The organism is Acinetobacter sp. 18QD2AZ41W, assembly GCF_009829025.1.
Taxonomy (GTDB): domain Bacteria; phylum Pseudomonadota; class Gammaproteobacteria; order Pseudomonadales; family Moraxellaceae; genus Acinetobacter; species Acinetobacter pseudolwoffii.
The window spans coordinates 456,534-514,204 of record NZ_WURP01000001.1 but is presented as its reverse complement, the minus strand read 5'-3'; the positions used below and the strand labels follow the sequence as shown (position 1 = coordinate 514,204).

The 57,671-nt window shown below is 42.6% G+C and carries 54 protein-coding genes (1 of these 54 only partly in view); 33 read left to right on the top strand and 21 right to left on the bottom strand.

Annotated features, from left to right (window positions below; genetic code table 11):
* The first annotated feature begins 181 nt into the window (after positions 1 to 181).
* The gene (locus GVV58_RS02390; protein WP_159515919.1) at positions 182 to 2,026 is read left to right on the top strand and encodes an NERD domain-containing protein; all 1,845 of its coding nucleotides are present in this window, start codon (positions 182 to 184) and stop codon (positions 2,024 to 2,026) included.
* A gap of 105 nt (positions 2,027 to 2,131) precedes the next feature.
* Here the strand turns inward: GVV58_RS02390 and GVV58_RS02385 are convergent, their stop codons facing one another.
* The 3 genes from GVV58_RS02385 to GVV58_RS02375 form a co-directional block, all read right to left on the bottom strand.
* Positions 2,132 to 2,731, bottom strand: coding sequence for a hypothetical protein (locus GVV58_RS02385; protein ID WP_159515918.1), 600 nt, complete (start codon positions 2,729 to 2,731; stop codon positions 2,132 to 2,134).
* 91 nt (positions 2,732 to 2,822) lie between these two features.
* Positions 2,823 to 4,016: a hypothetical protein gene (locus GVV58_RS02380; RefSeq protein ID WP_159515917.1), complete on the bottom strand. Its 1,194-nt coding sequence runs from the start codon at positions 4,014 to 4,016 to the stop codon at positions 2,823 to 2,825.
* On the bottom strand, positions 4,006 to 5,091 hold the full coding sequence (locus tag GVV58_RS02375; RefSeq protein ID WP_159515916.1) for a hypothetical protein: 1,086 nt from the start codon (positions 5,089 to 5,091) through the stop codon (positions 4,006 to 4,008). The genes GVV58_RS02380 and GVV58_RS02375 overlap by 11 nt, the downstream gene beginning before the upstream one ends.
* 135 nt (positions 5,092 to 5,226) lie before the next feature.
* On the opposite strand from GVV58_RS02375, the gene GVV58_RS02370 reads away from it, so the two are divergent.
* Positions 5,227 to 5,658 carry a hypothetical protein gene (locus GVV58_RS02370; protein WP_159515915.1) on the top strand — a complete coding sequence of 144 codons (432 nt, stop codon included), beginning with the start codon at positions 5,227 to 5,229 and terminating at the stop codon, positions 5,656 to 5,658.
* 450 nt (positions 5,659 to 6,108) lie between these two features.
* Positions 6,109 to 7,146: a metallophosphoesterase gene (locus GVV58_RS02365; RefSeq protein WP_159515914.1), complete on the top strand. Its 1,038-nt coding sequence runs from the start codon at positions 6,109 to 6,111 to the stop codon at positions 7,144 to 7,146.
* A gap of 88 nt (positions 7,147 to 7,234) precedes the next feature.
* Here GVV58_RS02365 and GVV58_RS02360 read toward each other — a convergent pair whose 3' ends face one another.
* A complete protein-coding gene (locus GVV58_RS02360) occupies positions 7,235 to 7,657 on the bottom strand; it encodes an OsmC family protein (protein WP_005171632.1) in 423 nt (140 codons plus the stop codon).
* A 147-nt stretch (positions 7,658 to 7,804) separates the two neighbouring features.
* Between GVV58_RS02360 and crp the strand changes: the two genes are divergently transcribed.
* The 4 genes from crp (at position 7,805) to GVV58_RS02340 (ending at position 14,422) form a co-directional block, all read left to right on the top strand.
* Positions 7,805 to 8,512, top strand: coding sequence for a cAMP-activated global transcriptional regulator CRP (gene crp, locus GVV58_RS02355; protein WP_005171629.1), 708 nt, complete (start codon positions 7,805 to 7,807; stop codon positions 8,510 to 8,512).
* A gap of 190 nt (positions 8,513 to 8,702) precedes the next feature.
* Complete coding sequence (locus tag GVV58_RS02350; RefSeq protein WP_159515913.1) at positions 8,703 to 9,752, top strand: NADP(H)-dependent aldo-keto reductase; 1,050 nt, start codon at positions 8,703 to 8,705, stop codon at positions 9,750 to 9,752.
* A 578-nt stretch (positions 9,753 to 10,330) separates the two neighbouring features.
* Complete coding sequence (clpB, locus tag GVV58_RS02345; RefSeq protein ID WP_005096526.1) at positions 10,331 to 12,910, top strand: ATP-dependent chaperone ClpB; 2,580 nt, start codon at positions 10,331 to 10,333, stop codon at positions 12,908 to 12,910.
* Positions 12,911 to 13,138: 228 nt separating this feature from the next.
* On the top strand, positions 13,139 to 14,422 hold the full coding sequence (locus GVV58_RS02340) for a DUF945 family protein (RefSeq protein WP_159515912.1): 1,284 nt from the start codon (positions 13,139 to 13,141) through the stop codon (positions 14,420 to 14,422).
* 90 nt (positions 14,423 to 14,512) lie between these two features.
* Here the strand turns inward: GVV58_RS02340 and rlmKL are convergent, their stop codons facing one another.
* Entirely contained in the window at positions 14,513 to 16,717 is a 2,205-nt protein-coding gene (rlmKL, locus tag GVV58_RS02335) for a bifunctional 23S rRNA (guanine(2069)-N(7))-methyltransferase RlmK/23S rRNA (guanine(2445)-N(2))-methyltransferase RlmL (RefSeq protein ID WP_159137941.1), read from the bottom strand.
* 238 nt (positions 16,718 to 16,955) lie between these two features.
* On the opposite strand from rlmKL, the gene GVV58_RS02330 reads away from it, so the two are divergent.
* The 4 genes from GVV58_RS02330 to GVV58_RS02315 all read left to right on the top strand — a co-directional run bounded on the left by GVV58_RS02330 (position 16,956) and on the right by GVV58_RS02315 (position 21,459).
* A complete protein-coding gene (locus GVV58_RS02330; protein ID WP_159515911.1) occupies positions 16,956 to 17,300 on the top strand; it encodes a hypothetical protein in 345 nt (114 codons plus the stop codon).
* A gap of 219 nt (positions 17,301 to 17,519) precedes the next feature.
* Positions 17,520 to 18,536, top strand: coding sequence for an aspartate carbamoyltransferase catalytic subunit (locus GVV58_RS02325; protein WP_100355094.1), 1,017 nt, complete (start codon positions 17,520 to 17,522; stop codon positions 18,534 to 18,536).
* Between the two features lie 10 nt (positions 18,537 to 18,546).
* On the top strand, positions 18,547 to 19,782 hold the full coding sequence (locus GVV58_RS02320; RefSeq protein ID WP_159515910.1) for a dihydroorotase: 1,236 nt from the start codon (positions 18,547 to 18,549) through the stop codon (positions 19,780 to 19,782).
* A 192-nt stretch (positions 19,783 to 19,974) separates the two neighbouring features.
* Positions 19,975 to 21,459 carry an OmpA family protein gene (locus GVV58_RS02315; protein WP_159515909.1) on the top strand — a complete coding sequence of 495 codons (1,485 nt, stop codon included), beginning with the start codon at positions 19,975 to 19,977 and terminating at the stop codon, positions 21,457 to 21,459.
* Between the two features lie 56 nt (positions 21,460 to 21,515).
* Here the strand turns inward: GVV58_RS02315 and GVV58_RS02310 are convergent, their stop codons facing one another.
* The 8 genes from GVV58_RS02310 to GVV58_RS02275 form a co-directional block, all read right to left on the bottom strand.
* The gene (locus GVV58_RS02310) at positions 21,516 to 22,928 is read right to left on the bottom strand and encodes a TIGR00366 family protein (RefSeq protein ID WP_005096535.1); all 1,413 of its coding nucleotides are present in this window, start codon (positions 22,926 to 22,928) and stop codon (positions 21,516 to 21,518) included.
* Positions 22,929 to 23,025: 97 nt separating this feature from the next.
* Positions 23,026 to 23,664 (bottom strand): CoA transferase subunit B, encoded by a 639-nt coding sequence (locus tag GVV58_RS02305; RefSeq protein ID WP_005096536.1) that lies wholly within the window; start codon positions 23,662 to 23,664, stop codon positions 23,026 to 23,028.
* A 2-nt stretch (positions 23,665 to 23,666) separates the two neighbouring features.
* Positions 23,667 to 24,371: a CoA transferase subunit A gene (locus tag GVV58_RS02300; RefSeq protein ID WP_100329796.1), complete on the bottom strand. Its 705-nt coding sequence runs from the start codon at positions 24,369 to 24,371 to the stop codon at positions 23,667 to 23,669.
* A gap of 101 nt (positions 24,372 to 24,472) precedes the next feature.
* Positions 24,473 to 25,375: a hydroxymethylglutaryl-CoA lyase gene (locus tag GVV58_RS02295; protein ID WP_005171595.1), complete on the bottom strand. Its 903-nt coding sequence runs from the start codon at positions 25,373 to 25,375 to the stop codon at positions 24,473 to 24,475.
* Complete coding sequence (locus GVV58_RS02290) at positions 25,372 to 27,366, bottom strand: acetyl/propionyl/methylcrotonyl-CoA carboxylase subunit alpha (RefSeq protein ID WP_159515908.1); 1,995 nt, start codon at positions 27,364 to 27,366, stop codon at positions 25,372 to 25,374. Before GVV58_RS02290 ends, GVV58_RS02295 begins: the two co-directional genes overlap by 4 nt.
* A gap of 19 nt (positions 27,367 to 27,385) precedes the next feature.
* Positions 27,386 to 28,180, bottom strand: a complete 795-nt coding sequence (locus tag GVV58_RS02285) for an enoyl-CoA hydratase/isomerase family protein (RefSeq protein ID WP_074382975.1) — start codon at positions 28,178 to 28,180, stop codon at positions 27,386 to 27,388.
* 13 nt (positions 28,181 to 28,193) lie between these two features.
* Positions 28,194 to 29,795, bottom strand: coding sequence for a carboxyl transferase domain-containing protein (locus GVV58_RS02280; RefSeq protein WP_159515907.1), 1,602 nt, complete (start codon positions 29,793 to 29,795; stop codon positions 28,194 to 28,196).
* 35 nt (positions 29,796 to 29,830) lie between these two features.
* Positions 29,831 to 31,003 (bottom strand): isovaleryl-CoA dehydrogenase, encoded by a 1,173-nt coding sequence (locus tag GVV58_RS02275; protein ID WP_005096545.1) that lies wholly within the window; start codon positions 31,001 to 31,003, stop codon positions 29,831 to 29,833.
* Positions 31,004 to 31,150: 147 nt separating this feature from the next.
* Here GVV58_RS02275 and GVV58_RS02270 point away from each other — a divergent pair, with 147 nt between their 5' ends.
* The 5 genes from GVV58_RS02270 to GVV58_RS02250 all read left to right on the top strand — a co-directional run bounded on the left by GVV58_RS02270 (position 31,151) and on the right by GVV58_RS02250 (position 36,332).
* On the top strand, positions 31,151 to 31,786 hold the full coding sequence (locus tag GVV58_RS02270) for a TetR/AcrR family transcriptional regulator (protein ID WP_035337915.1): 636 nt from the start codon (positions 31,151 to 31,153) through the stop codon (positions 31,784 to 31,786).
* A 96-nt stretch (positions 31,787 to 31,882) separates the two neighbouring features.
* Positions 31,883 to 33,571, top strand: coding sequence for an AMP-binding protein (locus GVV58_RS02265; protein WP_005171582.1), 1,689 nt, complete (start codon positions 31,883 to 31,885; stop codon positions 33,569 to 33,571).
* A gap of 369 nt (positions 33,572 to 33,940) precedes the next feature.
* On the top strand, positions 33,941 to 34,612 hold the full coding sequence (locus GVV58_RS02260) for a class I SAM-dependent methyltransferase (protein WP_159515906.1): 672 nt from the start codon (positions 33,941 to 33,943) through the stop codon (positions 34,610 to 34,612).
* A gap of 63 nt (positions 34,613 to 34,675) precedes the next feature.
* Positions 34,676 to 35,473 carry a thioesterase family protein gene (locus GVV58_RS02255; protein ID WP_005096553.1) on the top strand — a complete coding sequence of 266 codons (798 nt, stop codon included), beginning with the start codon at positions 34,676 to 34,678 and terminating at the stop codon, positions 35,471 to 35,473.
* Positions 35,474 to 35,555: 82 nt separating this feature from the next.
* A complete protein-coding gene (locus GVV58_RS02250) occupies positions 35,556 to 36,332 on the top strand; it encodes a Rossmann-like and DUF2520 domain-containing protein (RefSeq protein ID WP_159138064.1) in 777 nt (258 codons plus the stop codon).
* Between the two features lie 92 nt (positions 36,333 to 36,424).
* On the opposite strand, the gene trmB is transcribed toward GVV58_RS02250, so the two are convergent.
* Together trmB and GVV58_RS02240 are read right to left on the bottom strand one after the other, a co-directional pair.
* A complete protein-coding gene (gene trmB, locus GVV58_RS02245) occupies positions 36,425 to 37,141 on the bottom strand; it encodes a tRNA (guanosine(46)-N7)-methyltransferase TrmB (RefSeq protein WP_100355085.1) in 717 nt (238 codons plus the stop codon).
* A 151-nt stretch (positions 37,142 to 37,292) separates the two neighbouring features.
* Positions 37,293 to 38,738: a SulP family inorganic anion transporter gene (locus GVV58_RS02240; RefSeq protein ID WP_159515905.1), complete on the bottom strand. Its 1,446-nt coding sequence runs from the start codon at positions 38,736 to 38,738 to the stop codon at positions 37,293 to 37,295.
* Between the two features lie 215 nt (positions 38,739 to 38,953).
* Between GVV58_RS02240 and GVV58_RS02235 the strand changes: the two genes are divergently transcribed.
* The 3 genes from GVV58_RS02235 (at position 38,954) to GVV58_RS02225 (ending at position 40,653) form a co-directional block, all read left to right on the top strand.
* The gene (locus GVV58_RS02235) at positions 38,954 to 39,565 is read left to right on the top strand and encodes a glutathione binding-like protein (RefSeq protein WP_005096560.1); all 612 of its coding nucleotides are present in this window, start codon (positions 38,954 to 38,956) and stop codon (positions 39,563 to 39,565) included.
* Positions 39,566 to 39,638: 73 nt separating this feature from the next.
* Positions 39,639 to 40,049, top strand: coding sequence for a DUF4878 domain-containing protein (locus GVV58_RS02230; RefSeq protein WP_100329791.1), 411 nt, complete (start codon positions 39,639 to 39,641; stop codon positions 40,047 to 40,049).
* A 97-nt stretch (positions 40,050 to 40,146) separates the two neighbouring features.
* Positions 40,147 to 40,653, top strand: coding sequence for a YiiX/YebB-like N1pC/P60 family cysteine hydrolase (locus GVV58_RS02225; RefSeq protein ID WP_157797502.1), 507 nt, complete (start codon positions 40,147 to 40,149; stop codon positions 40,651 to 40,653).
* A gap of 64 nt (positions 40,654 to 40,717) precedes the next feature.
* On the opposite strand, the gene GVV58_RS02220 is transcribed toward GVV58_RS02225, so the two are convergent.
* The 5 genes from GVV58_RS02220 to GVV58_RS02200 form a co-directional block, all read right to left on the bottom strand.
* Entirely contained in the window at positions 40,718 to 41,500 is a 783-nt protein-coding gene (locus GVV58_RS02220; RefSeq protein WP_159515904.1) for a thiazole synthase, read from the bottom strand.
* A gap of 14 nt (positions 41,501 to 41,514) precedes the next feature.
* A complete protein-coding gene (gene thiS, locus GVV58_RS02215; protein ID WP_100329788.1) occupies positions 41,515 to 41,712 on the bottom strand; it encodes a sulfur carrier protein ThiS in 198 nt (65 codons plus the stop codon).
* 35 nt (positions 41,713 to 41,747) lie between these two features.
* Complete coding sequence (locus GVV58_RS02210) at positions 41,748 to 42,113, bottom strand: DUF423 domain-containing protein (protein ID WP_005096565.1); 366 nt, start codon at positions 42,111 to 42,113, stop codon at positions 41,748 to 41,750.
* 119 nt (positions 42,114 to 42,232) lie between these two features.
* On the bottom strand, positions 42,233 to 43,102 hold the full coding sequence (gene rpoH, locus GVV58_RS02205; protein ID WP_005096567.1) for an RNA polymerase sigma factor RpoH: 870 nt from the start codon (positions 43,100 to 43,102) through the stop codon (positions 42,233 to 42,235).
* Positions 43,103 to 43,238: 136 nt separating this feature from the next.
* Positions 43,239 to 43,472 (bottom strand): sulfurtransferase TusA family protein, encoded by a 234-nt coding sequence (locus tag GVV58_RS02200; RefSeq protein ID WP_180049988.1) that lies wholly within the window; start codon positions 43,470 to 43,472, stop codon positions 43,239 to 43,241.
* Positions 43,473 to 43,857: 385 nt separating this feature from the next.
* Between GVV58_RS02200 and GVV58_RS02195 the strand changes: the two genes are divergently transcribed.
* Together GVV58_RS02195 and rhlB are read left to right on the top strand one after the other, a co-directional pair.
* Positions 43,858 to 44,073: a cold-shock protein gene (locus GVV58_RS02195; RefSeq protein ID WP_004280099.1), complete on the top strand. Its 216-nt coding sequence runs from the start codon at positions 43,858 to 43,860 to the stop codon at positions 44,071 to 44,073.
* Positions 44,074 to 44,174: 101 nt separating this feature from the next.
* Positions 44,175 to 45,326, top strand: a complete 1,152-nt coding sequence (rhlB, locus tag GVV58_RS02190) for an ATP-dependent RNA helicase RhlB (RefSeq protein WP_005096570.1) — start codon at positions 44,175 to 44,177, stop codon at positions 45,324 to 45,326.
* A gap of 58 nt (positions 45,327 to 45,384) precedes the next feature.
* Here rhlB and GVV58_RS02185 read toward each other — a convergent pair whose 3' ends face one another.
* Positions 45,385 to 45,762, bottom strand: a complete 378-nt coding sequence (locus GVV58_RS02185; RefSeq protein ID WP_005171568.1) for a hypothetical protein — start codon at positions 45,760 to 45,762, stop codon at positions 45,385 to 45,387.
* Between the two features lie 264 nt (positions 45,763 to 46,026).
* Between GVV58_RS02185 and GVV58_RS02180 the strand changes: the two genes are divergently transcribed.
* The 12 genes from GVV58_RS02180 to GVV58_RS02125 form a co-directional block, all read left to right on the top strand.
* Positions 46,027 to 46,608: a nitroreductase family protein gene (locus GVV58_RS02180; RefSeq protein WP_005096574.1), complete on the top strand. Its 582-nt coding sequence runs from the start codon at positions 46,027 to 46,029 to the stop codon at positions 46,606 to 46,608.
* A 33-nt stretch (positions 46,609 to 46,641) separates the two neighbouring features.
* Positions 46,642 to 47,715 carry an NAD(P)H-dependent glycerol-3-phosphate dehydrogenase gene (locus GVV58_RS02175; RefSeq protein ID WP_074382969.1) on the top strand — a complete coding sequence of 358 codons (1,074 nt, stop codon included), beginning with the start codon at positions 46,642 to 46,644 and terminating at the stop codon, positions 47,713 to 47,715.
* Positions 47,716 to 47,793: 78 nt separating this feature from the next.
* Complete coding sequence (gene sixA, locus GVV58_RS02170) at positions 47,794 to 48,249, top strand: phosphohistidine phosphatase SixA (RefSeq protein ID WP_005096577.1); 456 nt, start codon at positions 47,794 to 47,796, stop codon at positions 48,247 to 48,249.
* Between the two features lie 29 nt (positions 48,250 to 48,278).
* On the top strand, positions 48,279 to 49,418 hold the full coding sequence (gspL, locus tag GVV58_RS02165) for a type II secretion system protein GspL (protein WP_159515903.1): 1,140 nt from the start codon (positions 48,279 to 48,281) through the stop codon (positions 49,416 to 49,418).
* Positions 49,418 to 49,897 (top strand): type II secretion system protein GspM, encoded by a 480-nt coding sequence (gspM, locus tag GVV58_RS02160; protein ID WP_100329785.1) that lies wholly within the window; start codon positions 49,418 to 49,420, stop codon positions 49,895 to 49,897. Before gspL ends, gspM begins: the two co-directional genes overlap by 1 nt.
* Positions 49,898 to 49,987: 90 nt before the next feature.
* On the top strand, positions 49,988 to 50,989 hold the full coding sequence (locus GVV58_RS02155; RefSeq protein ID WP_005096580.1) for a quinone-dependent dihydroorotate dehydrogenase: 1,002 nt from the start codon (positions 49,988 to 49,990) through the stop codon (positions 50,987 to 50,989).
* Positions 50,990 to 50,994: 5 nt separating this feature from the next.
* Positions 50,995 to 51,576: a CvpA family protein gene (locus tag GVV58_RS02150; RefSeq protein ID WP_005096581.1), complete on the top strand. Its 582-nt coding sequence runs from the start codon at positions 50,995 to 50,997 to the stop codon at positions 51,574 to 51,576.
* A gap of 24 nt (positions 51,577 to 51,600) precedes the next feature.
* A complete protein-coding gene (gene purF / locus GVV58_RS02145; protein WP_005096582.1) occupies positions 51,601 to 53,136 on the top strand; it encodes an amidophosphoribosyltransferase in 1,536 nt (511 codons plus the stop codon).
* 90 nt (positions 53,137 to 53,226) lie between these two features.
* Positions 53,227 to 55,116 (top strand): M48 family metalloprotease, encoded by a 1,890-nt coding sequence (locus GVV58_RS02140; protein ID WP_159515902.1) that lies wholly within the window; start codon positions 53,227 to 53,229, stop codon positions 55,114 to 55,116.
* Between the two features lie 205 nt (positions 55,117 to 55,321).
* Complete coding sequence (locus GVV58_RS02135) at positions 55,322 to 55,963, top strand: hypothetical protein (RefSeq protein ID WP_159515901.1); 642 nt, start codon at positions 55,322 to 55,324, stop codon at positions 55,961 to 55,963.
* 21 nt (positions 55,964 to 55,984) lie between these two features.
* Positions 55,985 to 56,953, top strand: coding sequence for a D-glycerate dehydrogenase (locus GVV58_RS02130; RefSeq protein WP_005171555.1), 969 nt, complete (start codon positions 55,985 to 55,987; stop codon positions 56,951 to 56,953).
* 86 nt (positions 56,954 to 57,039) lie between these two features.
* Positions 57,040 to 57,671 carry the start of a M48 family metalloprotease gene (locus tag GVV58_RS02125; protein WP_171502618.1) on the top strand. Its footprint extends 808 nt past the window's final position, so 632 of the gene's 1,440 nt are visible here — the first part of the coding sequence; the start codon lies at positions 57,040 to 57,042; its stop codon lies off the right edge, out of view.

Genomic DNA, 57,671 nt, shown 5'->3' with positions numbered 1-57,671 from the left:
AGCGGAGCATTAGGATTAGCTAGATTGGACTAGTAAGGGAAACCCTTACAGAGATAAGATGTGTGGCTCCGTCAGCCTGAAATTGGTATTCGGCAATACTTTAAGAGTAAACATTTTTTGCAAGCTCTTAGGGTAAGTAAGACCTTTGTTTACAAAAAATTGAGTACTTTAGGAAAATGAAATGAAAATAGATAATTCTTTAAAATCTAATTTTGAAAATTACTCTCTTGATGGTTTAGAAAACTATCTTGATAAATTAGATAATGATGAGTTAATGTTGTTATTAGAATATCTAAATAAAAATGTTAATTTAATAAATCAATTTCCTAATAAAAAACTACTTAAATTCAGAAACTTTCTTAAAGTTTATTACTCTAATAGAAATATTGAAACCCAATATTTCTATAATTTAGAATTGATTGAAGATCTTTATAAAACAATATTAGATGAAAAAAAAGAATTGAAATTTGATAATGAATTAGATTTAATTCAAAATTTATTTCAACTTTGTAAAGAAAAATATAATGTTATTAGCCAAGTGATGGGAATGGATATGGATGAAGATTCAATTTTAAATGATGAATTATTGAGATTAGAATCTTTTGATAATGAAATAGAGACATTATGTAAGTTAATAAATTATAACCTTCAAAGTATAAGTCATTTAAAACCTGATTTAGTTAATGAAGAAAATGAAATAATATTACCTTGTGATGTTCTAGAAGAAAAACAATATGAAAAACTATTTTTAGGTCAATCTTTATTAAATACAGGCGCATGGGATATAGTACAAGATATAGATTATAATTTTAAATTTTTTAATAGTTCTTTAACTGAAAGTATTTTGAATGAAAAAAATGAGATTTTATTACAAGCAAGCCCACTTCAAATGTATGCTGCAATTTCTAGGCAACGTATGATGATGATACATGCTGATACTCTAATAAATCAGTATAAAAAAATTGGTAAAATTATAAAAAATATGGATTTAACTACAAAAGAGTTTATTTTTTTACAAAGTCTTTTTTATAGATTATATTTTATAAATATCGAGACAGATACATCATCATATAGTGGATTAACGCTGAAAGAATGGTTTTTAAGCTTTTTATCATTGAGAGAACTTTCTGAGATTAATAAGTTTCAGAGTGTAAGTATTGATGAAATAAAAGAATCTTTAAAAAAAAATGGGATTCATGATAGTAAGCATTTAAATATTATTAACAAGCTAACCTATAAGAGAGAGAAAAGAGCAGATTTATATGACACCCCAATAATTAAAATTAGTAACGGTTCATATTTAATTTTTCCTTTAAGTATTAAAGCTGCAAATTTAGAAAAAATTGTATCTTCTATATTCTCTAAACTTGAACTATCACTAGTTGATAAAGGAAAATTATTTGAAAAAGAAGTACTTGAATCGTTAAAAGAAATTGAAAAAAATGGGAAATTTTTTAAAGCTAGTGAAATAAAATTCAAAGTTAAAGGTGAAGAAAAGCCACAATATCAATATGATGCTATTATAGAATGGGATGATTATGTTTTTATAATAGAGTGTAAGAATAGAAGTATAGCGACTACAGAGGCTATTTCATTAAATCAATTTGATAAAAAAATAGAGGATTATATTAATCAAGTTAATAGGTTCGAAACTGGTTTAATTAAATATAAGCATAAGCATAATATTTGTTTAAAAGATAAAAAAATTATTAAAATAGTTTTAAATTCTTTGCCTTTTGCTTTAGATTTTGTAATGGATAATACTTATTTTATTGATTATTCATCTTTTTTAAGATTTTTTTCATCAAAGCAAATTTGCCTAGAAAAAATATTAGACTCAAGTCCTCAAACACCAGTTTTTAATTTATGGACAGGAAATACGCCAACAGCTGAAGATTTTATAAATTATTTAAATCAGCCACCTCAAGTAGTTTATTTAAAAAATAAATTAAAGTTTTATGAAACATTTCATAACCTAGGAGAACACAATATTAAGGTTCAGAGATATTCATGGGAAAATATTTAATAATATTTTAAACCGTATTTTTTGTGTTTAGATGAAATTATAAAGTATATGAGTGGATTTTATATTTGGAATTTCCTCTAAATCCACTCCTATTATTTATAATCTTCATGAAATTACATAAAAATTCTCTAAAATTAAATTTAAGTCATCTCTGCTAAGTGAATCTGTACTAATTGCAAAGTTTCCTTTATTTGAGATTTCTAAAGTATTTAATGTGCCATTAATATAAAATCTAATTTTTATCTTAGTGATTTTCCTGTTTTGGTCATTAGAGTATTGATCAAAGTCTTTCACAGCGTTATTAGCAGATTGTATCTCCATAGATGCGACTGATTTATTTAAGATGGAAATATTAGATATTTTTGCTTTGATAACTTTAAAATCAACAAAACCCATTGAGTTGTAAGAAATGTCTTCTAAGTTGAGTGAATCATCAAAGAAATAGAAACCAACTCCAGCAATATCAGAAATTACATTTAAAAACTTTTTTAATGATTTCGGAGCATCGTAAACAATCAGATATATATTATTGGATCTAGTAATTACTTCAAAGTCAAAATCTTGAAAGTACTCATAATTTATATGCTGTTCTTCACCATTACCATTAAAGTTTCTAGCATTTACGATAATTCGTTGAAAGAAGATCCCACTGTATTCATCAATATCATAATCTTTGTTTCTTATACCATATTCAGCATTAGACACACTTTGAGATTTCACTAACTTTGTAATGAAAGAATCTAATGGTATAGGCAAATGGATGCGATATATATTCAGTCTCAACATAGTCTTATCTCTAGTTATTAGGAACATCTCTAGCTGAAATTTCTTTTGGTAAAGCAAGAGTTCCTTGGACTGCTATATTTTCCTTTGAATTAACTAATTGAATTGTTTCTGTAGTATCTGATATTGGGCTATATAAGGTATTTAGAATTTTTTTTGCAGCCTGATACATTTTAGTGTTTATATCAATTTCTTCAGTACTTGGTAAGCTTGTCGGTTTAGAAGCATAGCCAATGCCTGTATGTTTCTTAAAGCCTTTAACTACATACTCAAATCCACAGCAATTTTCAGCGTCAACGAATCTTGCTTCAAATTGATATAAATCTTTGTCTAATCCTCCTTGTTTAACACATTCCCAAGATATACGGTAAAGGTGAAAATCTTGAGCTAAGAGTTCATCTAACTCTCTAGATTGCATCAAACCCTCGCCGTGGAATTTAGCACTTTTAATTTTATATCCAGGTTTTTCACCATCTTCGTCCTCATCCTCTTCGTTAGGCTTTATAACATCGACCTTGATCACATCAGAGAGTTCAAAACCATTAATTTCTTTAGTTAGCCTATCAAAAAATGTTCTTTTGCTTTTTTGATTGGTTATACCTAATAAATTTATTTCATCATCTTTGTCTAAATCATTATTTTTCACTAAAAGCTCTGCTATTTCTGCTGACCATAGTTTAGCTTCTTCGTTTGTAGCAGTATCTAAATATAAAGTTTTATCGTCTATTTTTCTAATGTGAAATGCAGTTCGTTTATTGATTCTTCGAGTAAATTCAGAATTTCCCCAATTAAATGTTGAATATGAGAAATTTACTAAGATATCGTCGCCTGATTGAGTTATTTTTACAGAATCAATGGTAAGCTTACCATCACTTTCAGTAGCTGATTCTTTTGATTCTTTGAATGTATTAAGAGTATCAACAACATCAGCAATGTTTATCTTAGAATCTGATTGAAATGCTTCAGTTCTAATCATTTCACGTCTATTAGTAGCTGAAGAGACACAATCTTGTATAGCTAAAAGATCAAAATAACTTAGAAAAAAAGAGGAGAAGTAGCGAGCTGATTTTTCTTTTTCATCCTTAGGTGATACAAGAATTCCTCTTTTTAGAAAAAGCTTGGCAAGTTCAATTTTACTAACTTTATGATTGGTTAGAGCTGCGTATACTTCATTGTCATTTGGATTGAATACAGAATCACGCTTCATTTTCAGCTCTCTCCCAGCCAATTTGCTCTGTTGAAAATTCTTGTTTAAATAATTCACAATGTTCAGCAGTTATTAAGTCAAAAACACTAGACTTTTTGCCCCATACATCTGTTTGAAACCTTTCTTTAGCATTATTAAAGTTTGATAGAGCTAAGTTAGATGTATTTCGGTTAGCAAACTTTATTTGAATGGGTACACTATCTTCAATTAGTTGAAACTTATCTAAAAAATCTAGTAAATAGATGAATTCTTCATATGTTTCACCTTTTTCTCGATAATAAATAAAGTAGCCTTTACCATGTACTCGTACTACTTCATAACTATCATTAATCTTATTTATTTCATCATATCCTATGATGATGAAGGGACCAGATAGCATTTCAATTGTCGCTGGATTAGTAAATTTGTTGTTATTATTTCTAAATTCAACTAATTGGGGGTAATGAAAGAAATATTTATTACCTAACTTATGACTACTAATGTCTTGTTTAGCATTGATCACTACTGTTTGCCAATAATGAATAAGCTCAGGATCTGCTATATGTATTTTTTGGCTTTTTGCTAACTTCAAACTTGATGGATTAATTTTGCCTTTTTTATCATCACCTTCGGTGAAATCTTCATAAACATTGAAAAAGCTATAAAAGTTTTTTTCAAAACTATTATCGTGATTGTAAGTGAACAAAAGCCCTCGGACTTCAAATGGCTCTTTTACCATAAAGCGTGTAGACCATTCAGTACTAGATCGAGCACATTGAATTGACCTTGCCATAGAGTTTACAGCATTTCTTACGCTACTTAACGAGATTGAGCTATCGCTATAACTTTTAAAATCAACATTAAAATAAATGTTTTTATGGAAGTAGGGGTCTTCATAAAAAAAAACTGCATCAGTTGGATGCGTATGTTTTTTAAACTCATCACTATCTTTTTTCAATGAGCTATGTTCTTCTAAAAAGATACAATCGAAGTTTGTATCAGCGGGACCTATTTTTCTAAAATTCCATTTAAAAAATTCAAAAATTTGTGACGCGGCTTTAGGAGCAATTACGCTTGTATTAACTGTTTCAGACATTGAAAATCTTTTATTTAGAAGTTAAGTTATTTATTAGGTATATCATACAAAAAATGATTCACAAAAAAATACATATAAATTTTTTATCGAAAATTTAATCGAAGGAATTTATTTCTAATATAGGACTAATAGTAAGTGAAATTGAAAGATGCCATTGATTATATTCTTGATAAAAATAATATTTTAAGTGATCTCAATGCATACATGATAGGTGTGGCATATGAAGACAACGATTCTTTCTTATTCGCTAATCTCACCATAGATGATGAAGAAATAGAAAATAATATGCTGTACTACCACGCCCATGTTACAAGTGGAAAAATTGGAAGTTCAGAGGGGGAGGAGGATTTTTATAGTGCAGAGAGCATTGAGGACTTGCTTGATCAATTGCCCCTGATTGCTTCTGATTTACGCTATCATGTTTATAAGCTAGATGAGGATGTGTTAGGGCTAAGTAGTGAATATGCCTTAAAAGCACTATTTCCTAGATTACCTAACCCTGATGTATGTGATCTTCAAGAGTTCAAGAAAGAAGCGATTAAGCTAATTACTATGTTGAATAAGTAACTATAACTGATTTAGGACGTTTTATTTTGTATCACAGTATGTATCATAGAATAAATATTTTGATATAAATTTAATAAAAACAATGTGTTGAGTAAAAGTTTGGTAGTGGATATACCTACCAAAATTCAAAAAAGTCCATTCAAAGAATGGGCTTTTTTTATGACTTAATTTTAATGTAATAAATTTGATTGTTTCATAAAGTCCAGCCCGCACTCAGAAAATACAAAAATAGCAGGACTAAGCTCTTAAAGCATATAAGGATTATGGCTGGTATTTTTTAGGTCATTTTAAAATCAAGATAAAATATATTTTATAAAAAATCTTTATTTAAACCTGACATATTTTAACTGAACTATTTAAAGTATCTATTGTTCTGTATTCCGATCTAAACAAATTTAAAGCATACTCCAAGGATGTTCATCTGGCTTCATTTTAACTCAGGATGCATAAGTGAAATATTCATTTATACAACAGGCTTTCACTGGCCCCGTGGATATCGTTGGGGATATTCATGGCGAGATTGCAGCACTGGAACAACTGATTCATGTATTGGGTTATGATCGGCACGGTCGTCATCCTGAACAGCGTAAACTGATTTTTGTTGGTGATCTGTGTGATCGGGGGCAGGATAGTGTCGCGGTGATCAAGCGGGTCAAACAGCTAGTAGATGAAGGTTATGCACAATGTGTCATTGGCAATCATGAATTGAACCTGTTGACCGATACTTTTCGGGAAGGCAATGGCTGGTTTTTTGGTTCACCGCATCCGGATGACCTGAAACCTTTTGATTCCATACAGGCTTCAGCCACAGACCGTAAGTGGATTCTGGATTTTTTAAATCGCTTGCCGGTGGCGCTCGAGTCTGAGCAGCTGCGTGTGGTACATGCCTGCTGGCATCAGCAATCCATTGATCGATTACGTGATTCTCATTTCAATTCGCTCAGAGAAGCCTATGCTAAATTCGTTGAGCATACAGCGCTGGATTTGCAAGCCTTAGGTATTAATGAATTAATACAGAATGAACAGCAACAATACCAACACCAGTTCAAAGACCCAGCTGCAACTTTACCTTTATTGCAACACCTCGCAGAAAAAGAGCTGCGTGAGCAGATGCACAATCCAATTCGGGTCATCACTTCAGGTGCAGAACAGATCGCGGTGCAACCCATTTACGCCGGTGGCCGATGGCGCATGATCGATCGTTTGCCATGGTGGGACAGCTATACCGATCAAATTCCAGTGATTACCGGGCATTATTGGCGAAACTTTAACACTACTGAAGAAAAGGCCGGCCTATTTAAATCGATCGATGCGCTGCAATGGTATGGACAACAGCAAAACGTATTTTGTGTAGACTATTCAGTGGGCAAACGCTATCTCGATCGTCAGCAGGGCGTCGCGTTCAGACATCGACTTGGCGCTTTAAGATTTCCAGACAGTATTCTGATCTTTGAAGATGGCACCCATTACCTGGTTCAAGGGACTTAATCAGATAGAGTCTTCAGAAATTTTTCCCGGCAATTTGTTGGGATAAAAAAGCAGCCATTCAGGCTGCTATTTTTAGAAGATTGCAAGTTTATTCTGCTTCGATAATTTCATAATCATGGGTAATTTCAACGCCGCCATCCGAAAGCATTTTGCTGGCAGAGCAATACTTTTCTGCAGAAAGTTCTACGGCTTTTGCCACCTGTTTTTCTTTAATGGCTTTGCCTGTCACGACAAAATGTAAGTGAATTTTCGTGAAAACTGCCGGAATTGTATCCGCACGTTCAGCCTTTAACTCACAACGTACATCGCTAATATCCTGACGGGCTTTCTTTAAAATGGTCACAATATCAAAAGATGCACAGCCACCCAGACCGGTTAAAAGCAGTTCCATTGGACGGGGACCACGGTTTTCACCGCCATATTCCGCTGAACCATCCATAATGATGGTGTGACCACTTTGAGTTTTTGCTTCAAAAGCAACATTCTCTAACCAATGAACGCTTGTTTGCATTGCAACTACCTAAAAAAAGCTATAAATTTGTCAAGTAACTGTACACTAACATAAATTGGGTTGATACGGAATTTCAATCCCACTGTGTGACAAGTTCACATTAGGTCTTGTGCGATCTATACATTATCCATATTCGGAACCGTAAGCATGACTTCAAACTTTTCACAATTGAGCACAGATGCGCTTTCTCCGGGGCAATTACCAGAATCCGTGAAAGCACTGTTAAAACGTGCATATATTAATCGTTATCCAAAACGTACTACGATCATTGATGCAGGATCAGAATCTAAATCTTTGTATTTGATTTTGAAGGGGTCTGTATCCATCATTCTTCGTGAAGATGATGATCGTGAGATTGTCGTGGCATATTTAAATCCAGGTGACTTTTTTGGGGAAATGGGTTTATTTGAGGTAAATCCACAACGTACTGCAGAAGTTCGTACACGTGATGTGTGTGAAATTGCTGAAATCACCTATGAAAATTTTCATGAAATCAGCAAGCAATATCCTGATCTGAGCTATGCGGTATTTGCTCAGCTGGTACGCCGTCTGAAAAATACCACACGTAAAGTGACTGATCTGGCATTCATTGATGTTTCAGGCCGTATTGCACGTTGCCTGATCGACTTGTCTTCTCAGCCTGAGGCGATGATTTTACCAAATGGCCGTCAGATTCGTATTACCCGTCAGGAAATTGGCCGTATTGTCGGTTGTTCCCGCGAAATGGTCGGCCGTGTACTGAAGACACTTGAAGAACAGGGGATGATTGAAACCGATGGTAAAGCCATTCTGATTTTCGATGTTTCTCTGGAGGAGCCAGAAACGGTCAGTGCCGGTGAGCTCGAAGACGAATAAGTCAAAAATAAAAAAAGCAAATCTTCTGATTTGCTTTTTTTATCCCTACTTTAAAAGCACAAATTCATTTGAACATAACAATTTGGCACAAGCTTTTTAGAAAAGATAATTTAAGTCCCCTTATCATTCCGATAGGCTATAGCGCATGTGATCGCAATAAACGACCGATAAATTTTAAGGATATTTTTTTATGCAGTTCAGACCATTGGCAGATACAGGCATTCTTTTGCCGGAAATTTGTTTGGGCACCATGACATTTGGTGAGCAAAACACACAGGAAGAGGCTTTTCAGCAACTGGATTATGCTTTGGATCAGGGACTGTATTTCTGGGATACTGCTGAAATGTACCCGGTACCGCCAAAACCTGAAACGCAAGGTGCAACCGAGCGTATGATTGGTAACTGGATTGCCTCTCGCGGTGGCCGTGACCAACTTTTTCTGGCCTCAAAAATTGCCGGTCCTTCACAAGGCGGCAGTCATATCCGGGATGGCAGAACCCGTTTCGTTGCAGATGAAATTGCATCAGCGATTGACCAGTCCTTGGCACGTCTGCAAACCGATTATATCGATTTATATCAGCTGCACTGGCCGCAACGTCCAACCAATTTCTTTGGCAAGCTGGGCTATGGTAATGTAGAAGCGGCAGAAGATCGTGCAGTAACAGGTCTGGAAGAAACCTTAACCGCTTTACATCAAGAGATTCAAAAAGGCCGCATTCGTTATATCGGCCTGTCCAATGAAACCCCATGGGGCACCATGAAATTTTTACATCTGGCTGAAAAACTTGGTTTATCTAAGTTTGTCAGTGTGCAAAATCCCTATAGCTTATTGAATCGTACTTATGAAATGGGCATGTCAGAAATTGCCAAATACGAAGGTGTAGGCCTGTTGGCTTATTCACCTTTGGCATTCGGTTATCTGACCGGTAAATTCCGTCATGGTGCGCGTCCTGCCAATGCTCGGGTTACTTTATATTCGCGCTTTAGCCGCTATAGCAATCCGGAAAGTGAATGGGCGACCGAACAATATGCACAACTGGCCGAGCAGCATGGTCTGACTTTGACGCAATTGGCTTTGGCCTTTATCAAACAGCAGTTCTTTGTAACCAGTACTATTATTGGGGCCACCAATCTGGATCAGTTAAAAGAAAATATTCAGGCCTTTGAAATCGATTTATCTGAAGACGTACTGAAAGGTATTGAAGCGATTCACTGTCAGCAGCCAAATCCGGCTCCATAATTTTTATCGTTATTTAGACGCACCCTTGATTGAGGGTGTTTTTTTATTGTTGATTACACGCTTATTTTAATGAAAAAGAGTATGGGAAAGGATCGTCAAATCCGCATAATTAAAACATCATCCATAAAAGATGCTCTTATAAAAATGAATCATGAAACTACTTTGTCCCAAACAAAAGTATGAGCGAAAGCCATACGGAAGTTGCTGAACTAATTTTTCTTTATCAGTGATAAGGCCATTAATCACCTCGAGTATTGATTCAAACTGAACAGAAACTCTCTGAAGTTCTTCATTTGGTAGAAGGGTTAGGACAGCATATGTAAGCCAATTTTGTTTTAAATTATCCTGATACAACTAAATAGCTTAATCAAGATGATGAGTTAGCGCTAGTCTTGGGGTCTCATTAAAAATTCTCTTTCGCTTACTTGAAATATGATTTGACTACACCAATATTATAATTGAAATCTGTATATTTTTTGATAATAAGTTTTTGAAAAATATACAAAAATAATTTGAAATCTGATTAATCGCACCCATATATCCATCAAGTAGAAAATTTGTTGTGAGGAATAACAAAAATGCGTTTTGAGAAATTTACCAATCGCCTGCAGCAAACCCTTTCCGATGCACAATCATTGGCCATGACTAAAGACCATAGCTCGATTGATGGGATTCATATTCTGGCCACCTTGATGGATGAAGCATCCAATGTCAGCTTGCTGCAGCAGGCCGGCGCCAATCTGCGTGAATTGCAAACCAAGCTGCAAACGGCCCTAAGTAATGCAGCAACCCTGAGCAATCCCTCCGCGGATATCAATCTCAGCCCTGAAGCGGCAAAAGTATTACATTTGGCAGACAGCTTCGCGCAAAAAGCCGGAGATGAGTTTCTATCTACAGATTGGGTACTGTTGGCGCTGGCAGAAACAGGTAACACAAAAACCTTATTAAACAGTGTTGGCCTAAAGGCAGAAACCTTAGGCCAGATCATTAATCAATTTCGAGGCGATGAAAAAGTCATGAGCAATAATCATGAAGATCAGCGTGATTCACTGAATAAGTACACCATTGATTTAACTGAACGTGCTTTGGCAGGCAAGCTTGATCCTGTGATTGGCCGTGATGATGAAATCCGCCGTACCATTCAGGTTCTGTCACGCCGCACCAAAAATAACCCGGTACTGATTGGTGAGCCGGGTGTGGGTAAAACGGCAATCGTCGAAGGTCTGGCACAGCGGATTATTAATGGTGAAGTACCTGAAGGACTGAAAGGTAAACGTGTTTTATCGCTGGACCTGGGATCTTTACTGGCCGGTGCCAAATACCGTGGTGAGTTTGAAGAACGCTTAAAAGCCGTTCTGAAAGATATTGCCAAACACGAAGGCGAAATCATCTTATTCATCGATGAGCTGCATACCTTGGTGGGTGCCGGTAAGGGTGATGGTGCGATGGACGCCGGTAACATGCTGAAACCGGCGCTGGCACGTGGCGAGCTGCGCTGTGTCGGTGCGACTACGCTGGATGAATATCGTCAGTATATTGAAAAAGATGCAGCGCTCGAGCGTCGTTTCCAGAAAGTCTTGGTGGATGAACCGAGTGTGGAAGACACCATTGCGATTCTGCGTGGTCTGAAAGACCGCTATGCAACGCATCACGGGGTACAGATTCTGGACTCTGCGATTATTGCTGCAGCGAAAATGTCACATCGTTATATCACCGATCGCCAGTTGCCGGATAAAGCCATCGACCTGATTGATGAAGCAGCATCACGCATTAAAATGGAACTCGATTCCAAACCAGAAGCTTTGGATAAACTGGAGCGCCGTCTGATTCAGTTAAAAATGCAGCTGGAAGCGGTGAAAAAAGATGAAGACTCAGGTGCCAAAGCTGAGATTCAATATCTGTCTGACCAGATCGCCACGGTTGAAAAAGAGTATCAGGACCTAGAAGAAATCTGGCGTGCCGACAAAGCCTTGGTTGCTGGTAATAAAGACATTCAAGTCAAACTGGATCAGGCCCGTATTGCACTGGACAAGGCGCAACGTGAAGGTGATCTGGCTGAAGCAGCACGGTATCAATATGGCGTCATTCCAGAGTTACAAAAACAGCTGGAACGTATTGAAGCAGCTGAAGAAAGTGAAGCACCGAAACTGCTGCGTGACAAAGTCACCGACAATGAAATTGCCGAGGTGGTCAGTGCGGCCACCGGTATTCCTGTGGCGAAAATGTTGCAAGGTGAACGTGACAAACTGCTGCATATGGAAGAGTTCCTGCATAACCGTGTGGTGGGGCAAGAAGAAGCCGTGGTGGCAGTATCGAATGCGGTACGCCGTTCACGTGCAGGTCTGTCAGACCCGAACCGTCCAAGTGGCTCGTTCCTGTTCCTGGGTCCAACGGGTGTGGGTAAAACAGAATTGACCAAAGCATTAGCCAACTTCTTGTTTGATAGTGACGATGCCATGATTCGTATTGATATGTCTGAATTCATGGAAAAACATTCGGTGAGCCGTTTGGTCGGTGCGCCTCCGGGCTATGTGGGTTATGAAGAAGGCGGGGTGCTGACGGAAGCGGTACGTCGTAAACCCTATAGCGTGATCTTGTTCGATGAAGTCGAAAAAGCGCATCCGGATGTGTTTAACATCTTGCTACAGGTGCTGGATGATGGTCGTTTAACTGACTCGCAAGGCCGGGTAGTGGACTTTAAAAACAGCGTGATCGTTATGACGTCGAACCTGGGTTCGCAGGATGTGCGTGAACTGGGCGTTAATGCAACACGTGATGAAGTTCGTACAGTAGTGATGAATGCGGTCTCGGAACATTTCCGTCCGGAGTTTATTAACCGTATTGATGAACTGGTGGTCTTCCATGCGCTGGAAAAAGACCAGATTCGCGGTATTGCCGATATCCAGTTGAATCGCTTGCGTCAGCGCCTGGCAGAGCGTGATATGCGTCTGTCGGTAGATGACAGTGCTTTCGATCAGTTAATTGATGCCGGTTTCGATCCGCTGTATGGTGCGCGTCCGTTAAAACGTGCGATCCAGCAACGTATTGAAAATGGCCTGGCTCAAAAAATCCTTGCAGGGGAATTCCAGCCGGGTGATACGATTCTGGTCCAGGCCGAAGCGGGTGATTTAATCTTCGAGAAAATGAAAGTTAGCTAATATTGCCTGTCCTTTTAATTTTCAGAAAACCTAGCTTCGGCTAGGTTTTTTGATGGCTGACAATTCAGGTCATATCAGTAAAAAAATTGCTTAAAAGTGACAGCTATTTTTAATATTTTGTGATGAATATTATGTTTAAGTGATTTATTTGCAAAACAATTATCTTTATTTTTTAAGATTAACTATAATTTATGTTCAATAAAAATAGATAAATTCTGAGCAAAAACTATGTCGAAAATAGTATGGGGTGGAATTGGTGTCGTGGTGTTGGCGGGGGCTGTGAGCACGGGTAATTTATATGCAGATAAGAGCTTGAAAGCGCATTATCAACAAAATTTAAAACCAGCGCCGAACATTAGTGTGCAATATACTGACTACGCTATGGGGGCTCTACAAGGCACGGCCAAGTGGAGCATGAGCATTGTGCCAGACGCGTGTAATGCCAAAGAAAAATTAGTATTTAATGGTCAAGACCAAATTCAGCGTACCTGGAAAGGCTATACCATTCATTCTCAACTCGATTTAGCACAAGGACAGGGCGCATATGCTGAATTTTTTCAGCAACCTTTAAAAGTGACGACGCAAGTCAACTGGTTGGGTGTATCGACCACACAATTACAAACCCCTGTCATCGAAAAAAAAGAAGCAGGTTTATATACCAGAATTGACCCTATACAGATCAAGTTTCAGGCAAAACAGAGTCAGGGACAACATAAAATTTTAAATATGAGTTTTGATGTGCCAGAATTGTCTATTCGTGATCAGTCTGGAAATACACAACTCAAGGGTGTGCATTTTAAAACCAATCAGGCTCTGAATGCGCAGTATTTAGAACCGGGTTATTTCGAGTTCAATATTGTCAAAATGCAGCGCCAGGATGCTAAGGCAGAAGGCTCAGGACAACTGAAAGACCTGAGCTGGCGTATGGATACCCAACTGCATGAGCGTACAGTAGATGTTCAATCAAAATTTAAAATTGCCGAAATGGGCTTAAATAATGTCCCTGCGATGCAAGACTTAGAACTCAATTGGGAGCTCAAAGACTTACAGCGTCAAAAAATGCAGATATTATTTGATATTCTGCAAAAGCAAAATAACTCTTGTCTGGAAGCAGGAAATTTTGAAAAAGATGCGATACAAGCTATGCTGGCGGTGATTAATGATGGCTTCAAGTTTGAATCGAAGCAGAATCAGTTAAAGTTAGGCACAGGCAGTATTCAGGCAGATTTAGTCGGAAAAGTAATGCCAGGCCATCAAACCACCTTGGAAAGCTTGGCAAAAATGTTCCCAAATCTGTTAGAAGTGCAAACCAATATCAGTTTCAATAAACAGGTAGTAAAAACCTTCACTCATCATTATATACGTGCCGCAGGTAAAAATATGTCCGATCAAGAGCTGGAGCAAATGCTGAGTGCGATGCAAGCTAATCAGCAAATTCAGCGAGATGGTGATGTGTTTAAACTATCCATGCATTATCTGTATGGTGAAAAGAAGTTCTTAACTGCACAATAAGTTGTAAGTCGCTTTTTAACAGCGAATCTAAGAAGAAAAAGCCTGTTCAACTGAACAGGCTTTTGTTTTATCACAATCTAATACCAGTGATTACACTTTAGGATGGCCGATTTTCCAGGCACGGTGAATCTTCTGGTTACGCTTGAAATCAGGCCCAATGGTTTCTTGAGTAATTTCTTCGACATCATAGAACGCCAGAATTTCTTCATCCATCTCGAAACCACGATAGTTGTTCGAGAAGTACAGGGTACCATCGCTGGTTAAACGGTTCATGGCGCGTTTAAGCAAGGATAGATGGTCGCGCTGTACGTCAAACGTCCCGTAGAATTTTTTCGAGTTTGAGAAAGTGGGTGGATCAATAAAGATCAGCTCATATTGCTCATGACCTTCTTTGAGCCATTCAAAACAGTCAGATGCAAAGAACTGATGTTGTTCATCGGCGTGATCTACGGTTAAACCGTTCAGCACGAAGTTTTCCTTCGACCAGTTCAAATAGGTATTGGAAAGATCGACACTGGTGGTACTTGCAGCACCACCCAAGGCAGCATGTAGGCTCGCCGTAGAGGTATAGCTGTAGAGGTTCAGGAAGTGTTTGCCTTTGGCCTCACGGGCAATACGCAAACGCATTTGACGATGATCCAGGAACAGACCGGTATCCAGATAATCGGTCAGGTTAACCAGAATCTTGGCCTTACCTTCCTGTACGATAAAACGCTTCGATGCGGTACTTTGTTTGGTGTACTGGTTTTTACCTTCCTGACGTGCGCGGGTCTTGATAAAGATCGCATCACGGCCCAGACCGGTCACAGCGCGAATGGCTTGCAGTGCCAGGTTAAAGCGTTTCTTGGCTTTTTCAGGGTCAATCGTTTTAGGTGGAGCATATTCTTGCACATGCAGGCGCTCACCATACAGATCCACCGCGACATTAAAGTCTGGTAAATCGGCATCATACAGACGCAAACAGTGTATGCCTTCTTTGACAGCCCATTTTTTTAGTGCTTGCATATTCTTGGTCAGACGGTTGGCAAACTCCATTGCACCTTCAATCGCTTCAAATTGCTGAGGTTGCCAGTTTTCTAAAAATGGACGCACCACAGCAGCAGGTTTAACCGTACCGAAGCGGATATAGATCGGCAATTTACCATTCATCAAACGCAGGATTTGCGGATCATTAAAGGCCAGCACGTCAGCCTGTTCAACTTGGGAGGCAATCACCGCCGCTTTTTGATTCGGGAAATTCTTTTGCAGTAAAGCCGATAAACCAAGATATAAAGAACGGTTCTGCGCTTTATCACCGAGACGCTCACCATAAGGCGGGTTGGTTACGAAGAAGACTTTCTTGCCTTCAGCCTGAAAATCCGGCCAGTCATTTAAAGTACGCTCTTCGATCATGATATTGTCGAGAGCAGCTTCAAAACCTGCCGCGATGATATTTTGACGTGTCGCTTTTACAGCTTCCCAGTCTGCATCGAAGGCATAGAATTGCGGTAATGGATTTTCCATTGCCGCTTGGTGGCGTTCAGCTGCTTCAGCTTTAATGCCCATCCAGAGTTCATGGTCATGGCCATTCCAGCCATTAAAACCGAAACGACGCACCAGACCCGGCGCACGGTCGGTCAGGATCATCAGTGATTCAATAATAAAGGTACCTGAACCACACATTGGATCGACAATGATGTCCGGATTAATCTGTTTAAGCTGACCTTTTTGCAAAATCGCAGCAGCCAGATTTTCCTTGATTGGTGCATCGGTCATAAAGTGGCGATAACCACGTTTATGTAATGAATCGCCGGACAAGTCCAGGCAATAGGTATGCTCTTTCTTCCCTGCCAGAATATACATGGTAATTTCTGGCTGTTTGGTATCGATACTTGGGCGTTTACCTACAGCTTCCATGAAGGAATCTACGACACCATCTTTGGCACGCAAAGTTGCGAACTGGGTATTGACCTTGATGTCACGCTCGACATGCAAGCGAATGGCAAAGGTACTTTGTGGTGCAAAAATGAGCGACCAGTCAAAGCTGATTGCACCTTCATATAGCTCTTCTGCCACATCACGGGCATCGTGAGAAAATTCAATTTCATGGGTATGGATCGGCATGAGCACACGTGAAGCCAGACGTGACCACATGCAAATCCGATAAGCATTTTCCAGACTGCCTTTAAAGATTAAACGACCGGGAAAACGCTCAATATTCTGAACACCTAAGCCTTGTAGTTCTTCTTCTAATAAGGTTTCCAGACCATCGGCACAGGTGACCCAATAATTGCTTAAACGTGGAGAGGTATTCATATAATAGAGAGACCAAAAAAGATAAATAAAAAACTGCGCCAAGTTTACCGTATTTTTATATTGAAAGCTTTTTAAATTCTCTGAAAGGCCTTGCCGTGTACGCGTGAAAAATAATATTCACATGATAAATTGATGAACTGGTACGCATTTTGCTCTATACACAGCAAATCAGGCAGTCAGTCGGAGGAGAGCGATGGCTGCCTGATTCTGATTTTTCAATTTTATAATGGGGGTTAAAATGTTAGAGAATCAGTTACGCAACCATGACACTTTTTCAGTGGCCACTTTAATTTATACACGTTTGAGACGTGTGTCAGGCCGGGTCGTGGATGCGCTTTATCTGGCAGAAAATCTGGACTATGCACGGCATGTGATTGAACTGGTAGAACAGACCCAAGATCCAGAGTTGCAGCGTTTAATCGAGCGTTTAAAACAGGTTTGGGATCTGCCTGTGGTTCGGCAGCAACAGTTTGAAAAATCTGCACATCTGCCACAGCAGGAGGTATTGGTCTCGGTTGAACCCGATCAGGACGATATCTACCGTGCACAGGTTACACATCATTATATCGGTGCGCTGCGATAAAACGATGGGTGTGAATGTGCCAGACTGAAGCACCCATAATTTTGTACTGAAAGTCAGCAGGATGGAAAATGGTTAAATTATCTTATTGAAAAAATACATAGGAATTTCAATTTCTATTTTTATTATCGAGGTGGTTTTTGTACAAGTAGTCACATTGCCAACTACTCAGACTGGCCAATCTCTGTATAATATGTTGACTTAACGCATAAGGAATCTCTCATGCACTTGGCGGCATTGCATACACCGAGCCAGATTCAACTCAATAAAGAAGGTAATCTAAAACACTTCTTGACCATCGAAGGTCTTTCCAAAGAAACCCTGACAAAAATATTGGACACTGCGCAGTCCTTTTTTAATGACCAAAATCAGCTCATTACCAATAATTTGCTGGAAGGCAAAACGGTGATGAACCTGTTTTTCGAGAACTCTACCCGTACCCGCACTACTTTTGAAGCCGCTGCCAAGCGCCTTTCTGCCAACGTTCTGAATATCGATATTGCCCGTTCGAGTACCTCTAAAGGTGAAACCCTGCGTGACACCTTATGGAACCTTGAAGCGATGGCCGCCGATATTTTCGTGGTGCGTCATTCATCTTCAGGTGCGGCGCATTTTATTGCCAAAGATGTCTGTCCGACGGTGGCGATTATTAATGCCGGTGATGGCCGTCATGCCCATCCAACCCAGGCGATGCTGGACATGCTCACCATTCGCCGGGAAACCCATAAAAAATTTGAAGAGATGTCGATTGCCATTATTGGTGATATCAAACATTCACGTGTCGCGCGTTCAGATGTAGCTGCCTTGCAAACCTTAGGCTGCGAAGATATTCGGGTGATTGCACCAAATACCTTGCTGCCATACGGTTTTGAAGAATATGGTGATGGTGTTCGTCTATTTAATAACATGGAAGATGGCATCAAAGATTGCGACGTGATCATTACCCTGCGTATTCAAAATGAGCGGATTGATTCTCCGGCACTGGCATCGCAAGCTGAATTCTACAAGATGTATGGCCTGAACAAAGAACGTTTAGCGATGGCAAAACCGGATTGTATCGTGATGCATCCGGGTCCAATGAACCGTGGGGTGGAGATTGACTCCAGTATTGCCGATGGACCGCAGTCGGTGATTCTGAATCAGGTGACCAATGGTATTGCGGTACGTATGGCGGTGTTGGCTTTGTCAATGCAAGGCCAGCTTCAGGAACAGGGTTTGATTGCAGCGATTGCGGGTTAAGGAATAAGTCATGACTATTGTAAAAATTGAAAATGTTCGTGTGCTCGATCCAATCCAAAACACTGATTCTGTTCAGACCGTTTATCTGGAAAATGGTAAGTTCGTTGCGGAAACGGCTGCTGTCTCTGAAACCATTGATGGTCAGGGCAAATGGTTGATGCCCACCATGGTCGATCTGTGTGCACGTTTACGTGAACCGGGTCAGCAGCAACATGGCACCTTAAAATCTGAAGGTAAAGCAGCGCGTGAAAATGGGATTTTGCACGTGTTTACGCCACCAGATTCAAAGCCGATCGTGCAGGACAATGGCGCACTGATTCATGGTCTGGTTGAGAAAGCCATGCTGGACGGTGGTATCTATCTTGAAGTGATTGGTGCTCAAACCCAAGGCTTGCAAGGCCAGCAACCTGCCAATATGGCCGGCTTGAAAAAAGGCGGATGTACTGCGGTGTCCAATGCCAGTGCGCCTTTTGCCAATGATGACGTGGTATTACGTACCCTGGAATATGCTGCAGGTTTAGATCTGACTGTGGTGTTCTATGCAGAAGAGCCGCAAATTGCCAAAGATGGCTGTGTGCATGAAGGCTTTATTGCCTCACGTCAGGGCTTGCCGATGATTCCAGCACTTGCTGAAACCGTGGCAATTGCCAAATACCTGTTAATGATTGAAGTGACCAAAGTTCGTGCGCATTTCGGTTTATTATCTTGTGGTGCGTCAGTAGAGCTAATCCGGATTGCCAAAGAAAAAGGCTTGCCTGTCACCTGTGATGTGGCCATGCACCAATTACATCTGACCGATGCCTTAATTGACGGTTTTAATTCGCTGGCACATGTACGTCCGCCATTGCGTGCTGAACAAGACAAAGAATTGCTACGCCAAGGAGTAAAATCTGGGGTGATTGATGCGATTTGTACCCATCATGAACCGCTGAGCAGCTCTGCGAAAATGGCGCCATTTGCTGAAACCCAGCCTGGCTTTAGCGCTTTTGATACTTATGTACCTTTTGGAATTCAACTGGTCAATGAAGGTTTGTTTACACCACTGGAATGGGTAGAAAAAGTGACTTTGGCTCCGGCACGTGTTGCACAAATGGCAGATCGCTGGGCAGACGAAGCGGGCTGGGTACTTGTAGATCCAGAGCTAGAATGGACGCTGAACAAAGAAAGCATCGTGTCGCAAGGTAAAAATACACCGCTGATCAATCAAAAAGTGCGAGCTAAAGTTTTAAAAACGTTCCTCGCTTAATAGATCCAGCTTTTATAAAAGTCAGCTTCGGCTGGCTTTTTTTGTTTTTGAATTCTGTGTCAGTAAAATGAGTACTCAACAAAAACAGTGAAACTTTATGATATTCATACAATTATTTACATTTTCAAAAAACTGGCATCGTTACACTGATTGAATATTAAACATTAGAAAAATCAAAAGAATGGTGACAATATGAATGTAGATCTGATGGAACGCTTAAAAAGCGATGTTACAGCGATTGTGCTACAAGGTGAAACCGAACATCTATTTGCCAAAGATCAGGCACTGAGTCAGTTCTATCCCATATTCTTAAGTATATTGCGTGCACGTCCTGCATGGATTGAAAGTTTAAGCCAGCAACTCAATCCAAAAATCCATGAACTGTTTAATGGAAATTCGGCACTCAAGCAGCAGTTTCTGGATCAACTTGATCAGAGCGCGCCACAAGATCAAATAGAGCAAACCCTGAATCGGGCCATTGTACCGACCCTCAATTTTTTACAGACCGAAGCCGGTGCTTCAAGTCCAGAAGCGATTAGTCATTTGCTGGAAACCCACGCCGAATCGATCCAGCGTGCATTACCTGTTTGGGCCGGATCGATTTTAGCGGCATTAGGTGTTTCTCCATTGGCGGGGCAGCATTTGAATCAGGCGCCTGAACTAGAACCAGAACATGCTGTTGTGGTACAGCAGCAGAAAAAAACCGGTTTTTTATGGCCGTTTATTATTTTTCTGATTCTGGCAGCTTTAATCCTGTTTTTTGTTCGTAGCTGTATGCAGGATGATGCTGAGGATTCGGCAAACACCCAAACGACCCGTGAAATTGCCGCAGCCCAACCGGCTTCTTTACAGTTGAGTACCGGCACTAATGGTGAAATTATCAGTTGTCAGTTACAGCTGAATAATCCCCAATATATGCAAATTTTGCAAACCGAGATTAAACAGATCTTTAATTATAATATTGGTTGTGGGGCGCTCAGCAGTGAGGTTTATCATTCGGAATTTATTGATCAGGATAGCATTCCTTCCGTTTTGAAACTGATTCAAGGCATGCCAAATGTCTCACTAGACTGGATTGGTAATCAGGTTGCTATACGTGCAGCGAGTAATGCAGAAGCAGAACGTCTGGCAACACAAATTCGTAATCTGGCCAAAAATGTCACTGTTGTGACTCAACAGCCGGTCAATAGGAGTGAGGCGATTCAGGCTGCCAATAGCGAGGCAGAACAAGCATTGGCGAGTATCAAAACTGATCATGTTCAGGCCTTAGATGTTGCGACCGCACTGAATTTGCAGATTATTAATTTTGATACTGCATCGACTACCGTGCCGGAAGTGAATAAATCGGTACTGGATCAGGCTGCCGCATTATTGCAGCGCGCACCGCATGTTATTCTCAAGGTCAAAGGACATACCGATGCGCAAGGAAGTGAGGCCGAGAATAAAGTGCTGTCTGTGCAACGCGCGCAAGCAATTGTGGGTTATCTGATTGAAAAGGAGGTTGATCCTGCGCAATTGCAAGCTGTAGGCGTGGGAGAGGGCCAGCCTGTTGAACCGAATGCGACACCTGCCGGACAGTTTCAGAACCGCCGCGTAGCTTTTGAAGTGGTTAATACTGAAACAGGTACTATACGCGCAGTGGATAGCGAGGGTGTTGTAGAAAAGAAAGCCAGCTGAAATAATTTTCCAGATGAAAAAGGACGAATGATTCGTCCTTTTTCATCTGGCTTAAATTAAGAAAAGACCGGTGGACTATAGGTCAAAGTTCGGCCGAGGAACCAGAGTAAAAACAGCACCAGCGGGATATGAAAAACCAGTTGGGTCACGGTAAAACCGATCACATCTTTGGCCTTTAACTTCAGGATGCCCAGCATCGGCAACATAAAGAAAGGATTGATCAGATTAGGCAAGGCTTCGGCAGCATTATAAATCTGCACTGACCAGCCCAGATGAACTTTCAGATCATGCGCAGCCTGCATTACATAAGGGGCTTCAATAATCCATTTACCTCCACCGGAAGGAATGAAGAAACCCAGGATTGCCGAATAGAGACCCATCACGATAGCAAAGGTTTCCTGTGAAGCAATCGAAACGAAAAATTCGGCAATATAGTGTGATAGGGACAGATCGGCAGAATTCAGCGCATTGGTCATCATAAAGGCAATGCTGCCATATAAAGGAAACTGGATCAGCACACCTGAAATTGCTGGCACAGCCTTGGAAACGGCATTGAGGAAATTCCGTGGCGTACCATGTAGTGCGACACCCAAAATCAGGAAGATAAAGTTATAGGTATTTAAACTGGAGATGGCCAGAATAGGATTGCTTTCGGAAAATTCGTTAAACATCCATACAGCACCTAGCACTACAATCAGAATACTTAAAATAGGTGAGTTTTCCAGCCAGTCGCCCGGACGTTTTGATGAAGATTCTTCCGGTTTTCCTTCTTCAATCTGAACCGGAAAATGTTCAATGGTTTTAATATGACTGCCTTTCGGCGCTGACCAGTAGGCAATGGCAATCGAGGCAATAATTAGAACCGCCGTCATGATCATGGATTGCGGCAGGAAAATCGTTTCGGTAAATGGAATGACACCGGTCAGATTGTAAATCGGTTCAGGCAGGCTGCTTTTATTGGCCTGTAATTGTGCAGCAGAGGAACTGATGCCGAGTGCCCAGGTGGCTCCCATCCCGATAATCGCTGCTGCGGCTGCAGCGCGGTAATCCATATTAAGTTCTTTACGTTGTGCCAGTGCAATCACGAGTAATGCAGTTAGAACTGTGCTCATGGCCCAGTTAATCAGGGAAATGAGCAGGCTGACTGTCGCGACCAATACAATCGCACCACGCCCTGAATGGGGCAGACATGCCATTTTTCGGATCAGAAGCTGCATTGGTTTTGAAACCGAAACCACATAACCGACCACGATCAGCATGCACATCTGCAAGGTAAAGGGAATCAGGCTCCAGAACCCGTCACCAAAGGAAATGGCAACGTCCTGTGCCGGCGCGCCAATTCCGATAGCGGCAATTGCGACAATGATGACACCGAGCAGGGCAAAAATATAAGAATCAGGAAACCATTTTTCTGACCAGTCACTGACGCGCAGGGCGAAGCGTTGTAAGATATTTTGTTCTGTTTGCATGATTAAAATCCATTTATTCTGCATTCATTTTTAAAATTAGAGTTTTCTTTGGTCGAAAAGAAACCCTTAAAATTTTTCATTTTAAGGGTCGGGAAAATCAAGCTGCTATTTTTTGTAAAGCCACACCCGTGACTTTCTGAATCTCCTCAAAACTGACCTCTGGTGCCAGCTCAACAAGTTGAATACCATCTGGAGTGACATCCAGCACACCTAAATCGGTAATGATCCGGTTGACCACAGCCTGTCCGGTAAGGGGCAGACTGCATTGCGCAACAATTTTAGGCGTGCCATCTTTGGCGCAGTGTTCCATCAACACCACGACTTTTTGTACCCCTGCGACCAGATCCATGGCACCGCCCATACCTTTGACTTTTTTGCCCGGAATCATCCAGTTGGCCAGATCGCCAGTTTCGGACACTTCCATGGCACCTAAAATGGCGATATTGACATGACCGCCACGGATCATGGCAAAGGAATCGGCACTGGAAAAGAAAGAAGCGCCCTTACGGGCAGTCACGGTCTGTTTACCAGCATTAATCAGGTCGGCATCGACGGTTTCAGCCGTTGGAAATTCGCCAATACCGAGCAAGCCATTTTCCGATTGCAGCCAGACGTTGATATTTTCTGGAATGTAGTTAGCAACCAGCGTTGGTAAACCAATCCCCAGGTTAACGTAGAAACCATCTTCCAGCTCTTGTGCAGCGCGCTGCGCCATTTGATTACGTGTCCAAGCCATGATCAAGCCTCCGCCTTTAAGGTCATCTGTTCAATACGTTTTTCCGGTTGGGTATTTAAGACTATCCGGTTCACATAAATACCGGGTAGATGGATTTCGTCCGGATCCAGCGCACCAATCTCGACAATTTCTTCTACTTCAGCCACGGTGACTTTGCCGGCCATAGCACAGACCGGATTAAAGTTTTGTGCAGTTTTACGGAAAATCAGATTACCTGCTTTATCGGCCTTATAGGCTTTGACCAAGGCAACATCGGCAGTCAAGGATTCTTCCAGAATATAAGACTTGCCATTAAACTCACGCACATCCTTGCCTTCAGCAATCACGGTTCCGACACCGGTGGCGGTATAAAAAGCCGGAATACCGGCACCGCCAGCACGTAATTTCTCCGCCAAGGTGCCTTGTGGGGTCAGTTCGACTTCCAGTTCGCCACTCAGGTATTGACGTTCGAATTCTTTATTTTCGCCGACATAAGATGAAATCATTTTTTGAATCTGTTTGGTTTCCAGTAAAACGCCCAAACCAAAACCATCGACTCCGGCATTGTTGGAAATACAGGTCAGATTTTTGGCACCAGTCTGTTTCAATGCGGCAATCAATGCTTCCGGAATACCGCATAAACCAAAACCTCCGACTGCCAGTGTATGTCCATTCTGAACCACGCCGTCTAAAGCGGCCTCTGCACTGTCATAAACTTTATTTGACATTTTTTACCTCGATTTATTCTTGTCTTGCAGATTCCTTTTTGGTCAGGAAACTACTGATGTATATCCTTGAGGACTTGTATCGTGTCCGGGTATTGCTATTGTTAGGCACAGGCTTTTTGCCAATAGGCATTGGCATAATTGGAGGGATTATTGCGCTGCAACACCTCACTGATATTACGGCTGGCCTGCATCAGGGCATCCAGTTGAATACCGGTTTCAAAGCCCATATTCGAGAGCAGGTAATACAGGTCTTCAGTTGAAACATTGCCTGAAGCACCCTTGGCATAAGGACAGCCACCCAGACCGGCAATGGATGAATCAAATACCCGGATGCCTTGTAACAGCGACTGGTAAATATTGGCGATGGCCATGCCATAGGTATTATGGAAATGACCTGCCAAAACCTTGGTATCGATCTGAGCCAGGCAAGCATCCCAGACTTTTTGCACCCGATCCGGTGTGGCTGTACCAATGGTTTCACCCAACGACACTTCATAGCAGCCCATATCCAGCAAACGTTGGGTGACTTTGACCACCTGTTTCGGATCAATCGCACCTTCATAAGGGCAGTCCACCATACAGGACACATAACCGCGTACCCGAATATCATTGGCTTTGGCGGCCGCCATCACATCGGCAAACTTCTCCAAGCTTTCATCAATCGAGCAATTGATATTTTTGCGGGTAAAGCTTTCGGACGCTGCGGTAAAGACCGCAACTTCCTTGCAACCCACCGCCAGCGCTGCTTCAAAGCCCTTCAGGTTTGGGGTGAGTAAACTGAACTGAATATTTGGGTCTTTGGGCAAGCCGGCAAACAGCTGATCGCTGTCTGCCATTTGTGGCACCCATTTGGCTGAAACACAGGAACCGACTTCAATCGCCTGTAAACCGGTTTTCATCAGATCCAGAATCAGATTTTTCCGATCATCCAGCGTTAATGGCGTTTTTTCATTTTGCAGGCCATCGCGTGGCCCGACTTCTACAATTTTGACAAATTCGGTCATGCAACATCCTCCGTCAGTGGCTGGAACTCAAGCAGTTCATCACCGGCTTTGACCTGATCACCTTTCTGGAAATATGAACTGGCGATGATGCCGTCATTTGGTGCACGAATCGAGTATTCAATTTTCATCGCTTCCAGCGTCATCAAGACATCGTCTTTTTTGACCTTGTCATTGGCAGCGACCAGTACTTGCGTGATCACACCTGGCATTGGTGCAGTGAGGTTGTTTTCTGTCCCTTGATCATCATGCTGATCATAATCCGGCTGGATAGACTCGAATTTATGTGTCTGACCATTCTGGAACAGGGTAATGCCATGTTCAGTCTGGCTAAAGGCCAGTTTTTGCTGTTTGCCTGCCAGTTGCAAAGCTAAAGTATGTGCATCAATCAACTGACCTTGTAGCTGAATCTGCTGACCATTATAAGTGGCGATAAAACCTTGCTCTTGCGTACTGAACTGAACTTTAAGCATAATGCCATTGCGTTGTAATTGCACTGTATATGCATTTTGCTGATTCAGGCGCCAGAAAGCGTGTTGTTGCCAGACTGAGTTATTCGCAACCGGGTTTTGAGCTTGGCGTGATAATAATTCGATGAATGCAGCACTAACGATCAGTTCAGCATTGATCTCAGTCGAAGGTTTTAATAAGAACTCTTCTTCACGTTGAATCAGGCCGGTATCCAGATGGGCATTTTTAAACGAATCACACAGCACCAAACGGTCGAGGAATGCAATATTATTGCCCAAACCATCCACATGGAAATGGCCCAGGGCATGATGCATTTGCGTTAAAGCAGCTTCGCGGTTTTTGCCCCAGACAATCAGTTTGGCAATCATCGGATCATAATAGGTGCTGATTTCATCACCTTCGACAATGCCACTATCCACACGTACACAGTCATTTTGCTCTGGATAGTGTAAATAGCTGATCTGGCCAATCGCAGGAATAAAGCCTTTCTCTGGTTCTTCGGCATAGACACGTGCTTCCAGTGCATGCCCGTGGATCTGTAATTCATGCTGCTGTTTGGGTAAAGGCTCACCAAAAGCTACGCGCAGTTGCCATTCCACCAGATCCTGACCTGTAATCATTTCAGTGACCGGGTGCTCAACCTGCAAACGGGTATTCATTTCCATGAAATAGGCAGTACCATCTTGCTCGACGATAAACTCTACCGTACCGGCACCGACATAATCGACCGCACGTGCGGCATCAATCGCGGCCTGGCGCATCGCTTCAAGTTTGTCTTCTGGCATTTTTGGTGCAGGCGCTTCTTCAAGGACTTTTTGATGACGACGTTGTACCGAGCAATCACGTTCAAATAAATGCACATAATTGCCGTGGGTATCGCCAAAAACCTGTACTTCAATATGACGTGGCTGAATCACATAGCGTTCAATTAGCACATCTTCATTGCCAAAACTGGAACGCGCTTCGCTTTTACATGAAGCCAGCGAACTCAGAAAATCTTCACTGCGCTCGACCAGACGCATGCCTTTACCACCACCGCCAGCACTGGCTTTGATCAGCACCGGATAGCCGATGCTGTCAGCCTGCTGTTTCAGGAAGTTGGCATCCTGATTGCTACCGTGATAGCCCGGGGTTAAAGGCACACCAGCTTTTTCCATCAACGCTTTAGAGGTGGCTTTGAGACCCATCGCCAAAATGGCATCGACAGGCGGGCCAATAAAGACAATATTATTGTCCTGACAGGCCAGGGCAAACTGGTCATTTTCCGACAAAAAGCCATAACCTGGGTGAATTGCTTGCGCACCGGTGTTTTTGGCCGCCTGAATAATACGTTCGATCTGTAAATAGCTTTGTGCTGCTGGCGATTCACCAATATAGATCGCTTCATCCGCCAGTTTGACATGCTGTGCCTGTGCATCGGCATCGGAGTATACGGCAACGGTGGCAATACCGAGTTTTTTTGCTGTACGAATCACACGGCAGGCAATTTCACCACGGTTGGCAATTAAAATCTTTTCAAACATCGTAGCATCCTTCTTGTTGTTATGCCGTGGTCTTGATCCAGGCCGGGCTTTGTTTGTTTAAAAATGCATTCAGTCCATTTTTCGCCTCATCTCCCTGGCGAATATGGGCAATATGCTGTGCTGTTTTTAGCAGTAAATCTTCGGTCAAAACCTGTTGGTCGACCAGTTGAATCAGTTGTTTTGAGGAATTCTGTGCTGCTGGGCCACCGAGTAACAGGGCTTCCACAATTTCATCAATTTTGCTGTCGAGCTGTTCCGGTGGAGTGACTTCATGCGCCAATCCAATGGTTTTGGCCTGTTCCGCAGAAATTCGCTCGGCAGTCAGGAAGTAACGTGAAGCCTGACGCGCACCAATCGCACGAATCACATACGGGCTGATAGTCGAAGGTGCCAGACCCAGGCGTACTTCAGAGGTGGCAAACTTGGCATCGGTGCTGGCCACGCAAATATCACAAGCTGATGCCAGACCCATACCACCGCCAAAAGCAATGCCATGCACCCGGGCGATGGTTGGCTGCTTTAAAGTCGCTAGGCTTTGCAGCATTTTCGCCAGTTTTAATGCATCTGCTTCGTTGTCTGCTTGAGAAGCCTGACCGGCCTGTTTCATCCAGTTCAAATCGGCACCAGCCGAAAAGCTCTTGCCGCGCCCTGCCAGAATCACCACACGCACATCATCACGGCTATTTAAAGACTGGAAGCAGCGATACAATTCTTCAATGACCTGAGTATTAAAGGCATTGTGCAGTTCAGCGCGATTAATCCAGACTGTTGCCACTTGATTTTGCTGTTCGAGCTGTAAAAATTGATATGTCATTTTTTTTCACCTCTTACATGCGGAACACGCCAAACTTGGTCGGCTGGATTGGCGCATTCAGTGCCGCAGCTAAACTAAGACCTAACACTTCACGAGACTGGGCAGGGTCAATGACACCGTCATCCCATAAACGTGCAGAGGCATAATAAGGATGACCTTGGCGTTCGTACTGATCACGAATTGGCTGTTTAAACTGGTCTTCTTCTTCCGCAGACCAGTTAGCGCCTTTGGCTTCAATCTGATCACGTTTTAAGGTCGACAATACGCTGGAGGCCTGTTCACCGCCCATCACTGAAATACGTGAGTTGGGCCAGGTCCACATAAAGCGTGGTGAGTACGCGCGGCCACACATACCATAGTTGCCGGCACCAAATGAGCCGCCAATCACCATGGTCAGTTTAGGCACATTGGCATTGGCCACAGCCATCACCAGTTTGGCGCCATTTTTGGCAATGCCTTCATTTTCATACTGGCGGCCAACCATAAAGCCAGTGATATTCTGGATAAATAGCAGGGGAATATTGCGCTGACAGCACAGCTCAATAAAATGTGCACCTTTTTGTGCTGACTCGGAAAACAGAATGCCGTTATTGGCAATAATCCCGACTGGCATACCGTATAGGCTGGCAAATCCGGTAATCAAGGTAGTACCAAATCGAGCCTTGAATTCATCAAAACGCGAACCATCGACAATCCGGGCAATCACTTCACGGACATCAAAAGGTTTACGCGAATCTGTTGGCACGATACCGTATAGCTCTGAAGCATCAAACAAAGGCGCTTCCACATGTTCAGGCAACGGATTTGGTTTTTTATTTAAATTGGCCACAATATTGCGGGCAATTTCCAGGGCATGCTGGTCATTTTCAGCCAGATGATCGGCTACACCGGAGAGGCGGGTATGCACATCACCACCACCAAGGTCTTCACTGGAAACAACTTCACCGGTTGCAGCTTTGACCAGTGGCGGGCCACCGAGGAAAATGGTTCCCTGATTGCGTACAATAATAGTTTCATCCGACATGGCAGGCACATAGGCACCACCCGCCGTACAACTGCCCATTACCACGGCAATCTGGGCAATGCCTTGGCTCGACATACGCGCCTGATTATAGAAAATACGTCCGAAGTGATCACGATCCGGGAAGACTTCATCTTGTAGCGGCAAATAGGCACCGCCAGAATCGACCAGATAAATACAGGTCAAATGATTCTGCTCGGCAATTTCCTGAGCACGCAAATGTTTTTTTACGGTCAGTGGATAATAAGTGCCCCCTTTAACAGTCGCATCATTGGCAATGATCATGCAGGTTACGCCATTGACCTGACCAACGCCAGCGACCACGCCCGCAGCAGGCACATCGTCCTGATAGACCTGATAGGCAGCCAGTTGTCCAATTTCAATAAATGCCGTACCAGGATCAATCAGATGATCAATACGTTCTCTGGCCAATAATTTACCGCGATCCAAATGTTTTTGACGGGCAGTTTCACCCCCACCCAAGGCAATTTTTTGGACTTTCTGTTTCAGGTCTCCGACCAGATTTTGCATCGCCGTCTGGTTGTTTTTAAATTCGTCGCTGCGAATATTAATTTTGCTCTTTAATTGATTCATGCCGAACATCCTTGTCTATTCTTGTGATTTATTTTTTAGGCAGTTTCATTAAACAGTTCGCGGCCAATCAGCATGCGGCGAATTTCTGAGGTGCCTGCGCCAATTTCATACAGTTTGGCATCGCGCCATAGACGTCCCGCAGCAAACTCGTTGATATAACCGTTGCCACCCAAGGTTTGAATGGTTTCGCCCGCCATCCAGGTGGCTTTTTCAGCTGCATATAAAATCGCACTGGCGGCATCTTTACGCAGGCTACGGCTATGCTCTGCCTTGTCACATTCTGCGCCAACTGCATAGACCAGGGCTTTACAGGCCAGCCAGGTGGAATACATGTCAGCAATTTTGCCCTGCATCAACTGGAATTCACCCAGCGCCTGACCAAACTGTTTACGATCATGAATATACGGAATCACGGTATCCATACAGGCATCCATAATGCCGAGTGGGCCTGCACTTAAAACAGCACGTTCATAGTCCAGACCGCTCATCAGCACTTTGGTGCCATTGCCGACACCGCCGAGCACGTTTTCTTTTGGCACTGCGACATTGTCAAAAAATAGTGGATAAGTGTTTGAGCCACGCATGCCGAGTTTGTCTAGGTGCGTACCGTGACTAAACCCCGGCATATTTTTTTCAACCAGAAAAGCGGTCATGCCTTTGGCCCCGGCTTGTAAATCGGTTTTTGCGTAGACCACCAGTACATCGGCATCGCCGCCATTGGTGATCCACATTTTCGAACCATTCAGCAGGTAATGATCACCTTTGTCTTCAGCTTTGAGTTTCATGCTGACCACATCGGATCCGGCATTGGGTTCGGACATGGCCAATGCACCGACATAATCACCAGATACCAGTTTGGGCAGATAGCGCTGTTTCTGTTCTTCACTGCCATTACGCTTAATCTGGTTTACACATAGGTTAGAATGTGCGCCATAGGACAAACCAATCGATGCTGAAGCACGGGAAATTTCCTGCATGGCAATGATGTGCGCCAGATAACCGAAATTTGAACCGCCATATTCCTCACTGACCGTCAGACCGAGCAGGCCCATCTCGCCAAATTTTTTCCAAAGGTGAGCAGGGAATTCATTGTCACGGTCCACTTGTTGAGCAATTGGAGCAATTTCCTTGGCGCAAAATGCAGCCACTGAATCACGAAGTGCAATAAGTGTTTCGTCCAAACCGAAATCCAAGCTTTGTAAATTCATTGTTCATCCATCCTGTGGTTCTATTTGTTGTATCCAAAAAAGCATTTTTGTTGTGCTTGTTATTTAACATACATCGAAAATTTAAAAAAGTGAATCAATATTCACAAAATGATTTACAATTCATTTTATCTTGTTGAGATTAATTTTATGAGTTATAAAAGATCATCATTGATGCAGGAACGAATGGAGCAAAATCGCTTGGCGATCTTGCAATCTGCTCGTGAGCTGATTACTCAAGGGGGCTTTAAAGAGGCGTCGATTCAGGCGATTGCAGAACGTGCAGGCGTTTCTACAGGCTTGGTATATCGATATTTCGAAAACAAGAATCAGATTTTGATTCAGGTTTTGTCAGAAGCAATTCGGCTTGAGATTGAGATTTTAAATCACATTGCTGCCTCGGATTTATCGCCAAAACAGAAATTGCAAAAATCTGTTACAACTTTTGTGAAGCGAGCCATGAACAGCCCACAGTTGGCGTATTCGCTGATGTTCGAACCGGTCGATCCGGAAATGGAACATGAGCGTTTTCACAGTAAACAGCTAATCAAGCAAAGCATTAAGGAAATTTTGGCTGAAGGAAAAGTCAATGGCGAGTTTGAATTTGAAGATTTAAATACCGCAGCGCTGGGTGTGGTTGGTTCCATGACCTTTGTGGTAATTGAACCTTTGAATCCATCTCGGAATATCAGGTTTGATCAAAATTATAAGGATCACTTTGTCAAACAGATTGCCGATTTTTGTGTCAACGCAGTACGTCGACAGGAGGGAGTAGCAGGAGCATAAAACACAAAAAACAGGCAGGAAGACAGGGTTGTCGTGGTCAAAAACAATTAATAGAGTTGAAAATCAGAATTACAAAGAATCAAGGAGATCGATTCAATGACACAAGTACGGTTAAGCTATGCCTACGGAACAAGCAGCCAACCCTTATTGGGCATGACAATTGGCGAAAAATTTGATCAGGCATGCGAACAGTATGCACATTCTGATGCAATCGTCAGCTTGCACCAGAATGTGCGTCTGAGCTATCAGCAGTTGCAGCAGCAAGTGAATGCTTTTGCCTGTAGTTTGCAAAAACTGGGCCTGAAAAAAGGTGACCGTCTGGCCATCTGGTCGCCGAACTGTGTGGAATGGACCATTACCCAGTTTGCTGCATTTAAGGCGGGAATTATTCTGGTGAACTTGAATCCAGCTTATAAAAGTAATGAACTGGAATATGTCTTAAACAAGGTCTCCTGTAAGGGACTGGTGATTGCAGCGCAGTTTAAAACCACTGACTATCAAGAAATTCTGACTAAAATTGCTCCTGAGCTAACACAGACTGAAAGTAAATTACTCAATGCAGAGCGTCTGCCGCATTTGAAGCATGTGATTAAAATTGATGAACAGGAACATCCGGGTCTACATCGTTTTCAGGACTTATTGGTGGAACCAAGCGCAAACGCCTTAGAAAAATTGCAGCAAATTTCGAGTGAATTGCAGTTTGATGAAACCATCAATATTCAGTTCACCTCGGGTACAACGGGGAATCCGAAAGGTACTATGTTGACCCATAACAATATTTTAAATAATGGCTATTTTGTCGGTGAAGCCATTCATTTAAGTCCAGAAGATCGGGTTTGTATTTCGGTACCACTGTTCCACTGCTTTGGTATGGTGATGGGAAATCTGGCCTGTATTACCCATGGTTCAGCCATGATTTATCCATCTGCCGTTTTCAATCCTCTGGAAACCCTCAAAGCCATTCAACAAGAAAAATGTACGGCGGCTTATGGGGTGCCGACCATGTTTATTGCCATTCTTGAGCATGAACAGTTTGATGAATTTGATCTGAGCAGTTTACGTACCGGCATTATGGCCGGCAGTCCATGTCCACAGGAAATCATGCAGCGTGTGATTGAGCGGATGCATATGTCAGATATCACCATTTGCTATGGCATGACTGAAACCGCACCGGTCAGTGCGCAAAGCTCTACCGCAGACTCCATTGAACAGCGTGTTACGACAGTCGGCCGGGTACATCCGCATCTGGAAGTGAAAATTGTCGATGAAGATGGCAAGGTGGTGCCGCGCGGACAACTCGGTGAACTCTGTGTGCGTGGTTATTCGGTGATGCTCGGTTATTGGGAAGATCAGGATAAAACTGCAGAAGTAATTGATAATGCGCGCTGGATGCATACGGGTGATATTGCTGAAATGGATGATGAAGGCTTTGTCAAAATCAAGGGGCGAATCAAGGATGTCGTCATTCGTGGCGGTGAAAACCTGTTCCCCAAAGAAATTGAAGACTTCCTTTATACCCATCCTGCGGTTTCAGATGTTCAGGTGATTGGTGTGCCAGATCATAAGTATGGTGAAGAACTCTGTGCCTGCATCATTTTGCATGAAAACGATCCGTGTACTGAAGAAACTATTCGCCAGTATTGTGCCGAGCATATCTCACACAATAAAGTGCCGCGCTATGTGCGTTTCTTCCATGAGTTCCCGATGACAGCTTCCGGTAAGGCGCAGAAGTTTAAATTACGTGAATTTATGCGTGAAGAGTTGAACTTAAAGGAAATAGCTTAAGTATTGTTTAGTTTTTGAGATTGGTGAATTCTTCAACTTTTTTTATCATTAAAAAAAGTTGAAGAGAAACTATTAAGAAAAAGCGAAAGATCTGCACAGCCTCACTTAGAAAGAAAGATTTTAATTTTAACGTGTAGGCCATGCTTTGACTTTCGATGGGCTAAAAGTAAACAAAAGCCCTTTATTTTGCTGAAGGGACATCCATGTCCCTTCAGCAAAATGGCGACATTCATGTCGCCTGTCATGTGATTAGATTTAGGATAATGGTCGAAAATTTAAAACCTTTAGATGGAATCTTTATCAATATTGTAATAACTGATAAACCTAATGCTCTTTAGTCTGTTGAATGGTGTGAGGTAAAGTGAAAATATGGCAAAAAACTTCCATAGTGAACTCGTCGTCGCTAATTATGATGAGCACATCCGTAAATTGATTCCCGGCTATGAACTGGTACATCAGCAAATTGATGCCATCCTAACCACTCATTTACCCGAAATTGCCCATATATTGGTCGTTGGTTGCGGGACAGGCTATGAGCTATCTTATCTGTTGCAACGCCACCCAAACTGGACATTTACTGCAATTGATCCATCGGCGACTATGCTGGAACAGGCGCAGAAAAATATTGGGTTAGACCTGGGATCGCAGCGGATTCGTTTTATTCAGACAGATACACAAAGCTTAAATCAAGATAATCAGTTCGATGCGGCTCTAGCAATTTTGGTGGCACATTTTACTCCATCAGAAAATAAAACTGAATTTTTTCAGGATATATCCGATAGTCTTAAGACCGATGGAATCCTGTTAACCTATGACTTGATGCAACCTGAAAATAAAACTGAATTAAAAATCTTGCAAAAAATGGCACAGCAGACAGGACTCAGTATTCAACAAAGCGAAAAAATGCTTGAACGGTTACAGCAGGATTTTCATTTAATCTCTGCCCAAGATTTAGCAGCGCTTTTAACCAAAGTCGGATTTAAACATAGCAAAATTTACTGTCAAATCATGAATTATTATGGTTTTTTTATACAGAAATAAGCATAGCTAACTGAAACAGTTAACTAGAAATTTAAATATAAGATTCAAGGAAGTGTAAAAACAATGTCAGCCTACTATCGTTTCATCAACCGCGAACAGCATGCCGATGGCAGCAGCACTGCTTATTATGAATCTAATATTCATGCGCAAGGTGCATGGAATCCGCATGAGCAGCATATGGCGCCCGCGACTGGTATTATTTGTGCAGAACTGGAACAGTTTCAGCCACGTGCAGAGATGCGCATTGGCCGGGTGAGTCTGGATATCTTTGGACTGATTGCTTTTGGTGAATTTTCCATTACTACGCGCATGATTCGTCCGGGTAAAACCATCGAACTCATTGAAGCAGAAATGTGTGCCAACGGGAAAACCTGTATTGTGGCACGTGCCTGGAAAATGATGACTTCGGATACCCGTGCGATCGCCGGTCTGGAAGATTTTCCGGTTCAGCACCCTGAAGACCTGCCGGTGTGGGAAGGGATGCGCTGCTGGCCAGGTGGTTATATTCAAAGTATTAATACCCGTGCCCATGTCGATCATCGTGCGGGCAAAGGTATTGTCTGGTTATCCAATGCCCTGGAAATGGTAGAAGGTCAGACGACCAGCGACTTTAGCCGTTTGATGGGAATGGTGGATACAGCCAATGGCGTGGTGCCGCGTCAGGATCCAAATGCGGGATGGGGTTTCCCAAATCTGGATTTGCAGATTCATTTGCATCGTTTACCTAAAGGCACATGGCTAGGACTAGAAGTGCTACAGCAATATGGTGAAGATGGCATTGGTTTAACCAGTGGAATTTTACATGATCTTCATGGGCCTTTTGGTCGCAGTGAGCAGATTTTAACCTTACGTAAATTTTAAAATCTGATTTACACAAAAGGACGAATTGCTTCGTCCTTTTTTTATTGGCATGCTGTGCGCAATTATTCAGGAAGATCAGCAGATGCGGATTAGTATTATTGGGGCAGGTCGAGTTGCCTTTCATCTTGCCCAAGGCTTAAATGGACAGCATGAGCTTGTACAAATCTATAGCCGCAGTTTTGCCAAGGCAGAACAGCTGGCATCTAAATTTAAGGCTCAGGCGATCAACGCTCCTGAATTACTGCATTCCGAAATTGATCTTTTAATCATTGCCGTCAGTGACCAATTCATTCGATCTGTCATCGAGCAGGTACATGCCTATCTTCCTGATGTGTTGATCGTACATACTTCTGGCAGTACCCACTTAAACGTTTTGCAGGATGTTCACCCACGTTCAGGTGTATTTTACCCTTTACAGACTTTTAGTCTGGAACGTGACATCGACTGGTCGAATACGCCTTTATTTATTGAAGCGGATAATGCTGAAGATCAAGAAAAACTGCATGATCTAGCAAATAGCCTAAGCAATAGAGTCTATCACTATAGCTCTGAACAACGCTTAAGTTTGCATCTGGCCGCAGTATTTGCCTGTAATTTCAGTAATTATTGTTATGATATGGCCAAACAGATTGTAGATGCTGAGCAGGTCGATTTCAGTCTGCTGTATCCCTTAATACTAGAAACTGCCCATAAAGCTACCGAAAATGATCCAAGGCAAATGCAGACTGGCCCCGCCATGCGTGGTGATCAAAATATCCTAAATATGCATCAGCAGATGCTGGCGAATCGGCAGCGAGCAGATTTACAAAATGTCTATCAGTTGTTGAGCCAGCAGATTCTCACGCGTCATCAAAAATGAAGAAGCTAATGATTTATCTACAGAGCAGGGTTCAAAGACAAATTTTCTCTATAAAAAAGCGCTGAATAATCAGCGCTTTTGTGAGTCTTAGATTAAGAAATTTTCTTGAAGATAAAGTCATTAATCTTGTGACCGGCTTCAATGCCGCGACGCTCAAACTTGGTTTGTGGACGCCAGTCAGGACGAGGATAGCTGTTGCCTTTACCTGCGAGGTTTTCCAGACGTGGACGTTCTTCCAAAACTTCAAGCATCCATTCTGCATATGGTTCCCAATCTGTTGCAGCATGGAAGGTGCCGCCCAGCTCCAGCTTTTGCTCAACCAGTGGCATACGTTCATGTGAAACAAAACGGCGTTTAAAATGACGTTTTTTCTGCCATGGATCAGGGAAGTAAAGCTGAACCGTATTGATACTATTGTCCGGCATTTCACGCAGCACTTGAATCGCATCGGCATCCAGTACGCGTAAGTTGGTTACGCCGGCCATACCTGCTTCATAGACACACTGCGCAATGCCTGGTACATGAACTTCAATCCCGACAAAATTACGCTCGGGATTGGCCTTGGCCATCAGCACCAGAGAACGACCCATACCAAAACCGATTTCTACCGTTAAAGGACGCTCAGGATGTTCAAAGTGTTGACGTAAATCGCCCACCGGATATTCCAAAATTAAGTGACCATATTGTTCAAGCGCAGTACGTTGAGAGGTGTTCAGCGGCATTGAGCGGCGCATAAACGTCACGATTTCACGGTGCTCGCTTAAATTGTCCAGCTCCACGACTTGCTGGTCTAATTGATCGTTCGACATAACTTTGGCAAATCTAAAAATTCAGAATGCGGTATTTTAAGTCCTGAGCCGAGCAAGTCAAACTTTTCTCGGTATTTCTCCATAAAAATCGGCAAGATCTTCCAGATACAATAAAAGAGCCTCGCTTGGCTCTTTTATTAATCATCATGCCTCAGCTCCTAAAACGGTCAATCAAGGTGCTGCTGGCTTCATTTAAACCAATCACGGTCACCTCTATACCTTGAGCTTTAAATTTCTGGATGACGTTATTCAGCATATTCACTGAGGTCACATCCCAAATATGCGCATGGGTCAGATCAAGTTCAACATGTTCAAGCTTTTCTTTAAAATCAAAGAACTGATAGAACTTCTCTGAACTGCTAAAGAAAATCTGTCCAGAAATAAAGTAGCTGCGTGAATGAGCCGAATTCAAATACGTATAGACATGTACGGTTCTTTCCAGTTTCTTGATAAAGAACAGAGCAGAAAGCAGCACGCCAACAAATACACCCAGTGCCAGATTATGGGTGGCTAAAACCACCAGCACCACCGCAATCATAACCACATTAAATTCCAGCGGATGTTTATTGAATTGTTTGACTGAACCCCACTGGAAAGTGGTAAAGGCGACCATCACCATAATCGCCACCAAAGCCGCCATCGGAATATAAGCCAGCCAGTCTTTCAGAAACACCACCAGGCACAGCAAAAATACACCGGCAATCAGCGTCGATAAACGGGTTCGTGCACCGGAAGACACATTAATAATCGATTGACCGATCATGGCACAACCGGCCATGCCACCCATAAAACCACTGACAATATTGGCCATACCCTGACCACGACATTCCTGATGACGGTCACCTTCAGTTCCGGTGACTTCATCAATTACAGTCGTGGTCATCATGCTTTCCAGCAAACCGACAGTCGCCAGCGTCAATGAATAAGGCAGTACAATTTGTAGGGTTTCCAGATTGAGCGGAATCTCCGGCAGCAGGAACACTGGTAAGGTGTCCGGAAATTGCCCCAGATCACTCACGGTTCGCATATCTGTACCCAAGAACAGCGCCAGTCCACTCAGCACGATGATGCAAATTAGCGGAGAAGGAATGGCTTTACCAATTTTAGGCAGATAAGGAAATAGATAGATAATCGCCAGACCCATGGCAATAAACAGATAGCCCATCCCATCCATTTTTTGCATCTCGGGAAGCTGTGCGACAAAAATCAGAATTGCCAATGCATTCAAAAATCCATACACCACAGCTTGCGAAACAAAGCGCATCAACTTGGCCACTTTAAAATAACCGGCAATGACCTGAATAATTCCGGTCAGAATAGTCGCTACCAGCAGATATTGCAGTCCATGGTCTTTTACCAGCGTAATCATCAGCAGTGCCATCGCACCCGTAGCCGCTGAGATCATGGCAGGGCGGCCGCCAAAAAAAGCAATCGTCACAGCAATACAAAACGAAGCATAGAGACCGACCTGCGGATCGACGCCAGCAATTGCAGAGAAGGCAATCGACTCGGGAATCAAGGCCAGTCCAACCACCAAACCTGCGAGTACATCAGTCCGAACATTGGAAAACCATTCTTCTTTTTTAAGGCTAATCACGAAATATCATCTAAATTTGGAAAACCTGGGTATCTTAAACAGATGCGGTCAAAAATCTACAGAGATGGGCTTGAAAAAGCCGTTAATTTCCTGAATATTGAATGAGTAAATGTCCTGAGGGGCAGTTACGCTTTTTTGCAATTTACAGGTTTGATCACTTGAAAGTTTGACAGAAGCGATTTAAAACATAGAGAAGTGTATAACAAGGATCAGAAATGAAGCTTTACTATTCGCCGGGTGCATGCTCACTGGCAGCTCATATTATTTTAAATGAAATTAATGTCGATTTTGATTTGGAACGTGTTGACTTAAAAACACATAAAACAGAGAAAGGTACGGATTATTACGAAATTAATCCTAAAGGCTATGTACCAGCCTTAGAAATTAATCCTGGTCTGATCCTGACAGAAAACGTAGCCATTTTACCTTTTCTGGCTCAACACGATCCAAAACAAGATCTGATTCCGCCATCTGGTATGGGACGTGCCAAAGTTCTGGAATGGCTGGGTTATCTCAACTCAGAATTGCATGATGCTTATGCGGTGTTCTTTGGTGGCAAGTTATCCGATGATGAAAAGAAAAAAGCCTATGCAGAAGTCGATCGTCTATTAAGCTATATCGACAAAGCGATTACTGAATCAGACAATGACTATCTGGTTGATGATAACTTTGGCCCAGCCGATGCTTATCTGTTTGTGTTGACCAATTGGTCGAATCATATTGAGCATGATTTAAGTCCGTATAAGAATATTATTCATATCCGCAATAAAGTCGCAGAGCGTCAGTCTGTACAGATTGCAATGCGAGATGAAGGTCTAATTCCATAAAATTTAAAAAAAAGCATAATTATTATGCTTTTTTTTTGACTTTCATTTAATAATTGCTATTGGAATAAATAAGATGAAGAGAATACTGAATTTAGTATTAAGTTTCGGTTTAACGGGAATGCTGGTTGCATGTAGTAGTGTTAAAAATCCAGAAAATGTAGCTCAAGAATATGTTACAGCAGCCTATAAAGGCGATTCAGAAAAAATGCTCTCTTATATTTATATACCTGAAAATGTTAAAGCCCAAGCAGGTTCTGAAGAAATGATTCAAGGCAAAATAAAAGCTGGCGCGGCAAAGGCTAAAGAGCAAGCTGAACGTAAAGGCGGAGTCAAAGAAATTAGTGTGGTAGACAAAAATATCGATGAAGCAAATGGAAAAGGACGGGTGACTATCGGAGTCAGCTTTAAAAATGAAGGCTCTAACTCTGTAACAGATCGAGTAAAACTTATCAAAAATGAAGATAAATGGAAAGTTGATTTATAATCGGTTTAGTTTGATTTTGGGCAGATTAGTTATTCTAATCTGCCTTTTTATTGGGTTTCCCCCCCAAGATACTATAAAGCAAGATAAACAGATTTATATGCCCGAGCACGCATTTCAAGTGGGTGATTGGATTGTTCGGGAAGGGGTGGGTTACGAAAGTTTTTTAATCAAAAAACTGAGTGGGAGTGAATACTCACATATTGGCGTGATTGCAGAAACTCAACCGAATATTTTGGTGGTGCATGCGACCACAGATGATGATCCCTCACATGTAAATCAAGTGATTCAATCAGATATCAGTGATTTTATTGACTCAAAACGAGCAAAAAAGTGGGCAGTTTATAGAGAAAGCAGTTTAGAGCCATATAAAAGAAAAGATATTGCTAGGGCCGTGACAAGGCAGGTAGGAGAGCAATTTATTTTAGGATCAAGAGGTGAGACGCATCGTTATTGCACTACGATTATTGCAGAGAAACTTCCATTGTCTTTACGTAATAAACTGGTCTGGAGCAAGATTGAATTGCCAGGCTTGCAGGGGGAGCTGCTTTTTCCTGATGCTTTATTAAAGCTTGAATCCGTCGAGCTGATTTATAAAAATAGATAATTTAGGATGAGTAAAAGCTAAATGATAGTCAAAGAATCATACAATCCTTTGACTACGATGAGATTTATTTAAAGAAATAACCAGTTTCCGGCGAGCTGGCATTGGCCATACGTTTACGCGGCATACGGCCGGCCAGAAAAGCTTCACGACCAGCTTCGACTGCTTTACGCATTGCAGAGGCCATGAGTACCGGATTCTGTGCAGCTGCAATCGCTGTATTCATCAGTACACCATCACAGCCCAGTTCCATCGCAATTGCGGCATCACTTGCGGTACCGACACCAGCATCGACCAGTACAGGCACTTTGGCATTTTCTTTAATAATCGACAGGGTATGTGGATTGAGAATTCCCAAGCCCGAACCAATCAGACTGCCCAAAGGCATAATTGCCACACAGCCCATGCTTTCCAGTTCTTGCGCCACGATTGGATCATCCGAAGTATAGACCATGATCTCAAAGCCATCGTCAATCAAGGTACGTGCAGCTTTCAGGGTTTCGGTCACATTTGGATATAAGGTCTTTTCATCGCCTAAAACTTCAAGCTTGACCAGATTATGGCCATCAAGGAGTTCACGCGCCAGCATACAGGTGCGAACGGCACTATTTGCATCGAAGCAACCTGCGGTATTTGGCAAGATGGTATATTTTTCCGGAGGAATGACTGACAGCAGGTTCGGCTGATCTGGATGCTGTCCAATATTGACCCGACGAATCGCGACAGTAACAATCTCTGCGCCACTGGTTTGAATGGCTTGCTGAGTTTCATTTAAATCTTTATATTTGCCTGTGCCTACCAAAAGGCGAGACTGGAATTGGCGTGAACCAATCTGTAATAAATCTTGCATAATTGTCCCGAGTATTAGCCGCCACCGACCGCGTGAATAATTTCTATTTTGTCTGTATCGCAAATCGGCGTATCGCCTAATTTGCTTTTAGGAATAATCATTTCATTGACTTCAACTGCAAAACGCTTACCCTCAAGCGCCATACTCTGAATCAGTTCCAGCAGATTCTTGCAGTGAGTTTCCTGTTGTTCGCCATTGATATAAATCATCATTCTAGCTACCCTCCATGATTAAGTGATTTTCAGACTTATCTGGCGTATTTTAAAGCATTCCAAGCCAGAATTAACCATCCTGCAATCATTAAAGCACCACCAATTGGCGTAATTGCGCCTAATCCACGTGGTAAACCCAAGGCCATGATATACAGTGAACCAGAAAATAATAAAATACCGACCTGAATTAGCCAAAAACTCCATTGAATCGGGAGTGTCGGAATGACTTTCGCGAGCAAGGCCAGAATAAGCAAACCTAAGGCATGATAGAAAAAATAATCCGTTGCCGTTTGCCACCAGCCGAGCTGGGCTTCAGTCGCGCGCGCTTTTAAGCCATGTGCACCAAAGGCACCCAGCATCACGGCAAGCGCCAAGTTGAGTGCTGAAATCGCAATCCACATTTGAATTGATCTTCCTGATAAAGTTTGCGCTCAACCTTAGCATAAATTCAAAATTCGGACATAAAAAAGCCTTCTTTGATGAAGGCTTTTTCAGATTAAATCAATAACAGAATTTGGTATTAATTGGAGGACATCGCCACTTTAATTTTTTCCATGGCATTTTTTTCCAGCTGACGAATACGTTCCGCGGAAACGTTATATTCGGCGGCCAGCTCATGCAGGGTGGATTTCTCATCATCTAGCCAGCGGCGCTGCAAGATATTACGTGAACGATCATCGAGCTGATCCATGGCTTCGTGCAGGGCAGAGGTACTTTGTTCCTCATAATCCTCATTTTCAATCAGACGGGCCGGATCATAACGGTTATCTTCAAGATATAAAGCCGGTGCAACATAAGTTGAACCTTCATCATCGTCATCGCCGGAAGCATCAAAAGCAGCATCATATGCCGTCAAACGGCCTTCCATCTCCAGAACTTGTTCTGGTGTGACATTTAAATCATTGGCAATCGACTGTGCTTCTGCGAGGGTCAACTTTTTCGATGATTTTTTCAGGCTACGCAGATTAAAAAACAGTTTACGTTGCGCTTTGGTGGTGGCGATTTTAACAATACGCCAGTTACGGATCACATATTCATGAATTTCCGCCTTAATCCAGTGCACAGCAAATGACACCAAACGTACGCCCATATTCGGGTCAAAACGTTTTACAGCTTTCATCAGACCCAGGTTGCCTTCCTGAATCAGGTCGCCTTGTGGCAGACCATAACCTGCATAACTGCGTGCAATATGCACCACAAAACGCAAATGTGACATGACCAGCATTTTTGCTGCATCTAAATCTTGGTCATAGTAATAGCGTTCAGCCAACTCTTTTTCTTGTTCGGCCGTTAAAATCGGAATCTGATTGACAGTGCTGATATAAGCACCGAGGTTGACCCCTGGCGCCGATAATGACAGGGGCATCAACTGATTGCGGCTGTCACTCATGTGTTCTCCTTGAAATGCGGGATAACCCTAAACATAGGTTTTATCTTAATCCAATCTCTCCGCAAATAATGGATATTTGGGTAGAGAAATGTAAAAAAGTATACGAAACTAAGATAAACAGTTTAATTGAAAATTTTTAAGATTCAATCAAGTAGTGAAATTCTGAATCAGAAACTTTTTTTGATTCAAGCTTGAGTTGATGAATCTGGCAATAACGGCTGACATCCGTCTGACTATGTGGATCAGAGGATTTGAGCAAGAAAGTTTTCTGATTACCGGCCTTTAGTGCCCGTTTTAACATTAATAGCGGCATCGGGCAGGGTTTTCCCATGGCATCGATAAGACAATATTGCTGTGGATTTTGCGACATTAGGGTTTCATTCATATAGCAAAAAAATGACAATAAATAGTAACAAAGAAGCGTATAGAACCAAACTGCTTTAATAAAAATCAGGATCTAAAAGAAGATATAAAGTCTTTTGACAATTTTCATGAAAAAAATAACTAAATCAAACAGAACATGCTAAAAAAAATCTATTAATTGTGATAAACCCATGTTAAGCTCGTTGCGTATTTGGGACTTTGAATAAACAAAGTGATTGTTTTTCACCCTATTACATAAATGGATGTAACCGGGATTTTGTTGATAGTTTTACAGAATGATTACAAGCTTAAAAATAATATTTTCAAACTTGTTTGCTCTGCTGTTTGCAACACCGGGTGGTCCTTCTTTTAGTTTCAATGAGGATTAACTTATGACAGCTGCTCGCGAACAAGGCGTAGTTAAGTGGTTTAACGATACTAAAGGCTTCGGCTTTATTCAACGTAACGGCGGTGATGACGTATTTGTTCATTTCCGTGCTATCCAAGGTGACGGCCACCGTTCACTTCGTGATGGTCAACGCGTTGAATTCAGTGTTGTTAAAGGCCAAAAAGGCTTTCAAGCTGAAGAAGTTCAACCATTAGACTAATCTTCGGATTAAGCTAAAAAGAAAACGCTCCAATATAACTTGGGGCGTTTTTTGTTTATACTATCCCCATCTTAGTGATTACCCAAGTAGAGCACCGCTTTATGTCATCTGGTTTTGAAACCTTAAATTTACATCCCAATCTAAAAAAAGCGATTGATGCTTTAGGCTTTACCACCATGACGCCTATCCAGCAGAAGGTTTTAAAATTCACGCTGGCAGGACATGATGCCATTGGCCGCGCACAGACAGGTACAGGTAAAACTGCAGCTTTTTTAATTAGTATCATGAATGATCTATTAAATAACCCAATTCAGGAGCAGCGTTATCGTGGTGAACCGCGTGCCCTGATTTTGGCACCGACCCGTGAACTGGCACTGCAAATTGAAAGCGATGCGCAGGATCTGGCCAAATATGCCGGTCTCAATGTCGTGACTTTGCTGGGTGGTGTAGATTTTGACAAGCAAAAGAATCAACTAAATAAAGCACCTGTCGATATTATGGTCGCGACACCCGGTCGTTTGATCGATTTTGTCGAGCAAAAAGAAGTCTGGCTGGATCAGATTGAATTTCTGGTCATTGATGAAGCGGATCGTCTACTCGATATGGGCTTTATTCCTTCAGTGAAACGCATTGTGCGTTTTTCGCCGCGTAAGGAGCAACGTCAGACTTTAATGTTCTCTGCAACATTCAGCTATGATGTACTAAATTTGGCCCAGCAATGGTTATTTGAACCGGTCACAGTTGAAATTGAACCGGAAAAGAAAACCAATGCCGATGTCGAGCAACGGGTGTATATGGTGGCTAAGGCCGATAAATATAAACTGTTGCAAGAAATCTTGCGTGATGAGCCGATTGAAAAGGTGATGATTTTCGCCAACCGTCGTGATCAGGTGCGTAAGCTTTATGATCATTTAAAACGTGATGGTTATAAGGTGGTCATGCTGTCTGGTGAGATTGCTCAAGACAAGCGTCTAAAAATGCTAGACCAGTTCAAAAATGGTAAGCACAACATTATGATTGCAACAGATGTTGCGGGTCGTGGTATTCATGTGGATGGTGTTTCACATGTGGTGAACTTCACTTTACCTGAACAGTCAGATGATTATGTACATCGCATTGGACGTACTGGCCGTGCGGGAACACGTGGTGTGAGTATTAGTTTCCTTGCCGAAGATGATGCGTTCTATCTACCAGAAATTGAGAAGGCGATTGGACAGAAATTGCCTTTGACCCGTCTGGAAGGTTATTGCTAATCCAGATTAAAAAAACCGCTCTTGAAGAGCGGTTTTTTTATGACCATGTGATCTGGACTTATTTGGCCTGACAACGGAAAGTCAAAATGGTTTGATAGTCATCATTCTGGTTTAAACCAGTATTGGTGCCTGCGATATTCCCGAGAACGGTAGCTGCTGCCTGAATCATTTGTCCAGTCTGATCGTCAACGACACCTTTTAATGCCCCGTTATAACCCGTCTTTTCATCGATAATAATCGCAGTAGCTTTCGAACCACAGGTTTTGCTGGCAGCATTAATGGCATTATTTTTAGCAGTTAATTGATTTTTACCTAAGCCGGTGACCTCAAACTGATTATTTTCTTTCTGAATTGCCAGTGAGGTTGGGTTGGAAGCACAGGCAGTTAAAAGTAGAGCTGAAGCTGCTAATCCGCTGATCGCAATTGTTTTTTTCATGATAAAATCTCGGGTGAAAACAGAATTAAGCTTATTTGAGCATAGTAAAGCGCACAGAATTTGGAGCTGTTGTATAAGTTTGGAAATTTTTAGTGTGACTCTATGCTAAAAAAGTAATTCAGCTAAGCATTTCATTGATTAAAATAAAAATATTGTAATGTTCTTTAGTGATTTTTGCGGCTAAGTCGCGGTGAAGTTTATAGAGTATTACAGCTGGAATATGCTAATCTTGAAAACAGTTTTTAAGTATAGATCTACAAAGCAATGACGGAATCCGTGGTCGACATCGTTCATCAAAATATTCACCAACGTCAATCAATAGGACATTTGCTGGCACCGGCACCGAATGCAGAACAGCTGGAGCTGGCTTTTCAGGCGGCATTGACAGCACCGGATCATCATCGGTTGAAACCCACCACCTTTGTGGTGATACCTGATGCACAGCGTGAAGCATTTGGGGAGCTGTTGTCTCAGGCACTGGTCGATCTGGGTGAAACTGAAACGGCACAGATTGAACGGGTCAAGAATCATCCATTCCGTGCGCCACTATTGGTGTTGGCTTTAACGCGTTTGCAGGATCATCCTAAAGTTCCACATTTTGAACAGATTCTCAGTTCAGGCGCCGCCATACAGAATTTTCTGTTATCACTCCAGATTCAGGGTTTCTCGACCATGTGGCGCAGTGGTGCTGTAGTCGAGTCTGGCCTGTTTAAGCAGGCATTAGGAATTTCAAAAGATGATTTGGTCTCGGGTATTATTTATATTGGCACTGCAGCAAAAGCAATTCCAGCACGCGCAGAGATTCAGACCAGTAATTTTGTAAGTTATTGGAATCAGAACGGTTAATTTGCACGGTATAACAGGGTATTAAAAAATAACATGTCAGAATTAAATTTTTCAGCACTGGTCGAGCCGGTTGCAGTCGATCATAAGACCGCTTTAAGAGTCACGGTGTTGGGTGGGGGCAGTTTTGGTACCGCAATGGCCAATACCGCAGTGCGTAATGGTTGTAATACCATGATCTGGATTCGTGATGAAGCTGTTGCGGCAGATATCAATGCCACGCATATCAATAAACGTTATTTGCCCGATTTCCAGCTGGAAGAAAACTTACTGGCTGTGTCGGATCTGGAACTGGCTGTGCGTGATCGTGATATTATTTTAGTCGCGATTCCAAGTCATTCTTTTCGGGATGTCCTGCAACAAATCAAGCCTTTTATCACCTCACAAGCCGTGATTTCACTCACCAAAGGGATTGAAGCCAAAACTTTTAGCTTCATGAGTGATATTATTCGGGAAGTATTGCCAGAAGTGCCTTATGGAGTGTTGTCCGGGCCGAATCTCGCCAAGGAAATTGTGGCAGGTCAGCCGGCAGGAACCGTGATTGCCAGCGAATCTGAGCTGGTACGTTATGCCGTACAGCAAGCCTTACATAGTGCCTTGTTCCGTGTTTTTGCCAGTGATGATGTACATGGTGTAGAACTCGGTGGTGCCTTGAAAAATATCTATGCCGTCGCGATGGGGATGGCAGCCGCGTATAACGTGGGTGAAAATACCAAGAGTATGATCCTGACCCGTGCACTGGCCGAAATGAGCCGTTTTGCGGTAAAATTGGGCGCGAATCCGCTGACTTTCCTCGGGCTTTCCGGTGTGGGTGATTTATTTGCGACTTGTAGCAGTCCGCTGAGTCGTAATTATCAGGTTGGTTTTGCCTTGGGCAAAGGCAAGACTTTGGAGCAGGCTACTACTGAACTGGGTCAAACTGCAGAAGGGATCAATACCATCGTACAGGTCAAGGCGCGTTCCGAAGAACTGGATGTCTATATGCCAATTACTTCTGCCTTGTATGATGTGATTTTTGAAGGTGCACCACCACTCAGCATTGCATTGTCATTGATGAAAAACGGTCATCGCAGTGATGTGGAATTTGTCTTGCCACATCATCAAGTCTGATCTATAACACAAAGGGACTGTATGTGAATTGTCATATTGGCCAGTTATCATGCAGGCAAAAGAAAATAAGGAAACCCAATGCAACTGACTTTAGTGCGACATGGTGAGGCTGCTCCACCAGTCAATGGCAATGATAGCAAGCGTCCATTGACGGAGCGTGGTCATCAGCAGGCTGAGCAAACTGCACAGTTCTTAAAAAATATGATTAAACCTGAAGTATTTGTGGTCAGTCCCTTATTGCGTGCGCAGGAAACCCTGGCCCATCTGCAGCAGTATTTTCAAGATGTGCCGGTGGTGATCTGTAATGCGATTAAACCCGATGATGATGCCAAGGTCGCGGTTGAATGGTTGTCGCAACTGCCTTATGAATCGATTGCCGTGGTGTGTCATATGAATGTGGTGGCGCACATTTCTTCTATTTTGCTGGCGGAGTCTTTTCATCCCTATGCATTGGCAGAAGCACGTATCTATGCGCAGCCAGTCATTGCCGCGGGTTTGTCGACAACAGTTAAAAGTTTTATTCCTACATTATAAAAACCAATTAAAACGGTAGTACACAATCGATGTTGTATTTATGGATGCCTGAGGCCAATGGGGTTTGGCAATGGTCAACTGGGGAATTCTGGAATACTGCGGAAACACTTGAGCAGTTGATTCAGGAGATCCAGGCTCATCATGGCGAAGAAGCAGTAGTGTTTTTCCCGAGCCGTCATGTGCAAATTTTGCAGCAGACTTTGCCCAAGAGCCAATATAAAAAAATGGGCAATGAGGGCATCAAGTATCTGCTTGAAGAATATGTGGTGCTGCCCGTCGATGCCATGAAAGTGCTGCATCATTTTCAGCAGCCTGATCAGGTCAGTATTATGGGGATTGCGAATTCGACCCTCGAGACCTTGCAGTATTCTCTCAACCTGATTCCCGTCAAGCTGGCGGCTTTGCTGCCAGACTTTTTGGTACTGCCAGTTCCTGAAGCCAATCAGCGGGTGATTACCCAAATTGGTGGGCGCTTGTTGGTACGAGAGGCAGAATATATCGGCCAGTCGCTGGATGATCTGAGTCTGTATCTGGATTATCAGCCCAAAGATTTGCATTATAAAGTTAGTAATCTGAATCAGGATCAGTTAAGTAGCCTAGAAGCACTGGTCACACAGGAGCAGTTAGAATCTTTTCAGTATGTCCTTCCTGTATTGAAAAAACCCAAACAACATGCGTTTAATGTATTGCCCAAAGCTAAATCTGAAGGTGCCATTTCCGGTTACTGGAAAGCATGTGCAGCTGTATTTCTGGGCATATTAGTTTTACAGTTTAGTTATGATGCGGTGCGCTGGTATCAATATAAAAAAGTGGCAAATCAGACCGCTGCACAGGCCGTTGATCAGTTCAAGTACTGGTTTGGGCAAAATTATCCGGTCACTGAGCAGAATATCAAAAGCCAGTTTGAAGGGCAGTTGCGTCAAAGCCAGATCGCCGATACACAGGCATTACAGCTGATTAGTCGGATTGGACCAGTCTTGATGCAGAACCAGATTGTGGCACAACGGATCAATTATGATGCGTCTGTGTTGAGTATGGAGCTTAAAGCCAATTCATCAGATATGCTAAATGCATTGACCAAGCAATTGAGTCAGCAAGGCTTTAAAGTGGAGCTGGGGAATATTCAGGCCAGCGGAACAGGTGCCATTGGGCTGGTGAGGGTGCAATAATGAAAGCCATCGAAGCGCTACAAAATCGCATGGATCAGTCTTTTGAAAAAATGAGTGATTATCTGGACAGTCTCTCGGCACGTGAACGGGTATTGGTGATTTTTACCACTATTTTTGTAGTTGTGGCTGCGGTCAGTTCAGCACTCTGGTATATGCATCAGGCAGCAGACACCCAGCAGAAACGTTTAAATCAGCTGAAAGATACCATTGTCTGGATGCAAAGTAATGCAGTCACCATAAAACCTGCTGGAGACATGCAGCTGGATGCCGCAGAGAAAGTACAGCGGGTGGCACAGCAACAAGGTCTTTCGGTTGCATCCCAGCAAATAGATGGAAAAATTCAATTGGCGGTCATGCATGAAAATTATGCAGTTTTGGCAAACTTCCTGACTCAACTGGCACAAATGGGTCTAAGTGTTGAGAAAATGGAACTAAATAATGAAGCAGGACAGATTAAATTAACCGCGACCGTGCAATAAACGGTAAAAATAAAGATTTGCAAAGCATGGTTTTTTTGTCAGCCTATGCCTATAATATGCCGACTTAAAAAGCAGTAGACTTTTCTAGATATGTTGTATTCTCTAGCCCGCCCTTTGTTGTTTTCTTTAGCACCAGAGCGTGCACATGAGCTGACACTATCACTATTAAAATCATCCCATAAAATGGGCTTGATGCGTCAAAATGTTGCTGCGAAACCTGTGACTTGTATGGGAATCGAATTTCCCAATCCAGTAGGGCTTGCGGCAGGTTTAGACAAAAATGGTGCTTATATTGATGCCCTTGCTGGTCAAGGTTTTGGTTTTATTGAAATTGGTACCATTACCCCGCGACCGCAAGCAGGCAACCCCCATCCGCGGTTATTCCGTTTGCCACAGGCCAAAGCCATTATTAACCGTATGGGTTTTAATAATGAGGGTGTAGATCAGCTGGTGGAAAATGTCAAAGCTGCCAAATTTAAAGGCATTCTCGGCATCAATATCGGTAAAAACGCTGATACTCCGGTAGAAAAAGCAGTAGATGATTACCTTATCTGTTTAGAAAAAGTCTATAATTATGCGTCTTACATTACCGTCAATATTTCTTCTCCCAATACCAAAAATCTGCGCAGTTTACAAAGTGGTGATGCACTGACCGAACTGCTTGAAACATTGAAAAACCGTCAGCTTGAATTGGCGCAGGAATACCAGCATTATGTACCTTTGGTCCTTAAAGTAGCGCCTGATCTGGACGAAACCGATATTGCCTTTATTGCCAAGCAGTTACTGCAATTCAAGATTGATGGTCTGATCGTGACCAATACCACACTGTCACGTGAAGGGGTGGAAGGTCTGGCGCATGCAGAGGAGGCAGGTGGTCTATCTGGCGCGCCAGTCTTTGAGAAAAGTACCGCATGTCTGGCTGCATTTGCTCAGGTGTTAAAAGGACAAATTCCCTTGATTGGTGTGGGTGGTATTCTTTCAGGCGCAGATGCTGTTGCCAAGAAACAGGCAGGTGCCAGCCTTGTACAAGTTTATAGTGGCCTCATCTATACTGGACCTGAACTTGTAAAAGATTGTGTAGACGCACTTTAAATCCTATGAATGCCATTGATATCTTTCTGCTGATTATCTTGCTCATTGGAGGGCTCAACGGTTTGCGTCAAGGATTTATTAAAGCCTTTGCGAACTTAGTGGGATGGATCTTTGCCCTGATTGTTGCGGCAAAATATTCAACGCTACTTGCGCCGTCTATGGTTGCTCTGAGTACAGATCCAGTCGTACAAAAGATAGCAGCCTTCGCCTTTATCGTCCTGTTAATTGTGGTTCTGACCTGGATCGTCACTGCGCTTTTAAACCGTATTTTAAAGAGTCTTAAACTGGGTCCGCTTAACCGTCTGGCAGGTGGTGTCTTTGGTAGCCTGAAAGGCTTGCTGATTGTACTGATTACCATGCAAGGCATTGGCCCATGGGTAGAAAGCTCACCGCACTGGAAACAGTCCAAGTTTATTCAAGCCTTATTGCCTTATGCGCCTTGGGCGACTCAAATGTCGAAAGACGCCGCGAATGGCGCACTACAACATATCAAGCCTGAAGGGACATCGAAACCTTCAGCTGTATCATCTGAAACATCGTCCAAATCTGGAGCTGCAGATGAGTCTACAAATAATCCTTTTTATTAATCCTAGCTTGTCTGCGAGGTTGCTATGTGTGGAGTAGTTGGTATAGCTGGTAAATCACCCGTTAACCAAATGTTGTTTGATGCATTAACGATGTTACAACATCGTGGACAAGATGCAGCTGGGATCGTGACATGTGATGAAGGGCGTCTGTTCCTTCGTAAAGACAATGGGATGGTGCGTGATGTATTTCATACCCGTCATATGCGTGCCTTGAAAGGAAATTACGGGATTGGTCATGTGCGTTATCCAACAGCCGGTTCATCGAGCAGTGCAGAAGCACAGCCATTTTATGTGAACTCGCCGTATGGAATTACCTTGGCGCATAACGGTAATTTGACCAATGCCGAAGAAATTCACGATGACCTGTTCAAAACTGACTTGCGTCATATGAACACGGATTCTGATTCAGAAGTGCTGCTAAACGTGCTAGCGCATGAATTGCAAAAACATGGCAAATTGGTGCCGACTTCGGAAGATATTTTCCATGCGGTAACACGTGTGCATGAGCGTTGTAAAGGCGCTTATGGTGTGGTAGCAATGATTACCGGACAAGGTCTGGTGGGCTTCCGTGATCCGAATGGTATCCGTCCACTGATTTACGGTTCACGTGAAACTGAACAGGGCATGGAATATATCATAGCTTCTGAATCGGTTGCGATTACTGCGCTGGGCTTCAAAGTTGAGCGTGATATTCAGCCAGGTGAAGCGGTATTTATCGATTTACAAGGTAATTTCTTTACCAAGCAATGTGCGAGCAATCCTGAATATCGTCCATGTATTTTTGAATATGTGTATTTTGCCCGTCCGGATGCCATTATTGATGGAATCTCGGTGTATAAAGCACGTCTGAAAATGGGTGAGAAGCTGGCGCAAAAAATTCTGCGCGAGTGGGGTGAAGAGCATGATATCGATGTGGTGATTCCGATTCCGGATACTTCACGTACTTCTGCATTGGAACTTGCCAATATGCTGGGTGTGAAATTCCGTGAAGGTTTCATGAAAAACCGTTATATCGGTCGTACTTTTATTATGCCAGGTCAGCAACTACGTAAAAAATCGGTACGTCAAAAACTGAACCCGGTTGAGCTTGAATTTAAGGGTAAAAACGTACTATTGGTCGATGACTCGATTGTGCGTGGTACGACCTGTAATGAAATTATCCAGATGGCACGTGATTCTGGTGCGAAAAAAGTCTTCTTTGCTTCCGCAGCACCGATGGTGAAATATCCAAACGTGTACGGTATCGATATGCCGGCAAAATCAGAGCTAATTGCCTCAGATCGTAGCGTTGAAGAAATTCGTGAAATTATTGGTGCAGACCGTTTGGTGTTCCAGGATCTGGAAGATTTAAAAGATGCAGTTCGAACCACCAAAGTGCCAGATCTGAAAGATTTTGACTGTTCGGTATTTGACGGCGTTTATGTCGCGGGTGGTATTGATGCGCAGTATCTGGATGATCTACAGCAAAAACGTAGTGACAGTGCCATGAAAGAAGGGAATTACATCGATGTGAATATCGATGCAGCTTCTGTGGATTTAACTGGCGTACGTGAAGTCTAAGCGCTTAAAATCATCATGAAAAAGCGGGAATTTCCCGCTTTTTTGTTTTATGATGAACCCATTGAAAATAATCTTAACTAGGGTTCTACATTGCGCAACGTAGGATATGATTTTATAAAAAACAAGAATATCGTATTGCCTGTAAGCTTCTGCTTGATTGCTGTGCTGTTAACTATTTTTATTATCAATACCGTTGTTGGTCTATTCGTTTTTTATGTTGATTCTACCCAGTCTATTTTCTGGCATATGCTCAGTCCTTATCTGATTGCGTTGCTGTTATGTGTGATGCTGATCTCGGTCATCTATGAATTTTATCTTTTCCGGAATGGCGGTTATTCGCTGGCAAAACAGATGGGTGCGCGCCGTCTCAGCCCGATGGAAAGTATTCCTGAGGAAAGTGCGGCACTGCAAATTACCCAGCAGCTGGCCGATACCTTTTTAATTGAACCTCCGGCGGTGTATGTACTGCCCGATGAAGTTGGAGTTAATACGCTGACGGCGGGTTTTAGCCCGCGAGATACCGCGATTATTCTGACTTGGGGTGCGGTACAAACTCTGGATAAAGTCGAGCTGTATGGTTTACTCAGTCACGAATTTAATAAAATTCTGTCGGGTGAAACTGCGGAAAATACCCGCTTAAAAATTTTGTATAGCAGTTTAACCACCTTTAGCCAGTGGGGCAGCAAAATTGCCAAATCTGGTTTCTATCGAACTGGTATTCGACGTGAAAATAAGTTTGAAACCTTTTATGTCGCAATTGGCGCAGTAATCTGGCTGATTGGCAGTTTGGGGGTATTGATCACACGCTTTATTAAATATATTTCACTGGGTGGACGCACTTTTAAGAATGACCAGAAAACTCGCCGCCTGATTCAAAATGATGCCAATATCCAGACTTTACTCAGAATTCATGTGCATCATTCCGGTTCGCAAATCTATAGTGAATATGCCGAATCCATTTCCCATATGTGTTTTGCCAATTCCTTGAGTCCGCAAAACTGGTTGAACATTCACCCGAACATCAATCAGCGCATCTATGAATTAAATCCTGCCCTGATTCAGGATTTGCAGCTCGAGAACTTGAAGAAACTCAAGAATCAGCCTTTATTCAGTTTATTTCGTTCTCTGGAAGAAGTGGTGCCCGAGACTGCGATGAGCTGGAGTTCGCCACAGCCTCTGCCGTTGTTGCGTCTATCTCCAATCAGCTTTGCAATTAAAGATGCGATCAAGCCACTGAATCCAGAGCTGCGGCTGAGTATGCCGCGTCCGGAGTTGCTTGAACGTGCATTGCAGACGGCGACCGGCTCGCGTGAAGTCATGGTTGCCATTTTGATGATTCGTCAATATCGTGAATTTATTCCGACTGAGGCTGAGGTGAGCCGCGCCATTGTAGATTCACTGCTGAATCTGGATGGACGGGTGCATATTTCGATTTTCCAGCAAGCTTGTAAGAATATTGGCGGGATGCCCACCACAGTTGCACGTCAGTTTTTGATGAAACTGGCACGAATTATTCAGGAAGATGGTGAAATTGGCTTGCTCGATGCCTTATTGCTGGAATGTGTCAAATATGAACTGAATCTATTGCCCGCACATATTCCAACAGCTTTGGATGAAGTTAAGCCCCAGATTGTGCGTCTGATTGATGCCTTGTTGCATGTGCAGCAGATTAATAGCGGAAACCAGCTTGAGGTTCGCGAACGCATTTTAAACCGGATTTTGTCGGCTCGAGAATTGGACTTATACAATGAAATTTCTGATGAGCCGATTGATCTGGCGGAAATTCTGAATGATATTTCGGGGCTTTTACTGCGTGAACGTCTCGGGATTTTGGGGATCGCAGAAGCCTGTTTGTGGAGCGACCGTATTGTGACTCAGGACGAACTGGATGTGATGGAACTGCTTTATTGGCGCTTGGGTTTTGAGGCAGAGCAGATTATTCAACAAATGTTGAAGAAAAACAGTTTAACCATTATGTAAAAAAGAAGATAACAATTCACAGTTTGAAACTGCATCTGTTATAACAGAGGCAGTGATTTAATTGCGTATTAAAAGTACAGTTTTTAGCAGGCAGATCGACTTTGTATTAGAATCCATCAGGATAAAAAAGAAAAGCGGAAAAAGTTCGGCAAAGTAGAGGCAATCCGGCTAAAATGTTCAGCCTGAAATTGGTGATGATGAAAAGATGATAGGGCATCAGCGTGACATACTGGCAACATTAGGAATTGATCTCTGGATTCCTAGGGACAGCGCATGTCAGCCACATCAGGTCTCGATCTGGCGTGATCAGGCCGCACCAGAATTTCACAGTGACATTGTCTTGCCTCAGTCCAAGCAGCCCGAGGTATTTACAGATCTATCAATTCCTGAGCCGGTTATTCAACCCGAAGCTGAAGTCATGCCCGTGGTATCAGTGCCCACGCCAGTACTGGTTCAGGAACAGCGTGAAATCATACAAATTCCGCCATTTAGTTTGCAGATTTTAAGTCTGGCCTATTGCAGTATTGTGATTGATGCGACTGCAATGACTGAAGAAACCCAGAATTTATGGACGAATATCCAGCGTGCAGTGGTCAGCGAGTTTTGTGAGCTGAACTGGCCATTTCCTTGGGCCAATGTTCAGGATGGGCGCGGTGTGGACTCTTATATTCAGGGTTTTCTCGATGGGATGAGTGCCGAGAAAAATATTATTTTCTTGGGAACTGTACCTTATATTTCAAATAGTAAAATAATCCAGTTGGCTTCTTTACAGGAAATGCTGGATCAGCCAGTTTTGAAAAAACGTTTATGGCAGTTTATGCAAAATAGGTCTGCCAGCTTGAAATAATATGAGTTTGGAATAAAAAATATGAAACAAAAAGTGGTTGTATTTAGTCAGATCGATGCTGATATTCAAAATAAACTTGAACAAACTTATGATGTCGCCTATATACAACCCAAGTTAGGCGATGTGAACCAGCAGCTTTTGCAGCAGGTTCAGGATGCCGATGGCATGATTGGAGCAGGTCGATTGCTGAATCGTAACAATCTGGCGACTGCCACCCGGCTTAAAGTCATTTCCAGTGTCAGTGTCGGTTATGACAACTATGAACTTGATTATTTAAATGAAAAAAATATCTATCTCAGCCATACCCCGCATGTACTGACTGAAACCACGGCAGATCTGGCTTTTACATTGCTGATGTCTGCGGCACGTAAAGTGGCCTATCTGGATCACTGGACCAAACAAGGACAATGGCAGCGTACTGTTGGTGAAGCACAATTTGGTCTGGATATTTTTGGAAAAACTTTAGGTATTATCGGTCTGGGTCATATTGGAGCTGCAGTTGCACGTCGTGGTTTTTATGGTTTCAATATGAATATTTTGTACCATAACCGCCGTGAAAAACCAGAATTGGCCCAAGGCCTGAATGCACAGTATTCTGACTTAGATGAACTATTACAGCGTTCCGACTTTGTCGTTATTGCGGTTGACTTAAATGCTGATTCCAAAGCGCTGATTACAGCGGCTGAGTTGGCAAAAATGCAACCACATGCGGTATTGGTGAATATTTCACGTGGCTCAGTCATTGATGAGCAGGCTTTAATTGACGCTTTAAAAGCCAAGCAAATTTTTGCTGCCGGTCTCGATGTCTATCAGAAAGAGCCTTTAAAAGAATCTGAATTATTTCAGTTGGACAATGTGGTTACATTGCCACACGTGGGTTCTGCGACGGCTGCCACCCGTAAAAAAATGGCCGAATTGGCCTATCAGAATCTGGTGGATGCTTTAGAAGGGCGAGTGCCACGCTATGTGGTTAATCCTGAGTTTCAATAATATTAAATAACATTTTCTTGCGTATATGCCCATTTTTCAATGCTATATTCAAGGCAGCTTAGAACAATAGATTTAGAGATTTTTCATTGAAACGATTGGCGTTGGCGTGTGGCTTAACGATGTGCATGGTGGGGCATAGCTCTAGCCATGATTTTAATCAAGCGACTGCACACTTTTCTGTGCCTGATATTGGTACAGGCGTGGGTTTACTCGATCAGCAAAAAGAAAGAATGATCGGTGAAAAAGTCTATCGCGAAGTGCATAAGCAAATGCCAGTCATGCAGAATCCATGGCTGGAAGACCAGCTGCTGTCGGTATTTTCTCATATTCTCAGTCAGACTCAGTTACAACAGCCCATTGGTTTACTGGTGATTAATGATCCACAAATTAATGCTTTTGCTGTGCCGGGAGGGCTGTTTGCTCTTAATGCTGGTTTAATCAATTCAGCCCGAAATATGGATGAAGTGGCGGGGGTGATGGCGCATGAAATTGCACATGTCACACAACGTCATTACAGTCGCTCTCAAGATGCTTTTAAAGGGCAGGGTTTGCTGGCATTGGCCGGAATTCTGGTCGGGGCGTTGGTGGCCTCTCAGGCGGATGGTGATGCGGGTGCTGCGGTGATGATGGGTTCGCAAGCCGCGTTGATGGATAAACAGCTGACTTATAGTCGTAATCAGGAGCGTGAAGCAGACCGAATTGGCATGCAATACATGTA

Bases quoted from the DNA above. Each gene is read 5' to 3' on its own strand.
- GVV58_RS02390 (WP_159515919.1), top strand. From the start codon at position 182: ATGAAAATAGATAATTCTTTAAAATCTAATTTTGAAAATTACTCTCTT.
- GVV58_RS02380 (WP_159515917.1), bottom strand. From the start codon at position 4,016: ATGAAGCGTGATTCTGTATTCAATCCAAATGACAATGAAGTATACGCA.
- GVV58_RS02375 (WP_159515916.1), bottom strand. From the start codon at position 5,091: ATGTCTGAAACAGTTAATACAAGCGTAATTGCTCCTAAAGCCGCGTCA.
- GVV58_RS02360 (WP_005171632.1), bottom strand. From the start codon at position 7,657: ATGCAAACAAGCGTTCATTGGTTAGAGAATGTTGCTTTTGAAGCAAAA.
- crp (WP_005171629.1), top strand. From the start codon at position 7,805: ATGACTTCAAACTTTTCACAATTGAGCACAGATGCGCTTTCTCCGGGG.
- GVV58_RS02350 (WP_159515913.1), top strand. From the start codon at position 8,703: ATGCAGTTCAGACCATTGGCAGATACAGGCATTCTTTTGCCGGAAATT.
- clpB (WP_005096526.1), top strand. From the start codon at position 10,331: ATGCGTTTTGAGAAATTTACCAATCGCCTGCAGCAAACCCTTTCCGAT.
- GVV58_RS02340 (WP_159515912.1), top strand. From the start codon at position 13,139: ATGTCGAAAATAGTATGGGGTGGAATTGGTGTCGTGGTGTTGGCGGGG.
- rlmKL (WP_159137941.1), bottom strand. From the start codon at position 16,717: ATGAATACCTCTCCACGTTTAAGCAATTATTGGGTCACCTGTGCCGAT.
- GVV58_RS02330 (WP_159515911.1), top strand. From the start codon at position 16,956: ATGTTAGAGAATCAGTTACGCAACCATGACACTTTTTCAGTGGCCACT.
- GVV58_RS02325 (WP_100355094.1), top strand. From the start codon at position 17,520: ATGCACTTGGCGGCATTGCATACACCGAGCCAGATTCAACTCAATAAA.
- GVV58_RS02320 (WP_159515910.1), top strand. From the start codon at position 18,547: ATGACTATTGTAAAAATTGAAAATGTTCGTGTGCTCGATCCAATCCAA.
- GVV58_RS02315 (WP_159515909.1), top strand. From the start codon at position 19,975: ATGAATGTAGATCTGATGGAACGCTTAAAAAGCGATGTTACAGCGATT.
- GVV58_RS02310 (WP_005096535.1), bottom strand. From the start codon at position 22,928: ATGCAAACAGAACAAAATATCTTACAACGCTTCGCCCTGCGCGTCAGT.
- GVV58_RS02305 (WP_005096536.1), bottom strand. From the start codon at position 23,664: ATGGCTTGGACACGTAATCAAATGGCGCAGCGCGCTGCACAAGAGCTG.
- GVV58_RS02300 (WP_100329796.1), bottom strand. From the start codon at position 24,371: ATGTCAAATAAAGTTTATGACAGTGCAGAGGCCGCTTTAGACGGCGTG.
- GVV58_RS02295 (WP_005171595.1), bottom strand. From the start codon at position 25,375: ATGACCGAATTTGTCAAAATTGTAGAAGTCGGGCCACGCGATGGCCTG.
- GVV58_RS02290 (WP_159515908.1), bottom strand. From the start codon at position 27,366: ATGTTTGAAAAGATTTTAATTGCCAACCGTGGTGAAATTGCCTGCCGT.
- GVV58_RS02285 (WP_074382975.1), bottom strand. From the start codon at position 28,180: ATGACATATCAATTTTTACAGCTCGAACAGCAAAATCAAGTGGCAACA.
- GVV58_RS02280 (WP_159515907.1), bottom strand. From the start codon at position 29,795: ATGAATCAATTAAAGAGCAAAATTAATATTCGCAGCGACGAATTTAAA.
- GVV58_RS02275 (WP_005096545.1), bottom strand. From the start codon at position 31,003: ATGAATTTACAAAGCTTGGATTTCGGTTTGGACGAAACACTTATTGCA.
- GVV58_RS02270 (WP_035337915.1), top strand. From the start codon at position 31,151: ATGAGTTATAAAAGATCATCATTGATGCAGGAACGAATGGAGCAAAAT.
- GVV58_RS02265 (WP_005171582.1), top strand. From the start codon at position 31,883: ATGACACAAGTACGGTTAAGCTATGCCTACGGAACAAGCAGCCAACCC.
- GVV58_RS02260 (WP_159515906.1), top strand. From the start codon at position 33,941: ATGGCAAAAAACTTCCATAGTGAACTCGTCGTCGCTAATTATGATGAG.
- GVV58_RS02255 (WP_005096553.1), top strand. From the start codon at position 34,676: ATGTCAGCCTACTATCGTTTCATCAACCGCGAACAGCATGCCGATGGC.
- GVV58_RS02250 (WP_159138064.1), top strand. From the start codon at position 35,556: ATGCGGATTAGTATTATTGGGGCAGGTCGAGTTGCCTTTCATCTTGCC.
- trmB (WP_100355085.1), bottom strand. From the start codon at position 37,141: ATGTCGAACGATCAATTAGACCAGCAAGTCGTGGAGCTGGACAATTTA.
- GVV58_RS02235 (WP_005096560.1), top strand. From the start codon at position 38,954: ATGAAGCTTTACTATTCGCCGGGTGCATGCTCACTGGCAGCTCATATT.
- GVV58_RS02230 (WP_100329791.1), top strand. From the start codon at position 39,639: ATGAAGAGAATACTGAATTTAGTATTAAGTTTCGGTTTAACGGGAATG.
- GVV58_RS02225 (WP_157797502.1), top strand. From the start codon at position 40,147: ATGCCCGAGCACGCATTTCAAGTGGGTGATTGGATTGTTCGGGAAGGG.
- GVV58_RS02220 (WP_159515904.1), bottom strand. From the start codon at position 41,500: ATGCAAGATTTATTACAGATTGGTTCACGCCAATTCCAGTCTCGCCTT.
- thiS (WP_100329788.1), bottom strand. From the start codon at position 41,712: ATGATGATTTATATCAATGGCGAACAACAGGAAACTCACTGCAAGAAT.
- GVV58_RS02210 (WP_005096565.1), bottom strand. From the start codon at position 42,113: ATGTGGATTGCGATTTCAGCACTCAACTTGGCGCTTGCCGTGATGCTG.
- rpoH (WP_005096567.1), bottom strand. From the start codon at position 43,102: ATGAGTGACAGCCGCAATCAGTTGATGCCCCTGTCATTATCGGCGCCA.
- GVV58_RS02200 (WP_180049988.1), bottom strand. From the start codon at position 43,472: ATGTCGCAAAATCCACAGCAATATTGTCTTATCGATGCCATGGGAAAA.
- GVV58_RS02195 (WP_004280099.1), top strand. From the start codon at position 43,858: ATGACAGCTGCTCGCGAACAAGGCGTAGTTAAGTGGTTTAACGATACT.
- rhlB (WP_005096570.1), top strand. From the start codon at position 44,175: ATGTCATCTGGTTTTGAAACCTTAAATTTACATCCCAATCTAAAAAAA.
- GVV58_RS02185 (WP_005171568.1), bottom strand. From the start codon at position 45,762: ATGAAAAAAACAATTGCGATCAGCGGATTAGCAGCTTCAGCTCTACTT.
- GVV58_RS02180 (WP_005096574.1), top strand. From the start codon at position 46,027: ATGACGGAATCCGTGGTCGACATCGTTCATCAAAATATTCACCAACGT.
- GVV58_RS02175 (WP_074382969.1), top strand. From the start codon at position 46,642: ATGTCAGAATTAAATTTTTCAGCACTGGTCGAGCCGGTTGCAGTCGAT.
- sixA (WP_005096577.1), top strand. From the start codon at position 47,794: ATGCAACTGACTTTAGTGCGACATGGTGAGGCTGCTCCACCAGTCAAT.
- gspL (WP_159515903.1), top strand. From the start codon at position 48,279: ATGTTGTATTTATGGATGCCTGAGGCCAATGGGGTTTGGCAATGGTCA.
- gspM (WP_100329785.1), top strand. From the start codon at position 49,418: ATGAAAGCCATCGAAGCGCTACAAAATCGCATGGATCAGTCTTTTGAA.
- GVV58_RS02155 (WP_005096580.1), top strand. From the start codon at position 49,988: ATGTTGTATTCTCTAGCCCGCCCTTTGTTGTTTTCTTTAGCACCAGAG.
- GVV58_RS02150 (WP_005096581.1), top strand. From the start codon at position 50,995: ATGAATGCCATTGATATCTTTCTGCTGATTATCTTGCTCATTGGAGGG.
- purF (WP_005096582.1), top strand. From the start codon at position 51,601: ATGTGTGGAGTAGTTGGTATAGCTGGTAAATCACCCGTTAACCAAATG.
- GVV58_RS02135 (WP_159515901.1), top strand. From the start codon at position 55,322: ATGATAGGGCATCAGCGTGACATACTGGCAACATTAGGAATTGATCTC.
- GVV58_RS02130 (WP_005171555.1), top strand. From the start codon at position 55,985: ATGAAACAAAAAGTGGTTGTATTTAGTCAGATCGATGCTGATATTCAA.